Annotated in this window: 87 protein-coding genes (1 of these 87 cut by a window edge); 47 read left to right on the forward strand and 40 right to left on the reverse strand. The window is 59.0% G+C overall.

The genetic code is table 11. The features are described 5' to 3' along the window. Positions 1-405: 405 nt before the first annotated feature. Complete coding sequence (locus tag SynRS9902_RS06225; RefSeq protein ID WP_186510384.1) at positions 406-606, reverse strand: hypothetical protein; 201 nt, start codon at positions 604-606, stop codon at positions 406-408. Between the two features lie 190 nt (positions 607-796). On the opposite strand from SynRS9902_RS06225, the gene SynRS9902_RS06230 reads away from it, so the two are divergent. From SynRS9902_RS06230 to SynRS9902_RS13510, 4 genes are all read left to right on the forward strand, one after another. Further along, entirely contained in the window at positions 797-1291 is a 495-nt protein-coding gene (locus tag SynRS9902_RS06230) for a hypothetical protein (RefSeq protein ID WP_186510385.1), read from the forward strand. A gap of 344 nt (positions 1292-1635) precedes the next feature. Further along, positions 1636-1872, forward strand: coding sequence for a DUF3104 domain-containing protein (locus SynRS9902_RS13830; RefSeq protein WP_370586327.1), 237 nt, complete (start codon positions 1636-1638; stop codon positions 1870-1872). Next, positions 1869-2093: a hypothetical protein gene (locus SynRS9902_RS06240; RefSeq protein ID WP_186510386.1), complete on the forward strand. Its 225-nt coding sequence runs from the start codon at positions 1869-1871 to the stop codon at positions 2091-2093. Before SynRS9902_RS13830 ends, SynRS9902_RS06240 begins: the two co-directional genes overlap by 4 nt. Before the next feature lie 632 nt (positions 2094-2725). Beyond that, positions 2726-2887, forward strand: a complete 162-nt coding sequence (locus SynRS9902_RS13510; protein WP_222929480.1) for a hypothetical protein — start codon at positions 2726-2728, stop codon at positions 2885-2887. Between the two features lie 894 nt (positions 2888-3781). Here the strand turns inward: SynRS9902_RS13510 and SynRS9902_RS06245 are convergent. The 6 genes from SynRS9902_RS06245 to SynRS9902_RS06260 all read right to left on the reverse strand — a co-directional run bounded on the left by SynRS9902_RS06245 (position 3782) and on the right by SynRS9902_RS06260 (position 6821). Then, positions 3782-4159 (reverse strand): hypothetical protein, encoded by a 378-nt coding sequence (locus SynRS9902_RS06245; protein ID WP_186510387.1) that lies wholly within the window; start codon positions 4157-4159, stop codon positions 3782-3784. A 298-nt stretch (positions 4160-4457) separates the two neighbouring features. Beyond that, on the reverse strand, positions 4458-4580 hold the full coding sequence (locus SynRS9902_RS13625; protein WP_255446234.1) for a hypothetical protein: 123 nt from the start codon (positions 4578-4580) through the stop codon (positions 4458-4460). Positions 4581-4728: 148 nt separating this feature from the next. Then, entirely contained in the window at positions 4729-4854 is a 126-nt protein-coding gene (locus tag SynRS9902_RS13630) for a hypothetical protein (RefSeq protein WP_255446235.1), read from the reverse strand. 49 nt (positions 4855-4903) lie between these two features. Further along, entirely contained in the window at positions 4904-5164 is a 261-nt protein-coding gene (locus tag SynRS9902_RS06250) for a hypothetical protein (protein WP_186510388.1), read from the reverse strand. Between the two features lie 675 nt (positions 5165-5839). Beyond that, positions 5840-6016, reverse strand: a complete 177-nt coding sequence (locus tag SynRS9902_RS06255) for a hypothetical protein (RefSeq protein ID WP_186493349.1) — start codon at positions 6014-6016, stop codon at positions 5840-5842. Between the two features lie 451 nt (positions 6017-6467). Further along, positions 6468-6821 carry a hypothetical protein gene (locus tag SynRS9902_RS06260; RefSeq protein WP_255446236.1) on the reverse strand — a complete coding sequence of 118 codons (354 nt, stop codon included), beginning with the start codon at positions 6819-6821 and terminating at the stop codon, positions 6468-6470. Positions 6822-7014: 193 nt separating this feature from the next. Between SynRS9902_RS06260 and SynRS9902_RS13635 the strand changes: the two genes are divergently transcribed. The 3 genes from SynRS9902_RS13635 (at position 7015) to SynRS9902_RS06270 (ending at position 10035) form a co-directional block, all read left to right on the forward strand. Beyond that, positions 7015-7143, forward strand: coding sequence for a hypothetical protein (locus SynRS9902_RS13635; RefSeq protein WP_255446237.1), 129 nt, complete (start codon positions 7015-7017; stop codon positions 7141-7143). Between the two features lie 561 nt (positions 7144-7704). After that, positions 7705-9093 (forward strand): PhoH family protein, encoded by a 1389-nt coding sequence (locus tag SynRS9902_RS06265; RefSeq protein WP_186510389.1) that lies wholly within the window; start codon positions 7705-7707, stop codon positions 9091-9093. A 57-nt stretch (positions 9094-9150) separates the two neighbouring features. Continuing rightward, positions 9151-10035, forward strand: coding sequence for an LOG family protein (locus SynRS9902_RS06270; protein ID WP_370586328.1), 885 nt, complete (start codon positions 9151-9153; stop codon positions 10033-10035). A gap of 18 nt (positions 10036-10053) precedes the next feature. Here SynRS9902_RS06270 and SynRS9902_RS06275 read toward each other — a convergent pair whose 3' ends face one another. From SynRS9902_RS06275 to SynRS9902_RS06295, 5 genes are all read right to left on the reverse strand, one after another. After that, entirely contained in the window at positions 10054-10221 is a 168-nt protein-coding gene (locus tag SynRS9902_RS06275; protein ID WP_170950626.1) for a hypothetical protein, read from the reverse strand. Between the two features lie 103 nt (positions 10222-10324). Then, on the reverse strand, positions 10325-10501 hold the full coding sequence (locus SynRS9902_RS06280; protein WP_006851728.1) for a hypothetical protein: 177 nt from the start codon (positions 10499-10501) through the stop codon (positions 10325-10327). Positions 10502-10543: 42 nt separating this feature from the next. Further along, positions 10544-10774, reverse strand: coding sequence for a hypothetical protein (locus tag SynRS9902_RS06285; RefSeq protein WP_244273144.1), 231 nt, complete (start codon positions 10772-10774; stop codon positions 10544-10546). Between the two features lie 869 nt (positions 10775-11643). Beyond that, positions 11644-11871: a hypothetical protein gene (locus SynRS9902_RS06290; RefSeq protein ID WP_115082420.1), complete on the reverse strand. Its 228-nt coding sequence runs from the start codon at positions 11869-11871 to the stop codon at positions 11644-11646. Positions 11872-11950: 79 nt separating this feature from the next. Beyond that, complete coding sequence (locus tag SynRS9902_RS06295; RefSeq protein ID WP_186510391.1) at positions 11951-12787, reverse strand: DUF429 domain-containing protein; 837 nt, start codon at positions 12785-12787, stop codon at positions 11951-11953. Between the two features lie 200 nt (positions 12788-12987). Between SynRS9902_RS06295 and SynRS9902_RS06300 the strand changes: the two genes are divergently transcribed. The 7 genes from SynRS9902_RS06300 to SynRS9902_RS06330 all read left to right on the forward strand — a co-directional run bounded on the left by SynRS9902_RS06300 (position 12988) and on the right by SynRS9902_RS06330 (position 17150). Continuing rightward, positions 12988-13407 (forward strand): hypothetical protein, encoded by a 420-nt coding sequence (locus SynRS9902_RS06300; protein ID WP_186510392.1) that lies wholly within the window; start codon positions 12988-12990, stop codon positions 13405-13407. Between the two features lie 47 nt (positions 13408-13454). Beyond that, entirely contained in the window at positions 13455-14087 is a 633-nt protein-coding gene (locus SynRS9902_RS06305) for a response regulator transcription factor (protein ID WP_255446240.1), read from the forward strand. A gap of 121 nt (positions 14088-14208) precedes the next feature. Beyond that, the gene (locus SynRS9902_RS06310; protein ID WP_186510393.1) at positions 14209-14442 is read left to right on the forward strand and encodes a hypothetical protein; all 234 of its coding nucleotides are present in this window, start codon (positions 14209-14211) and stop codon (positions 14440-14442) included. Between the two features lie 199 nt (positions 14443-14641). Next, complete coding sequence (locus SynRS9902_RS06315) at positions 14642-15514, forward strand: phycobilisome rod-core linker polypeptide (protein WP_186510394.1); 873 nt, start codon at positions 14642-14644, stop codon at positions 15512-15514. 425 nt (positions 15515-15939) lie between these two features. After that, positions 15940-16575 (forward strand): hypothetical protein, encoded by a 636-nt coding sequence (locus tag SynRS9902_RS06320; protein WP_255446241.1) that lies wholly within the window; start codon positions 15940-15942, stop codon positions 16573-16575. A 12-nt stretch (positions 16576-16587) separates the two neighbouring features. Continuing rightward, positions 16588-16812 (forward strand): hypothetical protein, encoded by a 225-nt coding sequence (locus SynRS9902_RS06325; RefSeq protein WP_011364493.1) that lies wholly within the window; start codon positions 16588-16590, stop codon positions 16810-16812. Between the two features lie 65 nt (positions 16813-16877). After that, complete coding sequence (locus SynRS9902_RS06330; RefSeq protein WP_186510395.1) at positions 16878-17150, forward strand: hypothetical protein; 273 nt, start codon at positions 16878-16880, stop codon at positions 17148-17150. Here the strand turns inward: SynRS9902_RS06330 and SynRS9902_RS06335 are convergent. Further along, positions 17132-18370 carry a cytochrome P450 gene (locus tag SynRS9902_RS06335; protein WP_186510396.1) on the reverse strand — a complete coding sequence of 413 codons (1239 nt, stop codon included), beginning with the start codon at positions 18368-18370 and terminating at the stop codon, positions 17132-17134. The genes SynRS9902_RS06330 and SynRS9902_RS06335 overlap by 19 nt on opposite strands. An 82-nt stretch (positions 18371-18452) precedes the next feature. Here SynRS9902_RS06335 and SynRS9902_RS06340 point away from each other — a divergent pair, with 82 nt between their 5' ends. Then, on the forward strand, positions 18453-18710 hold the full coding sequence (locus SynRS9902_RS06340) for a hypothetical protein (protein ID WP_244276277.1): 258 nt from the start codon (positions 18453-18455) through the stop codon (positions 18708-18710). An 18-nt stretch (positions 18711-18728) separates the two neighbouring features. Here the strand turns inward: SynRS9902_RS06340 and SynRS9902_RS06345 are convergent, their stop codons facing one another. Beyond that, complete coding sequence (locus SynRS9902_RS06345; protein WP_186510397.1) at positions 18729-19184, reverse strand: lipocalin-like domain-containing protein; 456 nt, start codon at positions 19182-19184, stop codon at positions 18729-18731. Between the two features lie 124 nt (positions 19185-19308). After that, positions 19309-19455 carry a DUF1651 domain-containing protein gene (locus SynRS9902_RS13835; RefSeq protein ID WP_186510557.1) on the reverse strand — a complete coding sequence of 49 codons (147 nt, stop codon included), beginning with the start codon at positions 19453-19455 and terminating at the stop codon, positions 19309-19311. Positions 19456-19761: 306 nt separating this feature from the next. Here SynRS9902_RS13835 and SynRS9902_RS06355 point away from each other — a divergent pair, with 306 nt between their 5' ends. The 5 genes from SynRS9902_RS06355 to SynRS9902_RS06375 all read left to right on the forward strand — a co-directional run bounded on the left by SynRS9902_RS06355 (position 19762) and on the right by SynRS9902_RS06375 (position 21093). Beyond that, a complete protein-coding gene (locus SynRS9902_RS06355; RefSeq protein ID WP_006850785.1) occupies positions 19762-20127 on the forward strand; it encodes an AbrB family transcriptional regulator in 366 nt (121 codons plus the stop codon). Between the two features lie 71 nt (positions 20128-20198). Continuing rightward, positions 20199-20390: a hypothetical protein gene (locus tag SynRS9902_RS06360; RefSeq protein WP_186510398.1), complete on the forward strand. Its 192-nt coding sequence runs from the start codon at positions 20199-20201 to the stop codon at positions 20388-20390. Between the two features lie 48 nt (positions 20391-20438). Then, a complete protein-coding gene (locus tag SynRS9902_RS06365; protein WP_170951960.1) occupies positions 20439-20606 on the forward strand; it encodes a hypothetical protein in 168 nt (55 codons plus the stop codon). Positions 20607-20714: 108 nt separating this feature from the next. Next, on the forward strand, positions 20715-20897 hold the full coding sequence (locus SynRS9902_RS06370) for a hypothetical protein (protein ID WP_170950622.1): 183 nt from the start codon (positions 20715-20717) through the stop codon (positions 20895-20897). Between the two features lie 46 nt (positions 20898-20943). After that, the gene (locus SynRS9902_RS06375) at positions 20944-21093 is read left to right on the forward strand and encodes a hypothetical protein (RefSeq protein ID WP_170950621.1); all 150 of its coding nucleotides are present in this window, start codon (positions 20944-20946) and stop codon (positions 21091-21093) included. Here SynRS9902_RS06375 and SynRS9902_RS06380 read toward each other — a convergent pair. Then, the gene (locus tag SynRS9902_RS06380; protein WP_186510399.1) at positions 21090-21518 is read right to left on the reverse strand and encodes a tellurite resistance TerB family protein; all 429 of its coding nucleotides are present in this window, start codon (positions 21516-21518) and stop codon (positions 21090-21092) included. The genes SynRS9902_RS06375 and SynRS9902_RS06380 overlap by 4 nt on opposite strands. A 111-nt stretch (positions 21519-21629) precedes the next feature. After that, a complete protein-coding gene (locus tag SynRS9902_RS06385) occupies positions 21630-21791 on the reverse strand; it encodes a hypothetical protein (RefSeq protein ID WP_170950620.1) in 162 nt (53 codons plus the stop codon). 119 nt (positions 21792-21910) lie between these two features. On the opposite strand from SynRS9902_RS06385, the gene SynRS9902_RS06390 reads away from it, so the two are divergent. The 3 genes from SynRS9902_RS06390 (at position 21911) to SynRS9902_RS06400 (ending at position 22488) form a co-directional block, all read left to right on the forward strand. Then, on the forward strand, positions 21911-22063 hold the full coding sequence (locus tag SynRS9902_RS06390; protein WP_170951563.1) for a hypothetical protein: 153 nt from the start codon (positions 21911-21913) through the stop codon (positions 22061-22063). A gap of 83 nt (positions 22064-22146) precedes the next feature. Beyond that, a complete protein-coding gene (locus tag SynRS9902_RS06395) occupies positions 22147-22308 on the forward strand; it encodes a hypothetical protein (RefSeq protein WP_170950619.1) in 162 nt (53 codons plus the stop codon). A gap of 3 nt (positions 22309-22311) precedes the next feature. Continuing rightward, positions 22312-22488 (forward strand): hypothetical protein, encoded by a 177-nt coding sequence (locus tag SynRS9902_RS06400; protein ID WP_186510400.1) that lies wholly within the window; start codon positions 22312-22314, stop codon positions 22486-22488. On the opposite strand, the gene SynRS9902_RS06405 is transcribed toward SynRS9902_RS06400, so the two are convergent. Next, complete coding sequence (locus SynRS9902_RS06405) at positions 22482-22631, reverse strand: hypothetical protein (RefSeq protein ID WP_186510401.1); 150 nt, start codon at positions 22629-22631, stop codon at positions 22482-22484. The two genes, SynRS9902_RS06400 and SynRS9902_RS06405, sit on opposite strands and share 7 nt — an antisense overlap. A 108-nt stretch (positions 22632-22739) precedes the next feature. On the opposite strand from SynRS9902_RS06405, the gene SynRS9902_RS06410 reads away from it, so the two are divergent. Together SynRS9902_RS06410 and SynRS9902_RS06415 are read left to right on the forward strand one after the other, a co-directional pair. After that, positions 22740-24413, forward strand: coding sequence for a protein adenylyltransferase SelO family protein (locus tag SynRS9902_RS06410; protein WP_186510402.1), 1674 nt, complete (start codon positions 22740-22742; stop codon positions 24411-24413). Then, complete coding sequence (locus SynRS9902_RS06415) at positions 24410-24946, forward strand: DUF924 family protein (protein WP_186510403.1); 537 nt, start codon at positions 24410-24412, stop codon at positions 24944-24946. The genes SynRS9902_RS06410 and SynRS9902_RS06415 overlap by 4 nt, the downstream gene beginning before the upstream one ends. On the opposite strand, the gene SynRS9902_RS06420 is transcribed toward SynRS9902_RS06415, so the two are convergent. Next, on the reverse strand, positions 24935-25114 hold the full coding sequence (locus SynRS9902_RS06420; RefSeq protein ID WP_186510404.1) for a hypothetical protein: 180 nt from the start codon (positions 25112-25114) through the stop codon (positions 24935-24937). The two genes, SynRS9902_RS06415 and SynRS9902_RS06420, sit on opposite strands and share 12 nt — an antisense overlap. 139 nt (positions 25115-25253) lie before the next feature. On the opposite strand from SynRS9902_RS06420, the gene SynRS9902_RS06425 reads away from it, so the two are divergent. Continuing rightward, positions 25254-25571 carry a DUF3303 domain-containing protein gene (locus tag SynRS9902_RS06425; protein WP_186510558.1) on the forward strand — a complete coding sequence of 106 codons (318 nt, stop codon included), beginning with the start codon at positions 25254-25256 and terminating at the stop codon, positions 25569-25571. Between the two features lie 30 nt (positions 25572-25601). Then, positions 25602-26795, forward strand: coding sequence for a glycosyltransferase family 2 protein (locus SynRS9902_RS06430; protein WP_186510405.1), 1194 nt, complete (start codon positions 25602-25604; stop codon positions 26793-26795). Here the strand turns inward: SynRS9902_RS06430 and SynRS9902_RS06435 are convergent. Then, positions 26792-26965 (reverse strand): hypothetical protein, encoded by a 174-nt coding sequence (locus SynRS9902_RS06435; protein ID WP_011364474.1) that lies wholly within the window; start codon positions 26963-26965, stop codon positions 26792-26794. The two genes, SynRS9902_RS06430 and SynRS9902_RS06435, sit on opposite strands and share 4 nt — an antisense overlap. Positions 26966-27156: 191 nt before the next feature. On the opposite strand from SynRS9902_RS06435, the gene SynRS9902_RS06440 reads away from it, so the two are divergent. Further along, positions 27157-27402 carry an RNA-binding protein gene (locus tag SynRS9902_RS06440; RefSeq protein WP_006850138.1) on the forward strand — a complete coding sequence of 82 codons (246 nt, stop codon included), beginning with the start codon at positions 27157-27159 and terminating at the stop codon, positions 27400-27402. A 24-nt stretch (positions 27403-27426) separates the two neighbouring features. Here SynRS9902_RS06440 and SynRS9902_RS06445 read toward each other — a convergent pair whose 3' ends face one another. Continuing rightward, positions 27427-27693 carry a hypothetical protein gene (locus SynRS9902_RS06445; protein WP_186510406.1) on the reverse strand — a complete coding sequence of 89 codons (267 nt, stop codon included), beginning with the start codon at positions 27691-27693 and terminating at the stop codon, positions 27427-27429. Positions 27694-27823: 130 nt separating this feature from the next. On the opposite strand from SynRS9902_RS06445, the gene SynRS9902_RS06450 reads away from it, so the two are divergent. Both SynRS9902_RS06450 and SynRS9902_RS06455 read left to right on the forward strand, forming a co-directional pair. Then, entirely contained in the window at positions 27824-27976 is a 153-nt protein-coding gene (locus SynRS9902_RS06450; protein WP_222929481.1) for a hypothetical protein, read from the forward strand. Positions 27977-28003: 27 nt separating this feature from the next. Further along, on the forward strand, positions 28004-28171 hold the full coding sequence (locus tag SynRS9902_RS06455; protein ID WP_170950567.1) for a hypothetical protein: 168 nt from the start codon (positions 28004-28006) through the stop codon (positions 28169-28171). Between the two features lies 1 nt (position 28172). Here SynRS9902_RS06455 and sodC read toward each other — a convergent pair whose 3' ends face one another. Then, entirely contained in the window at positions 28173-28709 is a 537-nt protein-coding gene (gene sodC / locus SynRS9902_RS06460) for a superoxide dismutase family protein (protein ID WP_186510408.1), read from the reverse strand. 85 nt (positions 28710-28794) lie between these two features. Between sodC and SynRS9902_RS06465 the strand changes: the two genes are divergently transcribed. Further along, the gene (locus SynRS9902_RS06465) at positions 28795-29031 is read left to right on the forward strand and encodes a hypothetical protein (RefSeq protein ID WP_006851383.1); all 237 of its coding nucleotides are present in this window, start codon (positions 28795-28797) and stop codon (positions 29029-29031) included. Positions 29032-29040: 9 nt separating this feature from the next. Here SynRS9902_RS06465 and SynRS9902_RS13640 read toward each other — a convergent pair whose 3' ends face one another. Further along, positions 29041-29163 (reverse strand): hypothetical protein, encoded by a 123-nt coding sequence (locus tag SynRS9902_RS13640; protein WP_255446242.1) that lies wholly within the window; start codon positions 29161-29163, stop codon positions 29041-29043. A gap of 317 nt (positions 29164-29480) precedes the next feature. Here SynRS9902_RS13640 and SynRS9902_RS06470 point away from each other — a divergent pair, with 317 nt between their 5' ends. After that, entirely contained in the window at positions 29481-29834 is a 354-nt protein-coding gene (locus tag SynRS9902_RS06470; protein ID WP_186510409.1) for a hypothetical protein, read from the forward strand. A gap of 15 nt (positions 29835-29849) precedes the next feature. Here SynRS9902_RS06470 and SynRS9902_RS06475 read toward each other — a convergent pair whose 3' ends face one another. Next, the gene (locus SynRS9902_RS06475; protein ID WP_186510410.1) at positions 29850-30254 is read right to left on the reverse strand and encodes a YccF domain-containing protein; all 405 of its coding nucleotides are present in this window, start codon (positions 30252-30254) and stop codon (positions 29850-29852) included. A gap of 65 nt (positions 30255-30319) precedes the next feature. On the opposite strand from SynRS9902_RS06475, the gene SynRS9902_RS06480 reads away from it, so the two are divergent. The 3 genes from SynRS9902_RS06480 to SynRS9902_RS06490 all read left to right on the forward strand — a co-directional run bounded on the left by SynRS9902_RS06480 (position 30320) and on the right by SynRS9902_RS06490 (position 31790). After that, positions 30320-31180 carry an NAD-dependent epimerase/dehydratase family protein gene (locus SynRS9902_RS06480; RefSeq protein ID WP_186510411.1) on the forward strand — a complete coding sequence of 287 codons (861 nt, stop codon included), beginning with the start codon at positions 30320-30322 and terminating at the stop codon, positions 31178-31180. A gap of 170 nt (positions 31181-31350) precedes the next feature. Next, positions 31351-31497: a hypothetical protein gene (locus SynRS9902_RS06485; RefSeq protein ID WP_186510412.1), complete on the forward strand. Its 147-nt coding sequence runs from the start codon at positions 31351-31353 to the stop codon at positions 31495-31497. Continuing rightward, positions 31497-31790, forward strand: a complete 294-nt coding sequence (locus SynRS9902_RS06490; protein WP_186510413.1) for a hypothetical protein — start codon at positions 31497-31499, stop codon at positions 31788-31790. Before SynRS9902_RS06485 ends, SynRS9902_RS06490 begins: the two co-directional genes overlap by 1 nt. Here the strand turns inward: SynRS9902_RS06490 and SynRS9902_RS06495 are convergent. After that, the gene (locus tag SynRS9902_RS06495; RefSeq protein WP_255446243.1) at positions 31775-31996 is read right to left on the reverse strand and encodes a hypothetical protein; all 222 of its coding nucleotides are present in this window, start codon (positions 31994-31996) and stop codon (positions 31775-31777) included. The two genes, SynRS9902_RS06490 and SynRS9902_RS06495, sit on opposite strands and share 16 nt — an antisense overlap. Positions 31997-32144: 148 nt before the next feature. Beyond that, entirely contained in the window at positions 32145-32531 is a 387-nt protein-coding gene (locus SynRS9902_RS06500) for a DCC1-like thiol-disulfide oxidoreductase family protein (protein ID WP_186510415.1), read from the reverse strand. On the opposite strand from SynRS9902_RS06500, the gene SynRS9902_RS06505 reads away from it, so the two are divergent. Beyond that, on the forward strand, positions 32531-32896 hold the full coding sequence (locus SynRS9902_RS06505) for a hypothetical protein (RefSeq protein ID WP_255446244.1): 366 nt from the start codon (positions 32531-32533) through the stop codon (positions 32894-32896). The two genes, SynRS9902_RS06500 and SynRS9902_RS06505, sit on opposite strands and share 1 nt — an antisense overlap. Before the next feature lie 12 nt (positions 32897-32908). On the opposite strand, the gene SynRS9902_RS06510 is transcribed toward SynRS9902_RS06505, so the two are convergent. Together SynRS9902_RS06510 and SynRS9902_RS06515 are read right to left on the reverse strand one after the other, a co-directional pair. Next, a complete protein-coding gene (locus tag SynRS9902_RS06510; RefSeq protein ID WP_186510692.1) occupies positions 32909-33169 on the reverse strand; it encodes a hypothetical protein in 261 nt (86 codons plus the stop codon). A 215-nt stretch (positions 33170-33384) separates the two neighbouring features. Then, on the reverse strand, positions 33385-33636 hold the full coding sequence (locus tag SynRS9902_RS06515) for a hypothetical protein (protein WP_186510416.1): 252 nt from the start codon (positions 33634-33636) through the stop codon (positions 33385-33387). 97 nt (positions 33637-33733) lie between these two features. Between SynRS9902_RS06515 and SynRS9902_RS06520 the strand changes: the two genes are divergently transcribed. Continuing rightward, positions 33734-33925 (forward strand): hypothetical protein, encoded by a 192-nt coding sequence (locus SynRS9902_RS06520; RefSeq protein WP_186510417.1) that lies wholly within the window; start codon positions 33734-33736, stop codon positions 33923-33925. A gap of 86 nt (positions 33926-34011) precedes the next feature. After that, positions 34012-34137, forward strand: coding sequence for a hypothetical protein (locus SynRS9902_RS13645; protein WP_255446245.1), 126 nt, complete (start codon positions 34012-34014; stop codon positions 34135-34137). 14 nt (positions 34138-34151) lie between these two features. On the opposite strand, the gene SynRS9902_RS06525 is transcribed toward SynRS9902_RS13645, so the two are convergent. Both SynRS9902_RS06525 and SynRS9902_RS06530 read right to left on the reverse strand, forming a co-directional pair. Further along, the gene (locus SynRS9902_RS06525) at positions 34152-35537 is read right to left on the reverse strand and encodes a serine hydrolase (protein ID WP_255446268.1); all 1386 of its coding nucleotides are present in this window, start codon (positions 35535-35537) and stop codon (positions 34152-34154) included. 63 nt (positions 35538-35600) lie between these two features. Next, positions 35601-35843: a hypothetical protein gene (locus SynRS9902_RS06530; RefSeq protein WP_186510418.1), complete on the reverse strand. Its 243-nt coding sequence runs from the start codon at positions 35841-35843 to the stop codon at positions 35601-35603. Between the two features lie 168 nt (positions 35844-36011). Between SynRS9902_RS06530 and SynRS9902_RS06535 the strand changes: the two genes are divergently transcribed. Further along, positions 36012-36602, forward strand: coding sequence for a nucleoside kinase (locus SynRS9902_RS06535; RefSeq protein ID WP_186510419.1), 591 nt, complete (start codon positions 36012-36014; stop codon positions 36600-36602). 410 nt (positions 36603-37012) lie between these two features. On the opposite strand, the gene SynRS9902_RS06540 is transcribed toward SynRS9902_RS06535, so the two are convergent. Both SynRS9902_RS06540 and SynRS9902_RS06545 read right to left on the reverse strand, forming a co-directional pair. Next, positions 37013-37276 carry a hypothetical protein gene (locus SynRS9902_RS06540; protein ID WP_186510420.1) on the reverse strand — a complete coding sequence of 88 codons (264 nt, stop codon included), beginning with the start codon at positions 37274-37276 and terminating at the stop codon, positions 37013-37015. A gap of 180 nt (positions 37277-37456) precedes the next feature. Continuing rightward, entirely contained in the window at positions 37457-37705 is a 249-nt protein-coding gene (locus SynRS9902_RS06545) for a DUF1651 domain-containing protein (protein WP_114989376.1), read from the reverse strand. A 402-nt stretch (positions 37706-38107) separates the two neighbouring features. Between SynRS9902_RS06545 and SynRS9902_RS06550 the strand changes: the two genes are divergently transcribed. Beyond that, entirely contained in the window at positions 38108-38392 is a 285-nt protein-coding gene (locus tag SynRS9902_RS06550; protein ID WP_186510421.1) for a 2Fe-2S iron-sulfur cluster-binding protein, read from the forward strand. Here the strand turns inward: SynRS9902_RS06550 and nth are convergent, their stop codons facing one another. After that, a complete protein-coding gene (nth, locus tag SynRS9902_RS06555; RefSeq protein WP_186510422.1) occupies positions 38393-39046 on the reverse strand; it encodes an endonuclease III in 654 nt (217 codons plus the stop codon). 188 nt (positions 39047-39234) lie between these two features. Here nth and SynRS9902_RS06560 point away from each other — a divergent pair, with 188 nt between their 5' ends. Then, complete coding sequence (locus tag SynRS9902_RS06560) at positions 39235-40113, forward strand: metal ABC transporter substrate-binding protein (protein ID WP_255446269.1); 879 nt, start codon at positions 39235-39237, stop codon at positions 40111-40113. Beyond that, positions 40113-40868: a metal ABC transporter ATP-binding protein gene (locus tag SynRS9902_RS06565; protein ID WP_114989297.1), complete on the forward strand. Its 756-nt coding sequence runs from the start codon at positions 40113-40115 to the stop codon at positions 40866-40868. The genes SynRS9902_RS06560 and SynRS9902_RS06565 overlap by 1 nt, the downstream gene beginning before the upstream one ends. Here SynRS9902_RS06565 and SynRS9902_RS06570 read toward each other — a convergent pair whose 3' ends face one another. Then, positions 40869-42233: a 1-acyl-sn-glycerol-3-phosphate acyltransferase gene (locus SynRS9902_RS06570; RefSeq protein ID WP_186510423.1), complete on the reverse strand. Its 1365-nt coding sequence runs from the start codon at positions 42231-42233 to the stop codon at positions 40869-40871. It abuts the gene before it with no gap. A gap of 32 nt (positions 42234-42265) precedes the next feature. On the opposite strand from SynRS9902_RS06570, the gene SynRS9902_RS06575 reads away from it, so the two are divergent. After that, positions 42266-43090 (forward strand): metal ABC transporter permease, encoded by an 825-nt coding sequence (locus SynRS9902_RS06575; RefSeq protein ID WP_011364450.1) that lies wholly within the window; start codon positions 42266-42268, stop codon positions 43088-43090. A 24-nt stretch (positions 43091-43114) separates the two neighbouring features. Here SynRS9902_RS06575 and SynRS9902_RS06580 read toward each other — a convergent pair whose 3' ends face one another. From SynRS9902_RS06580 to SynRS9902_RS06600, 5 genes are read right to left on the reverse strand one after another with little or no spacing between them, the layout of a single operon-like run. Next, positions 43115-43270 carry a hypothetical protein gene (locus tag SynRS9902_RS06580; protein ID WP_222929482.1) on the reverse strand — a complete coding sequence of 52 codons (156 nt, stop codon included), beginning with the start codon at positions 43268-43270 and terminating at the stop codon, positions 43115-43117. Positions 43271-43283: 13 nt separating this feature from the next. After that, the gene (locus SynRS9902_RS06585; protein WP_006851769.1) at positions 43284-43484 is read right to left on the reverse strand and encodes a hypothetical protein; all 201 of its coding nucleotides are present in this window, start codon (positions 43482-43484) and stop codon (positions 43284-43286) included. Between the two features lie 55 nt (positions 43485-43539). Next, positions 43540-44328 (reverse strand): ABC transporter ATP-binding protein, encoded by a 789-nt coding sequence (locus tag SynRS9902_RS06590; RefSeq protein ID WP_186510424.1) that lies wholly within the window; start codon positions 44326-44328, stop codon positions 43540-43542. Further along, a complete protein-coding gene (locus SynRS9902_RS06595) occupies positions 44318-44749 on the reverse strand; it encodes an NUDIX hydrolase (RefSeq protein WP_186493301.1) in 432 nt (143 codons plus the stop codon). The genes SynRS9902_RS06590 and SynRS9902_RS06595 overlap by 11 nt, the downstream gene beginning before the upstream one ends. After that, a complete protein-coding gene (locus SynRS9902_RS06600; protein WP_255446246.1) occupies positions 44746-45231 on the reverse strand; it encodes a hypothetical protein in 486 nt (161 codons plus the stop codon). Before SynRS9902_RS06600 ends, SynRS9902_RS06595 begins: the two co-directional genes overlap by 4 nt. Positions 45232-45281: 50 nt before the next feature. Here SynRS9902_RS06600 and SynRS9902_RS06605 point away from each other — a divergent pair, with 50 nt between their 5' ends. Beyond that, positions 45282-45473, forward strand: coding sequence for a hypothetical protein (locus SynRS9902_RS06605; protein WP_186510426.1), 192 nt, complete (start codon positions 45282-45284; stop codon positions 45471-45473). On the opposite strand, the gene SynRS9902_RS06610 is transcribed toward SynRS9902_RS06605, so the two are convergent. Next, positions 45457-45642, reverse strand: a complete 186-nt coding sequence (locus SynRS9902_RS06610) for a hypothetical protein (protein ID WP_114989374.1) — start codon at positions 45640-45642, stop codon at positions 45457-45459. The two genes, SynRS9902_RS06605 and SynRS9902_RS06610, sit on opposite strands and share 17 nt — an antisense overlap. A 146-nt stretch (positions 45643-45788) precedes the next feature. On the opposite strand from SynRS9902_RS06610, the gene SynRS9902_RS06615 reads away from it, so the two are divergent. The 3 genes in view from SynRS9902_RS06615 to SynRS9902_RS06625 are tightly spaced (at most 3 nt apart) and all read left to right on the forward strand, a layout consistent with a single transcriptional unit that may run on beyond the window. Next, positions 45789-46202, forward strand: a complete 414-nt coding sequence (locus SynRS9902_RS06615) for a hypothetical protein (RefSeq protein ID WP_186510427.1) — start codon at positions 45789-45791, stop codon at positions 46200-46202. Beyond that, positions 46199-46420: a chlorophyll a/b-binding protein gene (locus SynRS9902_RS06620; RefSeq protein WP_115009146.1), complete on the forward strand. Its 222-nt coding sequence runs from the start codon at positions 46199-46201 to the stop codon at positions 46418-46420. The genes SynRS9902_RS06615 and SynRS9902_RS06620 overlap by 4 nt, the downstream gene beginning before the upstream one ends. A 3-nt stretch (positions 46421-46423) precedes the next feature. Next, on the forward strand, positions 46424-46492 hold the 5' portion of the coding sequence (locus tag SynRS9902_RS06625) for a methyltransferase domain-containing protein (RefSeq protein ID WP_186510428.1). Its footprint extends 588 nt past the window's final position; the window shows 69 of its 657 coding nt (coding positions 1-69); it begins with the start codon at positions 46424-46426; its stop codon lies off the right edge, out of view.

Here is a 46492-nt window from a genome sequence, read left to right on the forward strand (position 1 = left end):
GCTTTCAGACACAAAAAGGTTCCCCCATTGATCGCTCTCAACGGGGAAACTCGTCTGCCAGCACCAGGGTCGCTCTCCCCTTGCTGCTCAGCACCACATCTGGTGTGCGGGCCACTGAGGGCTCAATGATGAGGCCATTCAGCAGGCTTGTCTGGAAATTATTGAAGATGTGCTGATCCGCCAAAAATTCCGGTAGATCCAGGCAATGGTCGCGACTGATGCGGACGACCTCAATGCTCGATAGGCCTCGGGAGAACGGCTGGATTCGCTAGACAAACGGACCCAGCAGTTGCCGCTGACATGGGTCCGCGTCCCGGGCTAGGTGCATGAGACCAGGACGCGATACAGATAAGCCATTAGAGCCAGTGGATTCAGCGAAATCCGCTACTCAAATGCCTCCACATATCAGGCGCGTGCTTTGCGGAAATTGGTTGAATAGGGAAACCGGTAGCCAAGCTCCATTTCCTCCAGCTGCTCCTCGGCGAGGTAGAGGCTGCGCGTGAAGAAGCACACATTCTCGCGGTCGCACACCAGAAATTTGCTGGTCTCGATTTTTTGGATGGATGAACCGCGCGGGGTCTGCACGATCAAATCTGCTTGAGCCATGGAGCGTGCTGGCAAATTTCCCCTGTCATGGCTTTCATCGTTGTCGTTTGGTCGTAACAAAGCTCACACTTCGACAATGTCATTCCCTAAAGTTTCTTGGTAACAACAGATACTCGGGTTAAGCGATAAAAAGAATCTTTCCCCCCAGTCCAAAAATGGGCTATTCACTCTCTCGTTTGAAAATGATGCGATGAAGTGGCTGCTCTCGAAACTCGGTTTACTCAAGCAGCACAAAAAGACCCAGGATCTCCAGGACGACCTCTCGTTTTTTAAGACCTCGCTTCAGGTCAATGCCATTGCATGTCAATGGCTTCTGAGAAAGCAAACTCAGCTCTTTCTGAGGCAGAGCAAGGGGTCAGCATTGATGATCAGAATCAGGGATGCATCCGGTGATGGCACGGTTGCGAGCAAGTTGGTGGAGCTCAGCCTCAAGGCAACGCAAGCACAGATTGAAGCCCCATCGGCAAGCGGCCAGATGCTTCTTGAGCTTGGTTATCGCACGGTTGGTGGTGACTTCATCACACTTGAGTATTCCTTCATTGACCTGGGCCCCAAAAAAATTGATCAGCCAGAGTTGACCAATTGGTTCAGCAATGAATCGGACAATATTCATCAAGACATGTATGACTTGGCGACCAAAGGAAGATCGCTTGGTGGATCTGAAGTCATGCCCCTCGGCCGGTGAAAATGACGACCGTGGTTGTTGCGTTAATCCCCCTTCCGACCAAGCGATCCCACTGATCCGTAAGGCTCTCTTCTGAGGCCGGAAAGGTGTTGAACCAAAATCCACTGCCATGTCGCGCCGGTGATTTATGCCGGCGTTCGCCGCTGCACCAGCTCGTTCCTTGAGCCTTCAGATTTCGTCCCTGGCCGCTCGAGCTGCTTTCGTGCTAGTGCAGCTGTACTAAAGCAAGGGTCGTGATGGCTGGTCATGGGTGCGGTGTTTCAGCGCCCACGTCGGATCCGGTCTTCCCGCACGTCAAATCGGGAATGACCGTGATCGTCACTGATTCGGATGGGGCCTGGCGCATGGCAGATGTGATCTGGGTCGATGGTGGTGCCTGGAATCCCAAGACTCCGACGTTGTTTCAGGTGGCTGATGTCGACACCGGAGTCATCAACTGGGTCAACGCCGTTTTGTCACCCACATGGTTCCAAGGGTCTGAAGCCCCTGTTGGTACGGGACGGGGCGGATCAGGTTTCGGAATGCAGACAGCAGCTCTGCCAGAGAAAAACCATCTGACAATCAACTCCTGCTTCAAATGAACGTGGCGCGATTTCTGCTCAGGGACGGGAACAAGGTTGGTGCTGAGGTCTCACCAGAAGGGCTTGAGGTCTTCACCTATGAAGACCAGAAGGGGCAACTGATCCATGCTTTGGCCACGGTGAAAGCTGAAAGGGAGTTCCTCAGACAAGTCCCCTCGAAGCTGCTTCCCTTGTATGTCCGTATGGAGCAGGCCCTTGCCAGGGCCGTTGGGCGGAACTGAGACAAGCCGCAGATCTTCCCCAGGCGAAACCATCGGTCAGGTGACCGCTCGAAGTTGGTTCCGCCGCCCCTGAGTGGTTCGGGCCGTCCCGGGGCACTCCAGTCGTAGCCCCTTCGAGCCAGGCTGAGGCGTGCCACCTGCTACACGCTGGTCGTGTAAGCCGTACGCATAAATACTTAGTCGCTCTGTTAGGACTGGGGTACGTCATGAGAGGCGGAGGTCCCGGCATCGAACACCGGGACTTTTTCTTGAGCATCACCCACGGTTCGGCCGAAAAGCTTTGAACATGGACTAGGGCGTAGGGATACCGCCCCACCGCCTTCTGATCCACCGTCTTCTGCCCCAACGCCTTCTGGTGAGCGATCAAGTAGAGGGACAAGTCACAGGCTGTCCATAGGTTGCTTCCCTGTTTTTCACCTTCTAGTCACGATGAAGTTGTGAGGAAAACATCTCATGGGATGGAAACAAGGTCGCATCCCTGAGATTGTTTTGAGACCTCTGCCTTTGGCGGAGGTCTTTTTTATGGTTGCCCAGTTGTGAGAAGAGCGGTTTTCTTGTTGTTGAGCTTCAGGTATCAGCAACTACTGCAGCCAGTGTCAGCCCTGCCATTATTGATTAACTGCACAAAGTAAGTGACACTTGAAGAGCAATACATCACTCTGATGGATGCGGCTGGAAGGGTTACAGATCAATGGTGTCGGGAAAAATTTATTCAGGAAGCAGATAATGTTTTGATGCACATCAATGCTCAAGTTCTGAAGAACAGGCAAGAGCTCAACACCATGTCTGTATAAGGCGGCAGCCGTTCAAAGAGTGAGTTCCCATTGGTAAGACGGGTTGTTGCTGGCTTGTGCCGATAAAACTGCCTATCGACTCGCCAAGGCTTGGAAGATCAGAGCCGAAAAAAGCGACCAAAGCACGGTGCTTGCGAAGCGGTGATCCAATGCCAACCGACGGGACGTGCTCCTCATCAGTAGGTCCCGCGGAAAACCGTTGCGATCACTGAAGCAAGCGAGCAGGTAAACAACGCAAGTAGTGCGAACTCCATGAAGGTTGTGGTGTGGCCTGTTTCTGTCATGCCTCGGGTGAAGCAGAGCTGTCGTAGCGGTCGGCACCAGAGAGCCCAGATAAGCGCTTTTACCCGTAGCGGCGAGGGAAGCCTGTCTTTTTCTTGGGTTGCTGACCACACCCATCGTTTTGTCGTGATGGCGACGACCAGTCGCTGAATCTCACGTCATCATTCGATTGCTTCTTCGGTGAAGGGGCGATGCGTCGAACGCGGGGGTGCTTAGGGAACACCCCCCTTTTTTTGGCAGTTCGTAAACGATGCCCACGGCACCGCCGACTCATTGAAGAGGGTGGTGTGGCTGGGACTCCAGCACCTTCGACGCATTCGTCCCCTTGTTGATGGGCGGCATTCCCTGCCGCCTTTTTTTGCCTGTTGCCGACCAAACCATGGTCGGTGTCCACGACTTTTTCAAACGGTTCTCCCACTCTCTTTCACGAGTTATCTGGAGGAAAGTGGATTTGTCGTCAAACGAGGGACACCGGCCCCTGGAGGTGAGATCTCCAGGGGCCTTTTTGTGTTCCCCTCGGCTCTTGGTGGGGAATCTCCCGCCCAGGGCTACAGCCCAATCGATGAGGACTAGTTCAGTCGGATATGTTCAATTAATTGCACGAACTGTTGGCTATGCAGCGATATCTTGATCGATATAGTCCAGAAAATGAATCACTCTTCTTTCCTTCTTCTCTTGCAAAGCTTCCTTGGCAAGAGTCAGCAGCTGATTCTCTCGGGCTTTGATGGCGGTTCTCCACCGTTTGGGTTTGGGATTGGTCACACGGAAAGGCCCTGAGAGTGGAGAAGTCTTGAGAGGCACAAGTCTTTTCAAGCCGCATGACACTAGTGGGCACAAGTAAAAACCCCCAAGATGCGTGATGGTTGTTGATGTGGGTTCGTCCGGATACCGTTTAGATGTATCAATCTGTACTCGCAGTTTGGCTGCATCAACAAGAGAAATCGCTTCAAGCCTGAAACCATTTCTCGATACCCCAGTGGGGAACCGCATGGGAACAGGGCCTACCCCAAACCACTGCGGTGATTTGGTGCGCAGTTGAAACCGGGATCGGTTTGAGCCACAACTGGTTTGTCGCAGCAACTCAGTTGGCTTCCAGCACTAAGTAACGCAACGCAGAAACCACGAGCTCCACTCGCATTGCAGCTGGACTCATCCTCGGGATGGCCTGTTTCGCTGCGGTGCTCACCGGAGGGATCTTTGTTGGGCAGACCATCGGTGAGGCGTTGAGCACGCTCCAGACCATCACCCCAGTGCAGGTGGACCCGCTTCGCTGAGGTGTTGGAGCCGATCAGGCTTCAACGTCAGCCTTGTCATCGGCGTTGTGGTGGGCCTCAACTGAAGTGGTTTCGGCTGACTTGCGGCGGGGGCAGTCGCCAGCGTTGGCGGCGCCAATAAAAACAACTACTGCCATGATCGCGACGATCACGGAGCCGCCTACAAAAGCGAGATTCGGACCTTTCACGTCAGGTGTATGCCAGTGATCAGCCGACCCTAGTGCTGGATTCAGATCTGCGGGGCGATGTGGGTGGCACGGTCAGTGTTCACCCACGTGGTCGCCTCTATTGATCCTTGTTTTCTTTGTATCTGGGCAGGTCGGTTGGCTGAGCCAGCACGTAAACCACGGCAGCGGAGATCACCACGGTGACAATGATGAGTGCGGTGATGGCTGCTGAGTAGTCGTTCACTGAGGTCTCTCCAAAGAGAAAGGTTAGGGGTGGCGCTTTCCTGGCTGCGTCAATTGCCTGGAAGGGCCTGGCTGTGGATCGTGGTCATCGTGTTGTTCAGATCACCCACATCCCGAAGCCCTTCGGCGCTGAACCAGGGTGCGTTCTCCCAGCTGAAGCCTTCACCAAAGGTGTTGTCGGGTGCCGTGACGTACCAGTGACAGTCCACATCAGGCGTATCAACGGAGCACTGCGACCAGTCCGGCTGCCACTGCGGCACTTGAACCCACATCACTGCTGCAAACACCAGGGAGAACAAAGCTTTGAGCATCGACCTGGAGTTACTTATTGAAACTTTACACGAATTGGTCTCAGAATTGGAATCGTCGACGGCATCGACGATCACGCCCGGAAGGCTGAAGCGAGAACGCGCTTCGGTAGTCGGTGACTCGATTTCAATCGGTTGAGCGGGGATACAACCGAAGTGCCGTGCTGTGCGTTCGAGGGCACACCGGTGGCGGAATCGCATCCCTCATCGCTCGACGCGATGTGATTCCGTCGTGTGCATCCAACGTTTGCACCCAACTTGTGCATTCAAATCTGATCGACGTTCAAGGTGAAAGAACAACTTTTGGGAGTGTTGGCGCCAGGCTTCGCGTCATCAACTGAAGACGTGATCCCGAAGCTGGCCTGTCAATCGAGGGCAATCCGCCGCAGCCTCATCAGGCTACGTGTCCACCATGCTCCAAACGATGTACTGCGTTGAGCGAAGTGATGGGCCCGACCAATGGGTTCAAGAACAATGCTTCAAGACTGAGTTCAAGGCGTTCGTGAATGCACGCGCTAAGTCGCTTGCTTTCACAAACGTGTACCGCGTCATCTACCAAAGCCCTGGGCTCTCAGGCGAGGTGGTGAGAGTTGCGAAAGGAAAGGCGCTTTTGAATTCCGATGATCGGCTGGTTGGTTGAGCCGTTTAGCTGAGGTTGGTTTGATCCATCCGTTCAGATCAGGGCTCTTGTGATGGTTTTTCCTGGGGAATTGAACTGGAGTTGAGACCCGATTGGTCGGACCCTTGGCTCATCTCTTCCGCTTTGGCCAATCGCTCCACCAGGTTGAGGGTGTCGTTGGGAGACAACTCGCCGTCATCGCCCCACTTGAGACTGGCAAGGTCAAGTGGGCACATAGCGGAGCGTGATACTGCTTGGAAGCTATGGGTACCGAGATGCCTGCTGAGGCAATGCTCCCTGAAGATTCACGAAAGAAATCCTGAACTGAGTAACCACTCGATACTCATTGGTTGGTCACGCTTTCGTCCACGCATGATCCTGCCTTCCTTCATGGCGGCAGGCAATCGGGAAGGGTGGCTTCCTTGCTTTGTGCCTTCCCCCCTGCCACGTTTTCACACGCAAATAAGAAAACCCCGGAGTGACGGCTCCAGGGCTTCCCTTATTCACCCGAAAGAATCAGTTTCAAAACTCTCTCGGATTCGAGGAGGAAAACCCCAAGAGCATGGAGGACCTCAGGGCATTCACTCGACGACCGCCGACAGATCGCATGAACTGCCGCCGGTGGGATCAATCAACTCCTGTGCATTCGCTTCTCGATACCCCCATTTGGGGTGGTCATCGCAACGGTCATCTCAACCAAGGCGATTGCGTCACCTCCAGGGTGTACTCCCCTGTGCGGGTGAAGCGCAGCGGGATCGAGTTGATGCGGATGTAGGTCTCGCCCTGCTCGACAGCCAGAAAGCTGAACTCATGCTCAGCACTGTTCACCATCACGTTGCCGCCGCGTTGCATGAAGTCGCAGCGGAAGGTCTCCACGGTGGTGGTGGGGCCGTCGTAGCTGAGCAGGCGACAGGTTGAGGCAACGATCTCAGCGCTTGCCGGAATGGCTGTGGCGATGGCAAGGCATGCCGCGGTGAGGCTGGTTCGAATGCAAATCAATAGAGCACCCCGCAGTGCGTTGCGTTCGATTCGTGCCCTCACTCTGCAGCCCCAATCCTTTCTAAGCCGGCGTTGTTGGGTGACACGCAAGATTCTCTTAAGCATTCTGGGACGCGTCTGCAACTGATCTGCGCGATAGTTGTTTTACGCGAAAGGGCCGAGAGACCACGACGCGAGATCTTAATAAGAGGAGACTTCAATGAGCAGGAGAGGTATCCATCCCCTTTTGATGGGCTTGGACAAACCCGAACGCAAACCCGTTGAGCCTTCAAAGGCCAATGATTTGTCTGGCAACGAATCGGCTCAACGCAAGCGGTTCATCCGTTCCGAAGAAGAAGATTCAGGCAACCAGCAGGCTGCTTGATTAATTTGATCAAGTGATCAGAGCGCGGGTGAGTCCATTCATCTGCGTGATCCATCAACCGTTCTTCCTCTGCGAAGAGCGGTTTTTTGTTTGTGTAAAGGAATGGGTTAAGTACCTATTGATTCTGGAGGGGAGAGGAGTAGAGATAAGTCAGCGACAAGGAGAGAGATGGTCACGATCTGTTCAGGTTTTTTCGATCTATGCATCCCGCTCAACGCCTTTGACAAGACTCAGCCAGACCAGGCGGATGAAGCCAAGCAAGCGATGAAATCTCAGCACGATTTGTACTGGGAGGAACGTTGCGACAAGTCCCCCACTGCGCCTGGATGCAAGATCTACGACGACTGAGCCCAGCACGTCTCAGTTCACGTCATCAAGGCAACGCAATCGATTCTCTATGATTCAAACCACAAAACTTGGCTGACCTGCCTGGTTTTGTTGTTGCAATTTTTTTCTCCCTGCGTCTTACCTGTAGGGAGAAGGGATCTGCTGTGGTGATTCTATAGATCACGGTCTTGATGGACTTTTTAGCACCAATTGATCCACCAATGGTGAGGTTCAATGAAAGACAAAATTGTCGTTCTCGACACGAATGTGCTGCTCCACGATCCTGAGGCGCCGCACCGCTTCGGTGATCTCAGGGTTGTGATCCCCATGCAAGTGGTTGAAGAAATCGATCGCTTCAAAAAGGATCACTCTGAAAAAGGCCGCAACGCTCGGCGGATTTCAAGGCTCTTGGATTCCTACCGAGTTCGCGGAAGCCTTGCCGATGGCGTTCCGATTGAGGGAACGAACCACGGCATGCTGCAGGTGGTGTTCTGTCAGGCTCAAGCCCTGAGCGCTTTGCCGGCAGAACTGCAGGGGGGAGGCGGCGACAACAACATCCTTGCGGTGGCCCTCGAGCAGATGCGATGTAGCGGGCTGACGCAGGCCCCCGAGGTTGTGCTGATCAGCAAAGACATCAACCTGCGAATCAAGGCGGATGCGGTGGGCCTGCAGGCCGAGGACTACGTCAACGACAACGTTTCTATCGACGATCTCTACGCAGGGTTCCGTGAACTCAGCACCGATGCGGAGACGATTCAGACTCTGCATGACGAGGATCAGCTGCCCCTGGAGGCTGTCATCAACTCTGAGGAGCAGCATCTCCAGGCCAATGAAGGCGTGGTGCTGGTGGATCAGCGCAACGACAGCCACACCCTGCTGGGCCGGCATCAAGGCAACAGCAACAGCATCAAACCGCTGCACTGGCTGCATCGCGCCCACTTGGGCCGGATCAAAGCCAGAAACCGCGAGCAAAGCTTCGCGCTGGATCTGCTGCTCGATCCCTCCGTCGCTCTGGTGACTCTGGTGGGCAAGGCCGGCACGGGCAAAACGTTGCTGGCCATCGCCGCGGGTCTGCACCAGGTGGCCGACACCCATCACTACGCCCGCCTGTTGGTGACGCGCCCACCGATTTCCCTCGGCAAAGACATCGGCTACCTGCCGGGCACGCTTGAGGAGAAACTCGGCCCCTGGATGAAGCCGATCATCGACAACATCGACTTCATCACCGGTTCATCCCCTGGCGAGAATACTGAGCAGACGAAGAAACGGCGGCACCGCGAACCACGCAACGCCTGGGCCGATTTGCAGGGCATGGGCTTGTTGGAGGTTGAGGCGATCAACACCATCCGCGGCCGATCGATCCCCAATCAGTTCCTGGTGGTGGATGAGGCGCAGAACCTCACGCCCCTGGAAGTCAAAACGATCGTGACGCGGGTGGGGGAAGCAACCAAGGTTGTCTTCACCGGTGACCCTTATCAAATCGACAATCCCTATGTGGATGCCGAAAGCAATGGGCTCACCTGGTTGGTGGAAAAGCTCAAAGGTCAGCCCCTGGTGGGACACATGACCCTCACCAAAGGAGAGCGGAGTGAACTGGCTGAACTGGCCGCCAACATTCTCTGAATCAAGACGACCTCGCCAATACCGCCTACATCACTACCACCCATGACTGTTGAACACATGTTCCAATTACCTAGTACCGCTTCACCTGAGCAAGCCAATCTGGATGCAATTCTGAAGTCCCTTACCTACAGAATTGCCCATGAAGATCCCGATTTGCTGAACAGCAATGCCATGCGTGGTGTGCGCATGCTGCTTGAGATCACCAAGCCTGATCTGCATCTGGAAACAGCCGGGATCGAATCGACGATCATTGTTTTTGGTGGCGCCAGGATCGTCGACAAAGACACTGCTTTCGCCAAGCTGACGCAAGCCGAGCAACGGCTCAGTGCAACCCCGGGCTCACCGGTGTTGAAGCGACAAGTCGTCCATGCACAACAGCTCGTGGAGTTGTCTCGTTTTTACGACGCAGCTCGAGAGTTCGCCTCATTGGCCTCCCGGCATGGTCAGTGCAACAGGGAACAACCCCACGATTGCTCATCCCATGTGATCGTGACCGGAGGTGGGCCGGGAATCATGGAAGCCGCCAACCGGGGTGCCTTTGAGGAAGGCTGCCGCTCGATCGGGCTGAACATCACCCTGCCGTTTGAGCAACATCCCAATCCCTACATCACCCCGGATCTTTGCTTCAAGTTCAACTACTTTTCACTGCGCAAATTCCATTTTGTGATGCGCTCGATTGGCGCCATCCTTTTCCCGGGTGGTTTTGGCACGCTTGATGAACTGTTTGAGCTGCTCACCCTGCGGCAAGTGGGCACCAAAGGCAGCATGCCCATCGTTCTGTTTGGTTCAGAGTTTTGGAGGAGGCTGGTGGATTTCGACTACCTCGCCGAGACGGGCTTGATTTCAGATGACGACCTCGATCTGATTCATTTCTCAGACTCAGCGGAAGAGGCCTGGGATTTCATCTGCAACCGAACGCAGGCCGACCCCCAGGCGAGCTGAGCAGGCCCAGCTGCCTGATCAAGCAGATGGCTGGTTGTGCTGGCGCAGTTTCTTGAGTTGATCTTCGATCTGAAAGCGCAGCTGCCTCAGGTTTTCAACATTGATCTGGTGTTCGCCCGAGCTCCAGTGCTGTGGGTTGGCGACACGGATCTCCAGCTCGCGCAGGCGGGAGAGATCAGATTGCATGGCGAACTCCACGGCCGGGTTAAGTCTGTTGTCGCAGCTTCTGCCTTCACATGAGTTTTTCTACTGGGTAAGGGAAAACGACCGATTTTCTTCCAAAGTGGGCTCAGATGGAGCCCGATTCGAGCAGGTGGTCCATCAAGGCCGCATAGAGCTGGGTCTTCATGTTCAACAGGCAGGCCTGTTCGTTGGCGTCACCGCCGGGCCAGTTGTCGTGAGCTTCAGCTACGACACGGTGCAGAAGACGCAAAACATCTCTCTCCAACGTAATGGTGGTGATCATTGGGTTGTCTTCCATTGGCGCTAAGAGGGAAAGGAGCTGATTTCAGAGGCCCTGGGACTGCTGGCGCACGATCCAGGCTGATGCGGCTTCCTGTTGCTTCCATGCCAACAACAGATCTTTGGCAATGCTGCGTAGGGATGCAAGGTCATCCGAGTTGTCGATCTCGCGTGAGAATTTTTCAACTTCAAATTTCTGGCCCAGAGTCAACGCGATCGGTTCCATTGGCTTGTGGCTTGGTGAGCGGAACGTACCCGAGAACTTTTGCTGCTGCAAATCAAAAACGTAGTACTTGCAACCGATTTGAGGAAAGAATGCTCATCTCAATGCATTGCTTGCATTACAGAACATTTCTGAATGCCACTGATCACTCGGATCGCAAAGGCTTATGGCCTTAGAAAGCATCTATAGGCCTAGAGCTGATGCATTTCTCCTGGGAAAAACATCTGGAATTGTCCAGGAATGTATCCGTTGCCTCAGACAAAAATCAGGGCATGGCCCTTGCCTTAATGGGTGTTGCTCTCACCATGCTCGCCACGGATCTTATGGCCCATGAGTTGAAGGCCTCAGCCTTGCCGTCCTCCAGGGCTTAATTCAGAGAAAGTCCACGCCATCTCTATCTGATCACTTGGATCTGGAGGGCTTAATGCCTTTGGAAACATGCATCAACTCCAAGGCGATGCATGACTTCTGGGATCAACATCTGGAATTGACCGGAAAGTGTAGTTGATGCCTCAGAAAAATAGAGCATGTCACTTGCTCTGATGAATATCGCTCTCGCCAAGCTGGTCGTGGATCTTCTGGCCCAATCGTTGAAGACCTCAGCCTTGCCTCTGTTCTGGGCTTGATTCAGAGAAAGTCCATCTCATCTTCATTGTTGTCGTCTTCCCTGGATTGAATCCACAGGGCAGAGAGCGGAAAAATGAAGCAGCTTGCAACGAGGAATTCCATTGGCTTTGGAATTTGATGACGCAATAATCCGGCGAATTTCAGAGAAAAGCTGTATCAACCGCTGTCATTTTTTTTGAATTTGGTTGCCGATCGATCCGTTTAATCGTGTTGAGTACTTGTGCTTAATCAGCCCAGGCTGATCAAGGTGACACCGGCCACAAACAGCAAAACAGACAACACCAGCAAGCCACTGTTCATCGGTTGCTGGCGCGTTTGATGGATTCCATCCCCAGGCGGGCAGCCCGGCGCCCCAGCCCCACCGCTGCCTGAGCGGTGCTTTTGATCACATCCTTGGCGGTGCTGCGAACCCGGCGGGGACTGCGTTGCATGGCATCGGGCCAGGATCCCTCCGGCCAGCGCTGAACCCGGCGACCAACACGGTCACCGAGTTGAAGCAGGGATCTACGCAGCCGGCTGGCCACAGCTTTGAAGCAACAGCATCAATGTGCTGGCTCCTTACCAATGCTGTTGTGCCAAATGACACGAAGGGGGCTTGGTGCTTCAGAGCTGTTGTGGAATCCAGATCGCGGCGGTGTCGTCCCCCAGGCCAACGGTTCGGCCTTGGAGGTGTTCGATGCCGATCCAGGCGCAGATCAACCCATCGAGCATGTCTTCCACCGGCTTGAGCGACGCCAGTGTTGTCACATCGGAGGGCTCGGGGATGAGGTCCGGGATCCCTTTGATGTGTTCATCAAGGCCGTCTTTGATGGCTTGGAATTGCTCGAGCAGCCGTTCAATCCGCTCGCTGCGCGTCAGATTTTCGGCTTTCCAGTATTTACCGGAGCGGCTCACCTTGTGAGGCACCCGGTAGTTGCGCTTGAGCAAAGCCAGCAGGGCCACATGGGGATAACACTCGATCAGGGCAGGGAAGGCCTGATCGCTGCCGTTGGTGTGAAGGGGGTAGCCAAGGGCGGCGAATTCGGCGCGCAGCTGATCGGCAATGGCACCGGGACGTTCGGCTGAGGGGCTGTGAACGGCGCAGCCCTTGGGCCCGAAACGGCTGGAGATGGCGGTGTCTGCCGCGCGTCGGCGGGTGATCGGTGTCGTGGCCAGGGGCATGTCGACCGAGACGCAGCTCAGCTCTGCACCAGCGAGTTGTTTCGATGCCTGGAGCAGTGCAGCTGGGTCGGGCCTGCTGCCCGTGGCATTCTGCTCTGGATCCCATCCCTGGCCTGAGGATTGGGCGATGAAGGCCTTGTAGCTGGGGGCGATGGCCAGGCAGCTCCATCCACTAACTGTGTTCTGCACCAAGGCAATGCCGCTCGGCTGATGGGCCGTCCAGGCGGCGTCGATACCGAGGACGCAGACATTTTCAGTATCCCGAGGGTGTCCGCCCAACTGCTGCTTTGTCGCTCATAGATGTATCAAGGTTGCTGCCTTCATCGCCATCAAACATCCCTCAGTTGAGGGATCTGGCATCTGTCGTATCTCCCCCGAATGAGGGAGGAATCTTGTGGAACTCCTCTGGAGAGTCGGAATCACCCTGCACCTGGCGAAATTGGTGATTCCTTTCAGACTCTGAACGGCTGCTGTTGCTGATGGAGCCTTCTCGATCAAGTGCTTACGACCGCCTTGCCGCGTACATCAACCAGCGGATGCGGATGTCGCACATCTATCAGCCGCTGATGCTGATGGAGCTGCTCGGAAGAAGCAGCCCTGCACCTGCAGAAGACATCGCCCGGCGGATCCTCGGTGAGGACAGCTCCCAGATCGAGTACTACACCGAACGTGTGAAACGGATGGTGGGGCGGGTGCTGACCTCCAACGGCATCACGTCTCATGCCGGAGGCGTTTACAGCCTGATCGGTGCGGACGACCTCAGCGAGATCGAGCGGGATGCACTGCTCCAGCTCTGCCGGGAGAAGCTCGACGCCTTTCGCCTGAAGCGCGGCGACGATGTTTTCGCCCATCGCTCGCGCCATCGCACAGCCATCAGCGGATCGAGTCGCGCGCGCTGAACGAAGCCATCGAAGCGACGTCGCAGTTTTTCAAGACCCAGCGGGTGGTGGCCTGCTGCGGTGATCGCCTCACCCTTGCCTGCCTTTGCCTGGCGGAGCCGATCCGCCGGGCCGTGGTGGGTGCCGCCACCACTGAAGACGAAGGCTTTGAGCTGGTGCTGCGCCACAAGCCGAGCCTGCTGATCTGCAGCTCGGATCTGGAGACCGGCTACGGCATGAACCTGCTGCGGCGGGTGAAGGCGGAGCTGCCAACCTGTCAGCTGTTGATCGTGCTGGTGCGTGAAACCCAGGCCGTGGTGCAGGAGGCGATGCAGGCCTACGCCGATGCAGTGATCTTCAAATCAAGCCTCGGCACCGGCAAGGGAGATTTCGTGCAAGCCCTCCAGACTCATTCTGAAGGCGGTGTGTATCTCCCCGAAGAGATTCGCCAGCTCGGTGCTGCCCAGGCACCGAATCCGAACCTGCCGCCGTTGATTGAAGAGCTCACCGAGCGGGAGCTGGAGGTGGTGGCCGGCGTGGCCCGCGGCCTCACCAATCAGGGCATCGGCAGCAGCCTCGGCATCTCGGTGGAAACGGTGAAGACCCACGTGGTCAACGCCAAAGACAAGTTGGGTGCCGCTGATCGCACCCAGTTGGCGGTGATGGCGTTGCTTTATGGATTGATCGATCCCCTCGGCTGAGTCCTGGGGGGGGCTGTTCGGTGATTGCCGTCTCAGTGATCCCCTGTTCGGTGATCACGGTCGTGATCGCGCTTCGGTGGCCAACGCTTGATCCATAGGGTCTCGGCGTTGCTTTGTAGTGATGTCCGAGGAAACCACCAACAAGCAGTCCTGCGGCGGCAAGAAGCGGGCGATGCTCGGCTATGGCCTGGTTCAGATCTCCGCCACCGTGGTGTCGGCTGTGTCGTTGGCGGCCATTGCCGTGGGTCTCTGTGCCGTGAAGCAGGAGAGCCGCCTGTTCAACGGCTGCGTGGAAACCGTTGTGGCCGAGGGTCGCTCCCAGGCGGAAGCTGTTCGCTACTGCAACGGCGGATGAGATTCAAGACCAACCCTTCCCGAGGGTTGTGGCCAACACCCTTGGATGAGCCTGCGTTCTGGCCGGGATCAGGCTTTCGTTTTGGCCTGAAGCAATGAATGCCTATTGCTGCTGTAACGCAGCTTTTAACTATTACTAAGTTCATCTCCATAGATGAAGCGATCGCCATATCTTTGATCTGATTTCACTGTTTTCTCGGATGCCAGCCCTGAAGTACAAGCGGGATTTCACCCACGAACAGCGGGTGTCGTTCGCCTTTGCGAACTCCGTGGGTGCAGCCAAAAGTGCCAGCTCCAACAAGGGCAAGGCGGCATCTACACCTGCTGAGTACAAGCAAAACCAGTGCGCCGCTATGGGCATTGGTATGGGCCCCCGGATCCATGAGGAGTGCCCCTACTCGGCGATCAACCACTCCTATGCCTCCACGGGCAGCCAGGCTCTGGAAGCTGCCATCACCGCTGGCTACAAGCAGGTGTTCGGCAACATCGGCATCTCCGACAACCAGCGTCTTGTCTCACTTGAAGCCTTCCTCTGTGACGGCCGCATCAACGTGCAGGGCTTCATGGCAGGCCTGGTGAAATCTGAGCTGTACAAGAACAAGTTTTTCCACGCCGTGTCTCCCATGCGCGGCATCGAGCTCACCACAAAGCACCTGCTGGGGCGCCCTCCGATCAATCAGAAGGAAGTGAGTGCTGGCATTCAGCTGATCGCTGAAGAGGGTTTCGACGCTTTCGTTGACAGCCTCGTTCGTTCGGAGGAGTACCTCGAGACCTTCGGAACCGACACGGTTCCCTATCTGCGTGGTTTCAAGTCGGAAGCACGGGCTTCCTGCTCCACCTTTGTTGGCATGGCCGAAATCACTCCGGCCAATGCCAGCTCTGAAAACGCCATGTACACCGGCCCTTCCCTGGTGAAGCGTTTCAGCATGGATCTCAATTCCTTCGCTGCTGCTGCTGTCTATTCAGACGACAGCGATCGTGGTGGTTTCTCCTACACGAACGCCGTCAGCAACCCCCGCAACGCTGCTTACCGCCGCATGTATGGCGGCAAGTTCAACTACGGCCGCTTCTGATTCATTGCTGCCTGCAGTGATGAAGCGATGAGTTGAGTAGTTAGGGCAGGAGGGGCAACCCTCCTGCTTTTTTCGTGGGTATTACTACTCATTGAGAATCATCCTCGTTTACGTAAAGTCCCCGAGTTCTTTGGCTTGTGGATGTATTACTTCGGGCTATTGGTGCACGAAAGCGGCAAGGTGACGCCTCTCTTTGGCACTGAAGTTCTCGAAGTGGCTGTCTCCAAATTCTTTGAGTGCTGTCTGAGAACGGGATACAAGCCGATTGATGTTCACTTGCGGCTGATCAAATCGGCGTCGCCACAATTTCCAGCTGAGATCTGTCTGGATAAAAATCTGCTGGTATCGGCTTACAACCTTCAGGTGGAAAATTATCAATAACCTGCTGATTGCTTCAGCTGCGGCTGGCTTTCGGGGATGACATCTTGGGGATTGCCCCCGCCAAATGCCTCGTGGCCAGCCCCGCCGATGCCGACGCCAACCTCAAGCGGGCCCTTGAGCAGCTCAACGAGAACGAGGCAGCTGTTGCTGAGGCGATCAATGAGGCCCGCGCTGAGCACGCCCGAAGTGAACCGCCTCTCACCGGACAGGCTCTGCTGGAGCGCATTGATCAGCTGGCCAGCCAGAGCTCTCTCGACAGTCAGGATGCGGCGATCCTCTGCCACTGGCCCGATGCCGCCTCCATCGGCCAGGCCTGGTTCGAGCTCAAGCACCCCGGCAGGAGCGTGCCCAGCCCGATGCTCGTGCTCGACGCCTACCTCGTTGGCGCCCCGCCCTTTCTGAGCAAGGCCCAGCGCGATCTGGTGGGCGATTGGTACCGCAGCAAGGTGAGCGCCAATCCCGAATACACCGATGCCGTCACCGGAGCAGCCAAGGCCTTCGTGCTGATTGGAGATCTCAACGCCAGTGCCGCAGGCATGGCCTGGCAGACGATCATTCCCGATCTGCTCGAGCAGGGGCACGATCTGGAGTTCAACGTCACCAAGGAGCAGGTGACGGCGGCGGCGGCCCGCTGGATTGTTGCGGTGGCCGACACCTTCGCGCCACCATCGCTGGATTGACGCGAGCGATCGATGGGTCTGCAGCTGGTTTCAGCCGACTACCTCCACGAGGACGGCATCACTTACCGGATCCGCCGCGACAGCCTCGAGCAGGACTTCACGATTGAGGAGAAGCGCGATGGCGCCTGGGTGGATTGCGGCCTGGATCAGGCGGTGAAGGATGTGAACTTCGCCGAGTTCAAGCGCCTCGGCCTGCTGATCAAAAAGGTGATGGATGCCGATCAGTGGCTGGCCTGAACGGCCACAAATCGCAGCTGCCCGCCGGCCGCGCCAGGATGTAACGAATTCGTTACACGTTTCTCATGACCGTCGGAGAAATCTTCCTGGAGAGCCTCTCCACCGGGGTGATCACCGAGCACGAGGTGAACTGGCTGGCTTCGCATCAGACCAGCTTTGATCGGCCCGAAGAGGCCGCCGCCATCCGGCTCGGACGCTTGATGGACCAAGGCCAGATCAACCTCGGCTGCCGCCTGCCGGAGCCGATGCTGCGCCACCAGGAGGTGCTGGTGGACTGGATCGAACCCCTCGGCCGTCGCCGCCACGGTCACCGCCACAGTCAACGCGCGGTGGCTTGAACCAGTAGGCCGTCCTTGGGAGTGGGGCTGGGGATCAGCTGCAGCGCCAGGTCTTGATCCGGCTGCAGCTTCAGCTCCACCGCCTGCAGCAGCCCCACCGCCATCAGCCGGATTTCTAACTCCGCCAGAGCTTTGCCCAGGCAGACCCGTTCGCCGCCACCGAAGGGCAGCAGGGTCTGCTTGAACGATCCATTCAGGTGGCGTTGCGGCCGGAATGCCGCCAGATCCGCGTCATCGCCAGCCGACGTCGGGCTCAGCACCACTTGAATCACTCTGCCTTCAGGAACGGCCACCCCCGCCAGCTCGATCGGCGCCAAGCTGCGCCGGAAGAACCCTCCCACTGGCGGCGTCAGCCGCATCACCTCCAGCACCGTTGCGTCCAACCGTGCTGATGCCGCATCGCTCGCCAACCCATCGCGCAACCAGCGCTCCACCTCGGGGTTGAGCAGCAGAGCCCGGAACAGGCAGCTCAGCGATGAGGCCGTTGTCTCATAGCCGGCGAACAGCAACAGCAGCAGCTGTTCGGCCAGGTCGTCATCGTCCAAAGCAATGCCGGCTTCATCCAAGCCTCCGCTCAGCAGATCAAGCCCGCCTTGGTTGGTGCCCGCCTGGAGCACGCCCTTGATCCGCTTCAGCAGCCGTTGGCGTGCTGCCATCGCCTTGGCGAAGGGGGTGCCGGGAATCGCCAGCGGAATTGAGAACAGGGCCCGGGTCCAGATCTCGAAGTCGGCGAACAGGGCATCACGGCTGGCGCCATCCAGCCCCAGCACCGTGGTGGCGATCACGGCAAAGGCGAAGCGCCGCATTCGTGCCGCCAGCGGCAGCGGTGTGGTTGTGGTGATCAGCTCCTGGCAGAGCTCCGCCACCATCTGCTCGATCGACGGGGTGTAGCGCGCCAGTGCTGTGCTGGAGAACAGTTGCCCCACCACCCGGCGCCGGGCTTTATGCCCCGGTCCACTGCGGTTGGCCAGCGATCGGCTGCCCAGCAGTTGCCGCACGCTTTCGGGCCACCAGCCCTGCAAGGCATCCCCCTGCCCCAGCAGGTCGCCGATGGCCCGTTCGCCGCGGATGAACACCATCCGCTGGGCCAGCAGCTTGGTTTCGAACACATCGCCGTGGGCCTCAAAGCGCTGCTGGGCGAAATCCGCCTGGGTGAAGAAGGCCAGGGTTTCCCCCAGTCCGCACACGGCGCCGGTGCTGGGCAGGGGGGTGGTGGCCATCGCAGCTCGGCGTGAGCTTCTGTTCTAAGGCTGACAGTGCTGCAGGCGCTGGCTATTTCAACGGGTGTGCTGCGCGTTCTCCGTGGAACTCAAGTCTTTGCTGTTTGTGCTGATCGCTCATCTGATCAGCGCCGGCCTCTCGAAAACCGTTGCCGCCCAGAAGGCGCGCAACAGCAACCGCTGGGCTGTTGCGGGTTTTCTGTTTGGGCCTTTGGGTCTGATTGCTGCGGTGGGCATGCCGGACCGTCATCAGATCGTTTATCTCCGCTATCTGGCTGAGCAGCAGGGCTACCAACCCCGCCACGCCTGTGGTGGCCAGAAGGGCGAGACCGACGCCTGAGCCTTCGCCTCAACCGGTTCAGCGGCAGCGCTGAAAACGAACAATGCTGCGGGTTAGGCCTTTTTCAGGCCAGTTGGGCATCACCCGCCAGGGGGTGGTCACGGTGAGTACGTCGCCGTCGATCGCGAAAAAGCGGGTCTGTTCCGTGCCCACCCATTCCGGGTTCCAGGCCACATCCACCTGGGTGATCCAGCGGTCACCCTCGAGTCGGTAGATGCCGGTGTAGGCGATCATGCTGCTCAGCAGGGCTGATCGCTCCTCGGCATTGCTGCCCGGTTGGCGACCTTCCGCCGAGAGCATGAAGGAGAGACGACCCTCCGCCGTGAAGATAACATAGCCGCTAGGGTTATCCCCCATCGGTGCGAAGGTGTTTCCGTTGGCTTGTTCTTCAACGTCGTATCTCAACAATTGCCAGGCGCCATGCACGCTGGTGGAACTGATCGATTGGGCGGGCTGAACCGAACTGACGCTCACAACTGAATCTGTTCCTGTGCGGCAACCTATCGATCGTGATCTGGCTTTGACAGCCTGAAGCGAGACATTGCTGCGCAATTGATGCCATTGATTGCCGAACCAGTAGCGACGACAACGAAAGTGATCAGCGTGCTGGAGCGCGGCAGGGCTGCCAGCCCCGTTTCACCATCACGTTCCAGGTGTCGATCGCGTTCTGATCCAGAACGCGGCGATGGCTGAGGGGTTGCGGTGGTTTGGGTGGGTCGTAGAGATACGTCCTGATGAGACCCAGGCCGTGCTTTCTGAATTCAGTTCCGGCTTGAAATGCACCAGCCGCTGTTGGGTTGTGTTGACCAACCTTCCCCGTCCACCCTGGTCAGAGTGTGATTGGGATTTTGATTGGTGCTAGGTGTTGGTCATTTGAGCGCATTCTCGAGGCCGACTGTTTGATGTCGAGGGCTTTGTCAAACCACCAACACAAGCTGCTAACACATGGTGATTTTTTGTTTTTCCAGCCAATGAACTGAATTCAATCCTTTTTCCCCTTGTGAACAGCACAATATTTGTTCTAATAGAGAAGTAACGACCTCACAGACCCATGCTTACCGGAGCTGAATTGCTCAACCGCGTCAAGGAACTTGGCGATTGCGCCAAAACAGATCTGGCCAGAGGTTGTGGCTATGTCGTCAAAAAGAAAGACGGCTCTGAGCAGGTGAAATTCACCGCCTTCTACGAGGCTCTCCTGGAAGCCAAGGGCCTTTCTTTCTCCACCGGTGGATCCGGTGTGGGCAAAGGTGGCCGCAAGCTTTCCTACAAAGCTGTGGTTCAGGGCAACGGCAATCTGTTGATTGGCAAGGCCTACACCGCCCTGCTGGAATTGCAGCCCGGCGATGAATATGAGATCAAGCTTGGACGCAAGCAGATCCGCTTGATTCCTGTTGGTGGTTCCGAAGAAGAGGATTGATCTCCGGTTCAGCAGCAACACTATTCTCCCCGTGGCTCCCTTAGGTTCCGCGGGGACTTTTTTTGGCTCCGATGCCCTATCAACCCACCAAGGAGCATCTGGACCATCAGATTCCAGACGCGTTCAAGAGCATCAATAGTTTGATGCGACAGCTGAAGCAGGACATCGGCATTGATGACCGCTACATCGCCCTGATGCTTGATGCGCTCTCGCGGGAGTATTCCGCCAAGCAGACGATCCGAGAAGGTTTCGGCTTCCGCTGAAGATCAAGCTGTTGCTATCAACCGGTGGAACGGCGTCTCCGTCCATCCATGAAACGACTCCTGCTCGTCCACAACCTGGTGCATGGTCAGAGCGTTGTGCACGAACTGGATGACAAGGATTTTGCTGTGGAGCTGGTGGAGGGCGATCCGGAGACCGACGATCAGGGCGAGATGGACGTGGAGAGTCGCTTTTTCATCCGCGTCGACAACGAATGAGCTCGCGTTGACCTCAGTGCCGAATCACGCCCGGTGCGCAGCTCAGCACAGAGCTGATCGCTGGGGCTGGATTAGCGCTATCGCGAAGGAATCCGTGGGTGGAAGGTGATGGCAACGCGCTACGTGCTTCGGACGGGGGAGGTGATCCACTCCAACCGCAACCCCGAGGAGCTCGACGTCTACTGCTACCGAAGCGGCGCCAACGACCACACCTGTCTGCTGCTCTCCGATCAATCCGAAGCGGATTTCCTGCTTCGCTACGGATCTGACGAGTTAAACGTGGCCTATTGACGCCGCTCGGATCGTGGCCTGAATGGGTGGGCATCTAGGCAACGCCATGGACGACGTCAGGCTGCAACAGCTGCTTCAGGAGGCCGAAGAGCATCTCCGTGCCCGCAGCTGCCGCCAGCGCTACGAACGCGCCGTGGTCCGTCTGCCCGACAGCCGCCGGGGCATCTGGTTCGGTGATGACAAGCGTGCGGCCTAAGACGCGCCGTTGACCAGAAGGGCTGGCTCCAGGGGGGCGTGCAGCAACTCAAAAACCGAATCGATGCGCTCGGCTTCCACCTGCGAGATCGAGAGCATCAAGGCCAGAAGATCCAGTCGTCGCCGCTCCTCGGCGGAATAGGGCCCATCCGAGCGCATCAGTTCTGAAGCCATGGCGTAGGCCGTGAGCGCTTGATCGGCCGTGAGCGCCTTGGCAGCCTCAAGCATCAGCGCCTTGGTGCCCTTCTCCAGGCGCATGGCCAGCACCGCATCCATCAGCAGCACCACGTCGTTTTCACTCATCCGGCAGTAGGGCTCGCGGTAGTCGAGGGCATGCCGGAATGCCCTGGCCCCAGCCCGGCTGAGGGTGTCGTCCCACGACACCGCGGTGAGGCCAACGGCCGCAAAAGCAGTGACGACATTCATCGTGAATGGCGCAAGCGTTGCTCCAACTGTCAACGAATGGTCGCGATCCCTGTTGTTAAAAGCGCAACAGCTCTGTGCAGATGAGTCGTTGCACCTAGTCGGCTTGTCGCATCACTCCGGCAGGCGCTCCACGGCCACATGCATGAACCGCTTCACCATGGCAATCGGCCAGCCTTCCCGCTGTAGGTCTTCAGCGATCTGATCGATCTGGAAGCCGATCTCTTCGGCCACCAGCTCTTCCAGCAGCTGGTTCGAATGTTGCGTGGTGGTCATGGGCCGGTGCTCAAGCTCAGCAGCACTGCATCGGGCCTAACCCACCTCGGCTGTGTTTCGCCACCTTGATTTGATCGCGTTCGGTTGCAGGCTTGCGGCGCCGTTGCCAGCTTGAAGGCATGAAACAGGCTTCCCTGCTCCGGCGCATCGGCACCTACTTGCTCGGCTTGGTGGATGAGTACTGGGCGATGCGTCGTCCCTGGCAGTACGGCACCAAGCAACCCCAATGCGGGTTGCAGTGCGATGGCGATCACTGCGAACCCGTCGACTGAGTCAGCCCTGCGCACAATGCGCGTTTACACGGGTTGCCGCTCCTCCATGTCCCCACAACAGTGAGGTAAGCCAAGGAGATGAGATGGAGTTCAAAAGCCGCATTTTTGCCACCTCGCGTGGGTCCACTATCGACGCCATCGGCGACGGCAAATATCTGGTGTGCAATCCGGCCTATTGCTTCATGGTTCATGGCCTGCGCCAGGCCCATGAGGCTGTGCAACGTCAGGAAAAGCCCGCCCTCTGAGCCATGGCTGAATACCGGATTCACTGCAAGCACTGCGGCTATGAGGGGCAGGCCAACTCCCGTTGGATCCCCTTCGTGCAAGTGGAGAAGCGGGGGCAGGATTGCCCCCATTGCGGCCGCCCCACCCTGCTGGAGCCCTGGTGCAGGCTGCGGGCTGAGTCGTCCATGCCTGATTACTGAAAGGTCTGCCAGCTGCTGGTGAGCCACTGGGGAGCCACGCTCCACCAGATGGCCGTGGCCACAAAAATGGCGGTCAGCCCGATCAGGCTGGTGATCAGCTCCTCCTGCCGGTTGTTGGAGCGAAGTTTCCTGGCTTTGCCCACGGTTGTTCTTGGATGCTTCCCTCGGTGTAAGGCCTCGGCTCGGCCTTGGCCATCGGTCAAAACACCCGGCCGCAGCTCTGGCGATGATGGGTTCAGCGTCAGGGTCCGATGAGCACCGCCACGTTTGCTGAGTTCGCCGAACGGGCCGACTACTCCCTGCTGGAAGCCCTTACGCCTGACCCGAAGTCCACAGCGGATGGGGAGGACCACCGTCCCCGCCAGGTGCTCTCCGGCCACTACGTGCCGGTGACGCCCACCCCGATTCCTGAGCCCCAATACCTGGCGCACAGCCGCAGCTTGTTCAGCGAGCTTGGTCTCAGCGACGACCTCGCCCAGGACGATCAGTTCCGCCGCATGTTTTCCGGTGATCTTGGTGTGGCCACCGGTCCGATGCGGCCCTGGGGCTGGGCCACCGGCTACGCCCTTTCGATCTACGGCACCGAATACACCCAGCAGTGCCCCTTCGGCAATGGCAACGGCTACGGCGATGGCCGTGCCATGTCGGTGTTTGAGGGGGTGTTTGAAGGGCGCCGCTGGGAGATGCAACTCAAAGGTGGTGGTCCCACCCCCTACTGCCGTGGTGCCGACGGGCGCGCCGTGCTCCGCTCCAGCGTCCGTGAATTTCTGGCGCAGGAGTTCATGCATGCCCTCGGTGTGCCCACCTCCCGTTCGTTGACGCTCTATGTCTCCCACGCCGAGACGGTGCGTCGCCCCTGGTATTCCGAGAACTCACGCTCGATGGACCCGGACGTGATGGTCGATAACCCTGCCGCCATCAGCACCCGGGTGGCGCCATCGTTTCTGCGGGTGGGTCAGCTGGAGTTGTTCGCCCGCCGTGCCCGCAGTGAGGCCCATCCCCGGGCGCATCAGGAATTGCACCAGATCGTGGTGCACCTGATCGAACGCAATTACCGCCAGGAGATCGACCCTGGCCTGCCCTTCAGCGACCAGGTTGTGCTTTTGGCGCGCTTGTTCCGTGATCGCCTCACGACCCTCGTGGCCAACTGGATCCGTGTGGGCTATTGCCAGGGCAACTTCAACAGCGACAACTGCGCCGCCGGTGGCTTCACCCTCGACTACGGCCCATTCGGCTTCTGTGAGCTGTTCGATCCGCGCTTTCAGCCCTGGACCGGGGGCGGCGCTCACTTCTGCTTCTTCAACCAGCCGGCGGCTGCGGAGGCCAACTACCGCATGTTCTGGAAATCCCTGCGCACGCTGATGGAGGGCCAGGCGGAGGTTCAGGCCCAACTGGATCAGTTGCTGGAGGATTTCCCCGCTGCCATGCAGGAGGCCATGCAACGGATGTGGAGCAGCAAACTGGGCTTGCCTAGTGCCGACGACGCCCTGGTGCAAGAACTGTTGAAGCTCCTGGTGGAGTCCAGTGCCGATTACGCGATGTTCTTTCGCCGTTTGTCGGATCTGCCCGAGCAGATCGATCCGCTGCGGGACTGTTTCTATCTGCCACTTTCGGCCCCCCTTGAATCCCAGTGGAACGACTGGTTGCTGTGCTGGCGTGCCCAGTGGCCCAGTGGCGTTGATCCGGCCCTGATCTCTGCTGGCATGCGGCGGGTCAATCCGGCCATCACCTGGCGCGAATGGTTGATTGCTCCGGCCTACCAGCAGGCCGCCGAGGGATACACCTCCTTGATGGCTGAACTGCAGCAGCTGTTCAGCACCCCCTACGACACCCCTTCCGCCGACATGGCGGCCGGCTACGACCGCTTGAAACCGCGGGAGTTCTTCAGTGCCGGTGGGCTATCCCACTACAGCTGTTCGTCTTGAGCGCCGACGACGTTCTGGAGTTCTGGTTCCAGCAGTGCCGTCCCTGGCAGTGGTTTCGTCGCCGCGACAGCTTCGATGCTCTGGTGCGAGAGCGATTCGGCGAGGCTGTTGAGCGCGCCCTCGCTGGAGAGCTGGACCACTGGAGCTGTGGGCCCAGCAGTGGTCTGGCCCTGGTGCTGCTGTTGGATCAATTCACCCGTCAGATCTGGCGGGGCCAGGCCCAAGCCTTCGCCGGAGATCCTCAGGCTCTGAAGCTGAGCCTGGCAGCGCTGGAGCGGGGATGGATCGCAGCGGAATCGCAACGACCGCGGCGGCAGTTCTGGCTGATGCCTCTCCTGCACAGCGAAAACATCAGCGTGGTGGCCCAGGCCATCCCTTTGCTCGAGCACTTCGCGGACGCTGCCACCGCCGATGTGGCCCGCCGCCATCTCCTCCAACTGCAGCGCTTTGGCCGCTATCCCCATCGCAATGCTGCTCTCGGACGGGTGAGTTCCCCGGAGGAAGTGGTATTCACGCAGCAATTACAACCTTGAGGGTTCCTCGCCTTCGTCCTTCATTAGGCGCAGCGCTGCATTCATCACGGCAGCTTTCACCGCCCGGCGCTCCAGTCCCTGGCGTTCGAAGTGCCGAACGATGCGTGACAGGTCCCACCAGACGGCCACTTCCACTTCATCCATCTCATTGGCGACGTGGAGAGTCATGGTTGCGCTGGGTCTTAATTCAGCTGTAGCCCCGTGCCAGCACTGCCTGAGGTGTCTGCGGAATGACTGCTGAATTCAGTTGCAATTCAGCCGGAACGGTCGTTCGTGGCTAGGCAGCAAGTGGATGCCTCCCTTCACCATGCAGCACTACTTGATCGTTTGGACGTTTCCAACCGTTGAGGGGGCGTGGGAGTCATGCCCTGGCTTCGCTGACTACATCAACTCGGGAGCACCGGGAGATGCCTTCGACGGCTTTGCGCTCAAATACCGCGTCTGCGAACCGATCAGCGGCAGTGGTGTCGCCATTGCCGTTGCCAGTGACATCGGCAAGGTGTGGGCGCATCTCGGACCCTGGATCAAGGACTTCGGCATTCAGTTCGAGGTCACTGCCGTGGTGTCCGATACCGAATTTGCTGCGATGTGGCCGATGGTGGAAGCTGCAGCATCCGTCGGCTAAGACGGCTGCCCAACACACCATGGCCCGGCTTTGACGCTTGCCCTGCTTGAGCCCCTGCTGTTTGTTGCTGCGGCTGGTTCAGCTGCAGCGGGATTGCTGATCCTTCAGTTGGGGCTGCAACGGGTGTTTTCTGTGGCACCGCGCTTGAAGCCGGCCCAGGACGTTGCTGCTCCGGACACGTCGCTGACCGTGGTGATCCCGGCCTTCAACGAGGCCCACAACATTGAGGCCTGTGTCGCCAGCGTTCTGGCCAATCAGCCCCCCTGCCGGGACTGGTCGCTGCTGGTGGTGGATGACGAGTCCGGCGATGCAACGGTGGAGAACGCCCTCCAGGCTGGTTCTGCAGCTCCCCACTTCCGGCTGATCCAGGCCGGCCCCAGGCCCGTCAACGAACGCTGGGTGGGCAAGAACTGGGCCTGCAGCAGGGCCGTTGACCAGGTCTCCAGCGAGTGGCTGTTGTTCATCGATGCCGATGTTCGGCTCATGCCCGATGCCCTGAAACGGGCCCTGGCTCAGGCCCTTGACGAGCAGGCCGATCTGCTGAGTCTGGCGCCGCGGTTGAGTTGCGGATGTCTGGCGGAATGGATGGTGCAGCCGATCATGGCCAGCCTGCTGGGCCTCGGCTTTCCCATCCTCGAAACCAACGACCCGGCATCGCCGGTGGCGTTTGCGGCGGGGCCGTTCATGTTGTTCAAGGCCTCCACCTATGCGCAGATTGGTGGGCACCGGGCCCTGGCTGGCGAGGTGGTGGAAGATCTGGCCCTCGCCCGCGCCATCAAGGGAGGAGGCCATCGGCTGCATTATCTCTTGGGGCTTGATGCGGTCGATCTGCGGATGTACAGCGACCTCGCGGCGCTTTGGGAGGGCTGGACCAAGAACTGGTTTCTGGGCCTGGACCGGGACCCCGTCAAAGCCCTTGGCGCTGCTTTGGTGGTGGTGCTGATGTTCACCGTGCCCTGGCTGTTGCTGCCGGCATCGCTGCTGCTGCTCTGGCTCCAACCCCTGCTGGCTTCGGCTTGGTGGTGGGTGTTGGCCCTGGCGAGCTTGGCCATCCTTCAACAGCTGCTGCTGCGGCTGTGGACGCGCAGCAACTTTGATGTGCCCCTCAGCTACTGGTGGCTGATGGGCGCCGGTGGGTTGCTGGTGGGTGCGATTGGCCCTGTCTCGATCTGGCGCACCCGCACGGGCCGCGGTTGGACCTGGAAGGGCAGGGCTTTGAATTAGGCGTGGTGTCCCTTTTTGCGGGCATCTTCCGCCCGCCGCCGGATTGCCGCGTGCCGGAATGCTTTTTCCAGCTTGGTCAATTTGGGTTGTTTGTCTTGCAGGGCAGCTTCGCCGCGGGCTTTGGCTGCGTTGATGAAATCGTCCGATTTGGTACCGCTGAGTCCACCCATTTCCATGCCTCAACTGAATCAAGCCTGGTTCCGTTGCGGCTTCGTTGGGCTCGAAGCAAAGGCTTTCTATCGAATTCAGGTTTGAACGGAATTGTTTGGTAGTCCTTGATCCCATTGATGAGCCATCCCTTCTGAAGGCTCGGCATCTGGCCGCTGTGTGCGAAGGTAAGAAGTCTTGATCAATTCTTTTTTTGACGATCTTTATCGGAAATCTCTCCTGGGACGCTGAGCGGGAGGATCTCATTCATCTGTTCGGTCAGTACGGCGAAGTGAGCAAGTGCTCCTTGCCCCTCGATCGGGAGACGGGCCGCAAGCGTGGTTTCGCTTTTGTTGACCTCAGCAGCGAAGCCGATGAGCAGTCGGCAATCGACGACCTGCAGAACGTTGAGTGGATGGGTCGCGCCATCTCCGTTCGCAAGGCCGAACCCCGCCGCTGATCTTCACAACAGCTTCGCTTCACCTCACTGTCCAAAACCGCGGTCGGTTGTGGGCAGTGAGGTTTTGTCGTGCGTTGCGTTGGGCTGTGGCTGTTGAGAGGCCTGCTGTTGTGAGGCCTGGTTGAACCGACTGTCGAGCCAACGCGAAACGATGTAGATCCCAATGAACATCGGGATGTAGATCTGATAGGCACTTTGTTGTTCAATCTCGAGCTGATTGACGACGGTGACAGCAGCGGTGCTGAGCACGAGGTAGATCCCGACGCGCCGAAACAGGGGTGATTTGAACAACGTTGTGAGAGCTCAAGCGTTTGATCATGTTCACCTGCCGTTGAACTCCCTCAACTGGGGGATGTGCCGGACGTGCTTTATCTGCTGAATGGGGAGGCAATGCAACGCTCCGACGCCACCCGCCTATGACTTGATCCTTGAGCGTGGCGGCTCGATCGTGGTGGACACCATCGAGGCCTGTGATGAAGATGCTGCCTGGCGCGCTGGCCTGATGTTGCACATCGAGACGCTGATGGCCGTTGTCTGCAGGGATGAACACGACCCCGAATCGACGCGGGCTTAGGGTTTTCTTAAGAGTTGGAGCGATGTTGTGATCGGTTTGATCGCCTCAGGTTTGTTCCTGGTGTTTCCCTCAATTCCCGGAGCGGATCTGTCCCTGTTCCAACAGCTGAACAGGGAACTCGGTGCCCTCTGTCAGGAGCCACCTGCTCAGGCCATTAGGGTCTGTCGCCTCCATGCCCGCCTGGTGAACGGCTGAGTCAGCGCTCGTCCGGCACCACACCACAGGCAACCCGTGCTCCACCTCCACCCAGGGGGGGCTCGTCCCTGTAGGTGTCGCCGCCTGCATGAACAATCAGGGCTTTCCCCTTCAGGTCAGCGGTGCTGAGCCGAGGCGACACCACGCTGGTGTTGGTCTTGCCGTCGTCATCCACCACCAGCCTGCTGAGATCGCCCCGGTGACCGTTTCCGAAGGGGCCAAGGTGTTGCCCCGTTTCGTCAGGGTCCCAGTGACCTCCGGCAGCCAAGCCGGCAACAGGAGTGCCCTCGGCGGTTTCGCCCACGTCACAGCTTCCCGTGCTGTGGAGATGGAAGCCGTGTTCCCCAGGGCTCAGCCCGGCCAGATCGGGATAAATCACGAGGCCTTGGTCGGTGTCTTGCGCTGTGACGCTGCCGATCGATTCGCCAATGCCATTGGCATCAATGCGTTGCAGGCTCACGTCCAGGGCTCCGCACCAGTCCGGAGTGAGCGTGAGCAGACCGATGAGCAGAACGAGCTGGGCGAGCAGGCGACGCATCACAGAACAGCGGTTTCTTCAATTCTCGCCCCCGGTGGGTGCCGTCTGCGGTGAAGATGGTGCGTCGTTCAGCTGATGCTTGGTGATGCGTTGGGAGTACACCCAGTTGCGCTTCGTGCCCCGGGGGAAGTCGTGGACCGGGGAAATCGAGGAGCTCTGGCTGGATGATCGCCAGCTGATCTCCAGAAGCCATCCGCAGCGAGACGTCACCCTGGTGGGATTGATGAATGAATTGGGAGAGCAGGGGTGGGAATTGGTGACCTACGCCCAACCCTTCACGGGCTACCACGGTGGTTGCTACACCTTTAAGCGTCAGAAGTGAACAAGTGCTTCAGAGCGGGCTGGCATTGATGTGCTGGGCCATTCCCATAAAACCGATTACGAGAAGAGCAACAGCAACCGTTGAGGCAATGGATGCCAAGCCCATTTGAGTTTGATCGCTCAGGCTTTTCATGCATCAACCTCGTTTTTCAGATGTACGAGAATGCATTGCTCGTAACAACTGCCATCATCAAGATTGCAGAGGGTTAGGCATTCAAAATAAGCATTCACCTGTGATTCAGTGACGCAAGCTTGGTCAGCATTTGGTGACTCGAGATTTGTATTCATCACGTCTTTCTCAATTCGCAAAGCGACACTATGCTGATTTTCTTTTTTGGGCAATGAAATTATTGCGGCGGGTAAATACCTAGATAAAATTACCCATTTCAAATCGATTGTGACGGTCGGTCTTTGTTTTTGGGTTGATCCCTTGCTTCTTATGGTGAGCCGATGAGCAAGGGCAACCCCGCTGAACGGCTTGAGGACGAGCTCGATCGTGCCAAGGCTCGTGGCCGTTGGCTCAGTGACGATGAGCAGGCTGCGATTGATCGTGAAGCTGATGCCGAAGCCCTTCTGGTGGAGGCCAAGCAACAGCGTGATCGCAAGCTGATGATCCTCACCGGGGTCTGCCTGTTGATTCCGCCGTTGTGGCCTGTGGCCCTGGGGCTGACCCTGTTTCTTCTCTATCCAGACACCATGGCCAGGATCGGGCTGGCCGCCGCCATCACCTTTCTGGCGGGCGGATTGCTGTTGGCCGGCGTGCTTGGTTTGGCGATGGTCTGGCTGATTCAGTTGCTGTTCTGATCAGCTCTGCTGAGATCAGTTGCGAGATTTCACCACTGTCATGCCGACGGGGGCTAGAGCAATCAAAGCCAGTTTGATGTGCTGAATGCCGAAGGGAATGCCGATGATCGTGACAAAACAGGCCAGGGCACTGCTGAGGTGACCCAGGGCCAGCCACCAGCCGGCCACAAGGAACCAGATCACATTGCCGAGCGCCCCCAGGGGGCCCGTCCCCAGATCACCCCGTCCTCTCAGCTGACGACGGCTCACGGCTTCGGAGCCGAAGGGCCAAATCGAGAAACAACCGACCACCCAGCACGACCGTGCCCATGGCAGGCCAACGATGGTGATGGCGCAGATCAACGCGGCCAGCCACCAGGCCAGAGCCATGGGAAGTCCGCCGAGAACAACCCAGAGCAGGTTGAGGATCATCGAGATCATGTCTCCATTGTCACGCCAGGCCCAAAGCTCGTTCGTTAAATTCTGTAAAAGGTGTTTGACCGGACATGGCGGGCAGTTTCGGGATTGTGGGTTGTGGATATGTGGGATCCGCTGTCGCCACCCACCTCAGGCGCCAGGGCCATGAGCTTGTGGGCACCACCACCAGCCCCGGACGTTTGGCTGAGCTCTGCGATCTGGTCGACCACCCCCGCCTCTACAGCGCTGGCGATCCGATGGCGGATGCCAGTTTCCTGGATCGGCTCGATGGGGTTCTGATTGCGATGGCACCCACCACCGCCACCTTTGAGGAAGATCAGTATGAGAAGGTTTACGGCCAGGCGGTGCCGGCCCTTGTTGATTCGCTGCGTCAGCGCCAGGGGCGTCGACCGCTGCATGTGACCTACCTGAGCAGTGCAGGGGTGTATGGCGATCAGGCCGGCGCGATCTGCAATGAGCAGACCCCTCCGGATTGTTCCAACAACACCAACGCTCTTCTGGCCAGCGCCGAGGCCTCTGCTCTTTCCTTGAACGACGCTTCAACCCAAGCCTGCGTGTTGCGGCTTGGTGGTATTTACGGTCCCGGTATGGACATCCCGTCCTACATCCGCAGTGCTGCTGGGCAGCCTGTTCGCAAAAACGGCAATCACATCAATGCCTGGGTTCATCTTCACGACATCATTCGCGGTGTTGATTTCGCCTTCGGCCGCCGCCTCCAAGGCATCTACAACCTTGTTGATGATCTCCAGTTCACGCGGCGTCAGCTTTCCAATGCCTTGTGTGATGACTTCGGATTGCCCCCAGTGATCTGGGACAACCACGATCGCCCCGGTGCACGCATCTTCAATGCCCGTGTCAGCAACGCCCGGCTGCGTGAAATCGGATTTCAGCCCAGCGTCAGCTCCATGCTTGAACCTGTTGCGGCCTGAGGGTCCAGCACCGGGTACCAAAACTGTTGAGCGTTCGCGGCCGATTTGATTTATCGATACGGATTGAGTACCGATTTCTCATTTTTCGTTGTTGATGTAAAGCAGGATTGCGGAATCCACGTTCAACTTGCAGTGTTGATTAGACCCTGCACATTCAACGCGGCGGCGCTGTGAAACACGAATCGTTCTGCATCGAATTTGCGTCCTCCTTGGCCTTGATGTTGCTGGAGCTCAACGCAGAACTTCTTGAGCTTGCAGACGAAGCCTCCAACGTCACAGCAGAGCTTTCTGTTGTTGAGCTTGAGCGTGCCTGCTGATGCTGGATCGCATTCGTGCCGTCTTTGCTGAAGCCCAAGCCGAGGCCATGGATCAGTTGTACGACGTCATCAATGCGGCGCGTGATCTTGCACCGGATTCAGATTTTCAGGCCTGCTACGACCTTGTGATGGCATCCGGCGGCCCTGAAGTGGAAACCTGGATCAACTTCACGGTGACCACAGCCACCCGCTTCGATCTTGACGATCAACCGGAGCCGGAACAGTTTCTTTCCGTTCTCGAGGAGTGTTGTGATGCTCGTCGGGAGCAGCAGCGGGCTCAGCCTTCGGAATAACGAAGGGCCTTGAGGCCCATCACCAGATGGGTGCGAAAACTTCCCAGCGCCATCACCTGCTTGGGCGATCGCGTGTCGCTCACTGCATCGCCCTGCCCTTCGATCCATCGCAGCAACTCCTGGGTTTGGTCGGCCCATGCACTCAGTGCTGCGCGGAGCAATTCGTCGTCGCTGAGCCGCCCTTCAGGAACGGCGGGTGTGTCCATCGCCGCTTTCAGCAAGGCGTTGAGTTGCTGATGGCTCAGCGCGTCGGGAACAAAGGGATCAGGATCGATGCTTAAGAAAATCTTTAGGCGTGTTTCGACCGTAGTTCAGGGGTATCGGTTGCGACCACCCGTGTTTTGGCTCATTGCGTCAGCGTGATCGAGCTCGATCCGGGTCAACGCTCAGCCCGCGGGTGGCGAGGGCCAGGCGCCGGGCAGCCAACAGAGCTGGATAAGCCAGTGCTGAACGCTGGTTGTCACTGAACAGCTTGGCCAGCAGTCCGAGCAGGGGATCGCTGGGGTTCATGCGCCGGCTGAGTTCCGCAATGGCTTCGCTGCCATGCCACGTCTGCTCTCCTTCGATCAGCACGGCGCCATTGCGCAGAGGCAGGCCGAGGGCATTGAGTTCGCGACGGATCGTGTGATCGGCGCGCCCGTCAACAATGCGCAGGTTGGGAACACCCGCCTGGAGCTCACTGCGGAGGGCGAACTCTCGACAGAATGGGCATCCGCCGTCGTATATGAGGGTCAACAGCATTGCTGAATTCTGTCGCGAAGGGCCTGGGCCTGGCGTTGTTGATGCTCTGTCTGCTCTTGGCTCCCCAGCCGTCATGGGCCGATTGGATCTGCGATGAGGATCGGCTCAGTGTTGAGATCACGCGGGGAGCCGTTGATCTCACCGGCCTGGCGGAAGGCATTCCCAACACGTTGGAGGGAACCCTGCCGGGGGACGGAGTTCTGCTGCGTTGGCGTGATCTGGAGTTGCAACTACCGCGCACCAACAATGCAGGTGCTCCCAGTTACACCGATGGCCGTTGGTGGTGGCGGGTCGTTGATCAATCAGCGCCGGAATTTTGGGAACGCCGCGGCACGGTGATTCGCCACCAATGTGAACTGATCTGAGCCTTCCTCCAGCTAACGCCGTTTTCGCTTGCGGCGGTTGGCCTTGCGGGTTCCTCCATAGCGATAACCAGCTTGTTCGCGGAAGTTCGGCCAGCAGGTTTCGCACACCAGGATCCAGTCCGCGAGTCGGGCGGTGATCACCCGGAAATGCACGTCCCCCGGCTGTCTGCAGTGTTCACAACAGGATCTTTTGTTTTTCCACAGTTTTTCAACCGACTCCTCTGGCGGATCGGTGCCCTGAAGCTTTTCCTGAGGATTGCCTGCTTCGTTCACAGCAGGGAGCGCTTCGTTGCCACTTGAGGCGTGTTCGAAATCACTGATGCATTTATTGCTTGAAATCAATTGCCAGCACAGCATTCTTCACATTGAGAGGCAGGATGTGCCGGGGACTGCTGAGCATCTGAAGCTTGTTTTCCACGCTGATGGCCAAAACCACTGTGCTCGTCAGGATCAGCTGTTTTGGCCCTGTGGAAAAGCTGTGTATAACTCTACGAATCGCTTGGAACTTTGGCGTTGATGGAGGCTTTTAGGGCGGCCATCTCGTGGGCGGTGAGGTGAGCCTCGACGGCCTCAGGGGTGTTGTTCAGATAGTGGATCCATTCCTCGTAGCACTGTTCCTGCGTTGCTGATGGGTTCTGACCTTCGCCAACTCCTGCGCTGACCAGAAGCTCTTCAATCCTGGCCAGCCGAGCTTCGATCCGGCTCAAGCGGCTGCCGATGGCATCGTCCTGTTGCGTCACCTGCGGATGGGCGGTGGTTCCCGTGATTGTTGCGGAGAGCGCCTGGGTTGACGCTGTAGTACATGCGCACTAAAACAGATGTACTGCTCTGAAACTCATGGCTGCGAGTTCTCCTTACGCCACCTTCCGCGCTGACGAGTGGATGCGGCATTCCTTGATCCGACCCCGCAAGGCTTTTCCGGCGGCAGCCTCGGCGGTGGCGAAACCTCGTGCCAGGCCCACCGCTTCTGTTCGAGCCTGTGATGCCGTACAGGGCGAACTTTTTCTCTTTCCCGTCGTGATCTGCTGAGCCTTCGTCTCTGCGACAAACATTTGCAGGAGTCGCTGTTTGCCCCCTGTTCTGCCAGGGTGATCAATGGTTTTTGTTGCCACACCATGCTGTTGTTCGCTTCCCAGACAGCTCCTGGCGGTCCAACCGTCATCCTTCCTGCCCTGTTGATTACTGGACTTCTTGTTGCGGCATCCCAGGCGTTCGTGCCCAAGGGCGGCGACAACAGCTGAGCTCTGCCGTTCGCTTATCGAAGGGCTGAGAGAACATCAGCCCCGAAAGCATTGGCATCAAATCCTGCCTTGTTCGGTGTCTGTCCCAGACGCACGATCACAGCGCGCTGGGATGGCGCAATCAGCAAAAGTTGTCCCTGGTAGCCTTCCGCTGTAAAGCTGTTGTTGGGGAGATCAGGCCGAGATTTGCGACGGCTGAGCCACCAGTGCGCCCCATATCCCTTCTTGGATCCTCGCGAGGCCGTTCGCGCACGCCGTACCCAGTTCGCGGGTAGAAGTTGTTTGCCGTTCCATCGGCCCTGATCCAGATAAAGCTGGCCAAATCGGGCCCAATCGCGTCCGCTGGCCCAGGCCAGCGATGAGCCCACCAAAGTTCCGCTGTTGTCGCTTTCCAGCACAGCCGTCGTCATGCCCAGGGGGCCGAACAAAGCCTGCGAGGGAAAGGCCCAGTAGTCCTGATCGTTGTTGATGGCGTGCCTCAGGATCCGGCTGAGAATGTTGGTGGTTCCGGATGAATAGCTCCACTTTTTGCCTGGTTTTTTGATGAGAGGCTGGCTGGCGGCGAACCCTGCCATGTCGGCTTCCTGGGTGAGCATTCGCACCAGATCTGAGTTCAGGGCTCCCGTCGATTCCTCAAAGGCCAGGCCGCTGTTCATCCGCAGCAGTTGATCGAGGCTGATTCGTCGACGAGGGTCCTCTGGATCGCTCCACTCGGGCACGCTCGGCGGCTTGTCCGGATCCAGAATTCCTTTTTGGACGGCAAGTCCGATCAGGGCATGGGTGATGCTTTTGCTCATCGACCAGCCGATTAGGGGCATGTTCGGCTGAATGCCTTGGGCGTAGCGCTCAGCGATCACCCAGCCGTCCTGCACCACCACAACGGCACGGGTTCGTTTGGGTGCAAGTGGCTCGTTTTCCTCAAAAGCGCGATCGAGAACATCGTTCAGCGCCTGGCGATCGATCTCCGGTGGCTCTGCAGGAGCCATGTCGACCAGGCGCCAGGGACCTCCGCTTGGCTTGGGATCTCTGTTGCCAGGGCTGGCCTGGCGGAACAACCGTGGCGATGGCTGCCTGTTCATCCGCCAGGTGCAGCCCAGTTCTCCGTTCTGAACGGCTTCAGAGCGGAACAGTCCGAACAGGGCGCTGGCTTCAACGCGCCCAGCCTCGGGCTCGATCCTGGTTTGGATCAGCCCCTGGCCGGCGGCCAGATCTTCCCTGAGCATCCGATTCGGATCCATTCCAGCCATGAGCACACCGCTGCAGAGCTGTTTGGCGCTGAAGCTCGTGCCCGCTCTGGCGAGGTTGGTCAGGTTCTGCAACGGAGGTTCCAGGGCTGCCCCGGCGCTGAAGGTCACGGCTGCAGCTGAGAACAAGGCAGTGCGCAACTGGTTCTTCGTCACCCTCAACAGCCCATGAAAAAAGCGGGGATGCTCCCCGCTTCAATCATCGCTGCATGTTTGGCTTCAGTACACGTCGTAGCTGACGCCGCGGTAACGCAGCTCCCGTCCGCCGGTTGGGTGCTGCTGCGGATCAATTGGTTCGTAGGTGACGCCGCGATAGCGCAGCAGCTTGGTTGTGGTTCCCACCGGGGTGTGCACCCGGTCGGTGTGGCCTTGGTGGCGGAAGGCCCGTGCCATCTGTGTTCTGGCCGATTCGATGGCCTGGTTGCGCACAGTCCGTGCCTTGATCAGTTGAAGGGTGTTCATCTCTCTCTTGCGCGGTGCCCACGCCCCCGTTGCCTGGCGTGGATCTGACTGCGGCCTGTGGATGAGGCCCAACGTGACTTCACTATAGCCTCAATCTGTATCAACGGCTACTGTTTTGCTGCCTTGTTCGGGGGTTGTTGTCAGCATTGGCGTGGATAAAGGCGGCGCATGTCTGGGGCAGTACCTCTGGTGTGTATCTGCGGCCCGTCCGCGGCCGGCAAAACAACCTTCGCGGCCCATCTGGCTGAGCAACTGCGTGCCAGGGGGCACCAGCCACTGCTGATCTCCTGCGACGACTACTACCGCAGTGGTTGGTCGCCCAACTCGCGCTACGGCTTCGACACGGTGGATGCCATTGATGCGGATCAGTTGAAGCTGCAGCTCAGCGCTGTTCGCTATCGGCAGCTCGACTCCCTGCGCAGCTACGACATGCGCAGCCGCAAGGTCAGCTCCAGGTTGTTGCAGCAGCCCTATGACTTGGTTCTGGTGGAAGGTTCCTACGGGCCGCAGCATCTGTTGGAGTCTGTGCCGATTTCGCTGGTTGTGTACATCGAAACGCCTCTTCTGCAGCGGTTGGTTCAACGCCTCTGGCGTGATGTGCGCGACAGGCAGCGGCCGGCTTTGTACGTGATTCGCCAGATGCTGTGGGAGATGTTGCCGGGTGAGCGACGCTTCATTCACCCTTTGAAACGCCGCGCGGACGTGGTCGTTCGCGGCTACACCTGGGATCTGGAGCCCGTTCTCAGCAGAATCGGCTAACCGCAGTGGACCGTGGTTCGACGAACTGAATCAACGGGTCTGCGCTTTGCGGCGGGATAGCAGCCGCGAAATTTTCGCCATCCATCGACCCGGTGCAGCTTGTTCTGTCGAAAGAAACGGCGTTCTTTGCCTGGCAGAAGCAGGGCCAGGGCTTGAATGTTCTGACAGCGCCCAGCGGTAATCCGTCAAGGATCGGGGCTTGCCTGGTGGTGATGGAGCCAGCAACTGCTGGCGAAGCTGACGTTGAGTGCGCAACAGCGTTTAGGGGCACCTTTCTGCACCATGGCCCAACCCGGCCAAGCTCCGCCAGCAGGCACCTCTCATCAATCGGAGGATGATCATCCACGCCTCATCAATGGGGGAGAGGCAAGTGGTCCCAGGCGTGTTCGGGTCAACCAGTGCTACCAGGTTCAGACCTTGTTTCCTTCGTCGTCCCAGTACTCGATCCTGTTCACTTCAAGGCTGTCCTGTTTGAGCTTGGCGGCGATGCCCTTGGCCCTCGCCCTCAGGTACAACTCATCGGTGACCAGGCTTTGGTAAACGATCTCCTCCAGCGTTTCTATTGGCGCTTCCGAGACGATCTGTTTCACGTCGTCCTTGCTCAGCTTCACGTCAGTTCGAATGCTTACGGTCTGCTCGAAGTTGAACTCGATTTCGTTGATGACCGATTCCATGGGCTCCCTGGCAGACAAAAAGAAACCCCCGCCAAAGGCAGGGGTTCCAAAACGGCTCCCAGGAGTGTGTCCTTGTTTCCACCCTGTGAGGCGTTTTTCCTCACAGATCCAACATGCCAATCCGATGCGTTTGCTGGGATTGCTGATGGACAGCCTCGCGGTTGGCCCCAGCGACCTGTCTCAAAGTTCAACCGCGTCGCCCCAGGCCGGAGATGCAAGGCGTTTCCAGCCCTGGGTCTGCAAGGACGCCCAGAGTTGTTCTGCTTCGGCCTTTCGCAGGTGTCGGCGTTCCTTCAGCAGGGGAGGGCCGTCAGGCAGGCGCCGGCCTCTGTCGATGAAGACCTTTGGCTCATGGATCCATCCCTTCTGATCGCGATGGAATCGCCAGATCCAGCGGTCGTCGCTGTCAATCAGCCAGCCCTCTCCCATGATCACGCTGCAAGTACATCTGTACTAGCAATGGTGGGTTTGGCTGGTCAAGTGGTCTTCTGGATCAGGTCCAGGCCAAAAAAAAGGAGCAGGCCCCTCAGCCCGCCCCCTCCGTGACGCATGGAAAGCACCACTGCTTTCGTGATGCACTGTCCAGGACGATGGCGCTTTGGCGGGTATCGATTCGCACGTTTTTAGGCATTACTGCTTAGTAAGAACTGTTCTCATCCGCGTAATGATTCCGGAGGCGCGAGCATCACTGCCAACGCTTCGGGGAGTTGAACGAGCGCAGGTTCCCTCGCCTGCGCCTCCCCCAAACATTTATGGGAGCAGGGTGCGGATCCAGTTGCTTTGGCGCCGATGGGCTGATCCAGCTACCAACCCTTCAGGATCTTCCGCGTCATGGCCTCTTTCAAGATCAGCATCGAGGGTGGTGCCAGCTTTTCGTGCCCTGATGACACGTACATCCTCGATGCAGCCGAGGAGGCCGGCGTGGATCTGCCCTATTCCTGCCGGGCCGGCGCCTGTTCCACCTGCGCCGGCCGATTGGTGAGAGGTTCGGTGGATCAGACCGATCAGAGCTTTCTCGATGATGATCAGATCGGCCAGGGGTTTGCCCTCCTTTGTGTGAGCTACCCCACCGCTGATTGCGTGATCAAGGCCAACGCTGAAGAGCTGCTGTCTTGATCAGGGCTTGCGGGTGATCACAGGACGGCGCCGTTTCGGATATAGCTCACGGCACATGGGGCAGACGGTTCCGTCGCAGCCCCGTGATGTGCAGAACTCACGGCCCCAGAAGATGATCTGCAGGTGCAGCCGGTTCCAGTGCTCCTTGGGGAAGAGGCGCTTGAGGTCCTGTTCCGTGCGCGCCACACTGCTGCCGTCGCTCAACCCCCAGCGCTGGGCCAGCCGGTGGATGTGGGTGTCGACGGGGAAGGCGGGCACGCCGAAGGCCTGGGCCATTACCACGCTGGCTGTCTTGTGCCCCACGCCCGGTAGTCCCTCGAGTTCCTCAAAGCTCTGGGGAACGTCGCCGTCGTAGGCCGTCACCAGAATCTGGGCAAGGCGGCGCACGTTTCTGGCCTTGGTTTTGGCCAGCCCGAGCTGCCGGATGAACGCCAGGATCTGCTCCTCCTCGAGTTCTGCCATGGCGGCGGGTGTTGGCCCAGCGGCAAACAGCGCCGGCGTCACCTCATTCACCTTCTTGTCGGTGCATTGGGCACTCAGCAGAACAGCGATCAGCAGGGTGAACGGATCACTGTGATCCAGGGGGATCGGTGTTTCCGGGTACTGCTCGTGGAGGCGCTGCAGAATCACCTCCACCCGCTCAGACCTGCGCACGGGTGTTCAGTGGTTGAGGTGATCTTGGCGCTTCGGTGATTGCATCGCTTCGTTGCAGCGTTTCCCTGCCGTTGCCGCAGTTGTTTTAGGACCGGCAGGTGCAATCCTTGATCAGGCCAGATTTGTCTTCATTGCACCTGTTGAACTGGAACCGTTCGGCAGCAGTGCTGCTGGTTGTGGTGGCCGTGATGCTGGCCTCCTGCCGCAGCCGAGATCAGGACGTCAGCGCGGATTCACGCCCCCAGGTGCTCACCACCTTCACGGTTTTGGCCGATCTGGCCCGCAACGTGGCGGGTGATCGGTTGCAGGTGGCTTCGATCGTCAAGCCCGGTGCCGAGATCCACGGATACCAACCCACCCCCAGTGACATCGAGCGCGCCAGCAAGGCGGATCTGATTGTTGAGAACGGGTTGGGGCTGGAGTTGTGGGCCCGGCGTTTCACGGCTGCAGCGGGGGATGTGCCCACCATCACCCTTTCGGAAGGGATGAAGCCTCTGCTGATCACAGAGGACGCCTATTCCGGCAAGCCCAATCCCCATGCCTGGATGTCCCCCCAGCGCACGATGGGCTACGTGGACCATCTGGAGCGGGCCTTCAGCCAACTCGATCCAGCCGGGGCGGAGGACTTTGCCGCTAACGCGTCGGCCTACAAAGCCAAGCTCCAGGCCCTCGATCAGGAGCTGCGCAAGTCGATTGCCGCGCTGCCGGCCCAGCAACGGCTGCTGGTGAGTTGCGAGGGAGCCTTCTCCTATCTGGCAGCGGATTACGAACTCGAGGAGGCCTATCTCTGGCCGGTGAATGCCGAAAGCGAGATCACACCCAAACGCATGGCACGGTTGATCGACACGGTGCGAGAGCGCGAGGTGCCAGCTGTTTTCTGTGAAAGCACCGTGAGCGATAAAGCCCAACGGGAGGTGGCAGCGGCGGCAGGGGCGCAATTCGGTGGAACCTTTTACGTGGATTCCCTCTCGCCTCCGGACGGGCCTGCCCCCACCCTGTTGGAATTGCAGCGGCACAATGTGGGTCTGATCCGCAAGGGCCTGGACCCGTCCGAGAGCAACCGCTGATGCGCATTCAGGCCGACCAGCTCTGTGTGGACTACAACGGCACCGTTGCCCTGTACGACGCCAGCCTGCACCTGCCAGCCGGTTGCATCTGCGGTTTGGTGGGCATGAATGGTGCCGGTAAATCGACGTTCTTCAAGGCTCTCACTGGGTTTGTTCGCCCTTCGCGCGGCAGAATCCGGATCAACGGCAGCAGCGTTGCCGAAGCGCAGCGTCATCAAGCGGTGGCCTATGTGCCCCAGAGCGAAGGGGTGGATGCCCAGTTCCCTGTGTCGGTGTGGGATGTGGTGATGATGGGCCGCTACGGCGCGATGAATGCGTTGCGGATTCCCCGCAGCTCCGATCGTGTGGCTGTGCGGGACGCCTTGACGCGGGTTGATCTGCTGGAGCTGGCCGATCGTCCCCTTGGGACCCTCTCCGGTGGTCAGCGCAAGCGCACGTTCCTGGCCCGAGCCATCGCCCAGCGCGCTGATGTGCTGCTGCTGGATGAGCCCTTCAATGGGGTTGATGTGCGCACGGAGCAGCTGATGGCGCAGCTGTTTCTTCAGTTCCGCGACGAGGGCCGCACGATCCTGATCTCCACCCACGACCTGGGTCACGTTCGTGATTTTTGCGATCTGGTGGTTTTGATCAACAAGACCGTGCTCGCCTACGGGGAAACCTCAGAGGTGTTCACCCCAGAGAACCTCGCCATGACATTCGGTGGCGTGCCGCCCGATCTGCTGACGGGCAACAGCTCCCCGGAGGAGACGTTCTAATCAGAGCTTTTCCGCGTCCGTAGTAGTTGCCCGAGAGACGTCGGGCATCAGGGCAACGAGAGCCTGCTCCAGGTCTTGCATGAACACCTGCATCGCCTCGCGACGGTTGCTGCGGTACTGATTCAGGCGAGGCCGCACGGGCAAGGCTCGTCCGAGCTGCACCTCAACCCGTTGTGGGCCGAGGCTGGGCTGACCCTTCCAGGGCTTGTCTTTGATCCAGCCGATCGCTTCCTCCACCAGCAGCAACATCTCGGCAAAGCGGTCAAAGTCGGGTCGATCACTGATGTAATGACCACTCACGCTGGTGAAATGCTCCACCAGTCGCATGCGGGTGAGTTGGAGGTCGGCTTCCCGTGCCTCCCAGTCCGCCAGGCTCCGCTCTAGTGGCGGAAGATGATCAACACCCTCCCGGTAGATCCGATCCCAGGCGGCCTGCTCGATCCGGCGGCAGCGCTCCTGGAGATTGCCGACGGCACGCAGGCCGAAATGGGTCTCGGCTTTGGCGAGGCCATGCCGGCGGTAGGCATCAATCCGTTCGCTGAAGGTCTGAGCTGGATCGGGCTTCAGCCGTTCGAGCTGCTCAAGGGCTTTGAGCAGATTCGTGCCGATCTGGATCAGCCGGTCGCGGCTGGTGGTCTCGGGATTGTCTTGGCCGGCGTCGGGGGAGGAGATGCCGAGATGGCGTTCGAGGCAAGCCAACCGCGCTTCGAGGGCGATCCAGTTGGGGTGCCTCCAGCTGTAGTGAATGCCGATGGGCAACACCACCAGTGGCCGCTCGTCGTTGGCTTTCTCCAGATCCTCAGCGGCCCAGAACGCCAGCTGGGCCACCCCCGGCTCCAAGGGCGCCATCTCGCCGGAGAGGTTGTTGGTGGCTCCTTCCGGTGCCACCACCAGCGGGTAGCGCCCCTGGGCCAGAGCCCCACGGGCCTGGGCCAGCGCTGGGCGATCCAAGCGGCCGCGGTGGATGGCGATGCCGCCACTGCGTTGCAACAGCCAGCCGATCACCGGGCCAGCCCAGATCGGAATGCCGCGGTCGTAGAGAAAGCGCAGCTGGATGGGTCGTGGCAGCTGCAGCTTGAGCCGCCGTGCTGCTCGGGGAATGCCGTTCCAGAACAGATCCGCCATCACCACTGGATCACGAGTGCTGGGGTGCCGAAAGGCGATCAGCAGATTGCTGCCCCCCGACTGCTGGGCTGCAAAGGCCTTGGCCAGGGCTTCTGCAGCATCACGATGGCTCAGCTCAAGGCCCTGACTGCGGAAGAGCAGCGGAAGCAGGCGGCTCACCACGGCCTGAACCATCCGGCTGGGACGGGTGGGCAGCCGGCGCAGTGCAGGACGAGCGATCTGGGTGGAGGCGCGGGGCATCGAACCGACTGCAGCGCGCCCATACTGATCCGATGGAGCTTTTGCTGGAACCCCTCAGTCACGCCTTCATGGTGAAGGCGTTGATGATCAGTGCCCTGGTTGGGGGTGTTTGCGGGCTGTTGTCCTGCTTCATGACCCTGAAGGGATGGGCGTTGATGGGTGATGCCGTCTCCCATGCGGTCCTCCCTGGCGTGGTGGTTGCCTATGCCCTGGGCCTGCCCTTCTCCCTGGGGGCGTTCGTCTTCGGTGTGGGCTCCGTTGCCGCCATCGGCTTTGTGAAGCAGAAGTCGAGGGTGAAGGAAGACACCGTTATCGGGCTTGTCTTCACCGGTTTCTTCGCTCTGGGGCTCGTGCTCGTCTCCAAGACGCGCAGCAACATTGATCTCACCCACATCCTCTTCGGCAATGTTCTGGGGATCTCAGCGGGGGACGTTCAGCAGACCCTGGTGATTTCGGTGCTGGTGCTGGTGCTGCTGCTGTTGTTTCGGCGGGACCTGATGCTCTTCTGCTTCGATCCCACCCACGCCCGATCGATCGGGATCAACACCGGACTCCTGCACTACATGCTGCTGGGACTCCTGTCCCTCGCCGCCGTTGCTGGTCTGCAGACCGTGGGAATCATCCTGGTGGTGTCGATGCTCGTCACCCCCGGTGCCACGGCCTATCTGCTCACCGATCGGTTCGACCGGATGACGCTGCTGGCCGTCACAAGCAGCGTGCTCTCCAGTGTGCTGGGGGTGTTTATCAGCTACTGGACCGACAGCTCCACCGCCGGTTGCATCGTGCTGGCGCAAACCGCGCAATTCGTGCTCGCCTTCCTGCTCGCCCCTGGGCAGGGGGTGCTGCGGCGTCTCTGATCAGTGGATGAGTGGATCAGTGGATCAGCGCTCGTCCTCGTCCCAGTCGTAGGTGTCGTTGAAGCGCTGAACGCCGGCTTCTCGGAAGTGAAAGTCCTTGGCGGAACGACCCTGATCCGATGCCGTTCGCTTGGAACCGTCCTGGTCCCACGGCTCGCGGTAATCCAGATCCTCCCGCATGCTCTGGAACGGTTCAGGAGGCTTCGCTGTCATCCCACTTGGCTTTGCCATCCAGCAGTTCGATCAGCTCCTGGAGCTTGCCCATGGTGACGCGCACATCGGCACCGTCGGGCAGAACACCATCGGCCACCACGTTGTAGTGGTCACGGCACTGGTTGCGCAGCTCCTGCAGGCGCTTTTTGGTGATGGTCTTTTTCTGTTCTGCCGTTGCCATGGCGGATGCGTCGTCTGGCCCTCATCCCTAGCAGAGCAGGGTGCTGCGTCTGGATCTATCCCGGAAGAACCTGGCGAAAGCCTTGGGCTTCAACCACGTTGAGCGGGGTGTTGAACAGTTCACTCAGCTCGGCGGGCTGCAGCATCTCCCGCGGAGTTCCATCTCCAACGATGCGTCCCTGCGCCAGAAACAGCACCCGTTCCATCTCCGGCACGATCGTGTCGACCCGATGGGTGACCTGCACCACCGTTGTTCCCGCTTGGATCAAGCGCCGCAGGATCGCCAGCAATTGATGGCAGGCCTGGAGGTCGAGGGCGCGGCTCGGTTCATCCAGCACCAGCACTTCGGGTTGGTGAACCAGAGCGCGAGCGATCAACAGGCGGCGTCGCTGGCCGTCCGACAGCTCTCCGCAGCAGCGTTCACGGATGCTGTGGAGGTGCAGTTGATCGAGCAGATCTCGCGCCTGCTCCCACTGCCGCGCAGTGGGCTTCTGATCGCGGCCCAGCCGGGTGGCCCCAAAAAAACTGCTCACCACCACATCTTCAACAGCTGTTTTGGGATGAAGCCGCTGTTCCAGCTCGCTCGACACCACTCCCAGGCGGCTGCGCAGCGCCCAGAGGTTCACCGTCGCGCTGCCAAACAACCGCAAATGAGCGTCAGGGCGAACGATGGGATACAGGCTGCGGTCGATCAGTTTCACCAGGCTGCTTTTGCCTGCGCCATTGGGCCCCAACACGGTTGTGGACTGCCGCAGTTTCAATTGCAGGTTGAGCTCGTGCAGCACCGGGCGATCGCCCTGCCATGCCTGAACGTTGCGGAGATCGAGCCAGGTTTCAGCGGTCATGGCCCTCCTGCAGCAACCGTTCGATCACGATCGAGAGTCGTGGGGCGACGGGACGGAGCTCCTGCTGCCGCTCACTCCAGATCGAGTCACGCACCAGATCACTGAGGGAGACCAACTTCATCTCCTGGCCTTCCTTCAACTGCAGTTGGCTCAAGGGCACGCTGAGCGTTCCGCGGAACACGTGGGCCACCCGGTTGCCGCTGTCATCGCTAAACCATGGTTCCAGCGGAAGGCTGGGTGACCAATCGATCTCCTCCTGCAGCTCGCGGTGCACCGCGTCGCTGGCTGTCTCTCCCGGATCGAGATGGCCGCCGAACAACCCCCAGTGGCCCGGGTAAATGATTGAGTCGATATCGTCTCGCAGCTGGAGCAGCCATCGGCCCTCCCGCTCGAGCATGGCCAGGGCGACGGCGGGTTTCATGACGCCTCTGTTGTCTTGCGTGACCACTGGGCCAGTCCACCGCCCCGACCCCGCGCTGTGAGTGTTCCCTGCTGCTCGTTCAGTTCGATCAGGGCAAAGAAGGGCAAGCGTTGGGGCTCCGGTGAGGGCAGGCTTCGCTGCAGCAGCATCTGATCGAACCAGCTCAGCTCCAACGATGTGAAGCTGAACATCAGCAATGGCCTGGACCCCTTCAGCTGGGCCTGGCCGCTGAACCGCAACCGGAAACCGGCCAGGCAGACCTGATTCACGATCCTCAGGCCCTGGTCGCCGCGGCTCAAGGTCAGGCTGGCCTGCAGCCAACGCAGCAGCATTGCGGTGCCGGGCGCCGGTGCATCCCCGCTGCGCGTCCAGGTCTGCTGCAACATCCAGCAGCCCGGCAGCTGCTCGATCTGAATGCCGCTGCCCTCGCGGCGGCTCTGGTCTTCCTTCGCCAGAAGAGCTGCGGCAGGAGAACCAGGCAAGGCTGAGATCATGGGACTCTGCAACATCCTCATCTTTTCGGAGTCGGCCCATGCAGCGCGACACGCGCCGGACAGCTCCCCTAACGGACCTGCTTATACGGGGACTGCGCATCGGGGCCAGCACCGTTGCCCTGGTTGAACTGCTGCGCAGCGATTGGATCGGAGGGGGGCTCGCCAGCCTGGCCTGGCTGGTGTTCGTTCAGGTGGAGCGTCGCCGGGCGCCGCTCAAGCCTCCGTCCTGAGGATCGAATCGATGCAATTCGGGTGCTGTCGGATGTAGGCGTTGAACTCCATGGCCAGCAGACGGGCCTCAAAGGCATCGGTGGCGTAGAAGCAGGATTCCAGCTTTTCTCCGTTGGATGTCTTGTGGCGGACGGTGTAGGCAGCCCGTCCCTGAGCAATGCTGGCCATGGACTGATGAAGCAGTCGTTTCAAGCTGGCACTCCTGCCTCGTGGAATTCCATAACCATTCATTCATGTTTGCGTTTCAACGCTTCGTAAAGCTGTTTGAAGCGACCGACAGTTCCTTCGACCTTTCTTCCCGCATCCCGCTGCCCATGGCCTCTCCTGCTCTGGCCTTCAACGTTGCTCTGGCCTCACTCCTGTCCCTGAGCGCAGGGCCTGTTCGGGCGGAATGGCAGCCGATGCAGGAGCCGGCGGTCTGGCAATCCCGTCGCGGCGAGCTGCTGCCCGGCAACGGCTGGATCTTCATGGAGGCCCTCGACACCCCCGCCCTCAAGGCAGCTGAATACATCCGGGCCCCCAAGAGCGTGGACGGTTCCGTTGAAGTGGAAGCAGGCCTGCTGATCCAGCGCGCTGGCCAGGACCGGTGGACCCAACGGGTTCTGCCGATGCGTGCCAACTGCGCCAGCGGTCAGCTGGAGCAACGCCAGGCCGATGGTGCCTGGACCGTTTACCACGGTCGCGATGGAACCGTGGTTAAGGTCCGCTGGATCTGCGCATTGCGATGAGTCGGCCTGCTTTTCGTTACGAGGAACCGGAACGCTTCGGCGAGTCGCTCACCACAGCACGCCCCTGGAACCGGTCTGCCCTGACCGATGTTGAGCGGCTCAATGGCCGGGTGGCAATGCTCGGTTTCTTGGCTGCCGTGGTGCTTGAAAAGGCCACCGGCTTGGGAATCGCGGGTCAGCTTGGTGCAGCCCTGCGCTGGTACCTGCAGCTGGGTTGATCGATGACGGTTGTTCCTGTTCTGAAGGACTCCCAACGCTTCAAGTTGGATGCCACCGATGACGCGATTTTC

It is taken from the genome of Synechococcus sp. RS9902 (assembly GCF_014279635.1).
Taxonomy (GTDB): domain Bacteria; phylum Cyanobacteriota; class Cyanobacteriia; order PCC-6307; family Cyanobiaceae; genus Parasynechococcus.

Coding starts and splice junctions, on each gene's coding strand:
- SynRS9902_RS06565 (WP_114989297.1), top strand. CDS start 40,113: ATGCGCATTCAGGCCGACCAGCTCTGTGTGGACTACAACGGCACCGTT.
- SynRS9902_RS06380 (WP_186510399.1), bottom strand. CDS start 21,518: ATGAATGTCGTCACTGCTTTTGCGGCCGTTGGCCTCACCGCGGTGTCG.
- SynRS9902_RS06620 (WP_115009146.1), top strand. CDS start 46,199: ATGAGTCGGCCTGCTTTTCGTTACGAGGAACCGGAACGCTTCGGCGAG.
- SynRS9902_RS06400 (WP_186510400.1), top strand. CDS start 22,312: ATGGCTGAATACCGGATTCACTGCAAGCACTGCGGCTATGAGGGGCAG.
- SynRS9902_RS06520 (WP_186510417.1), top strand. CDS start 33,734: ATGGCTGCGAGTTCTCCTTACGCCACCTTCCGCGCTGACGAGTGGATG.
- SynRS9902_RS06255 (WP_186493349.1), bottom strand. CDS start 6,016: ATGTGCCCACTTGACCTTGCCAGTCTCAAGTGGGGCGATGACGGCGAG.
- SynRS9902_RS06390 (WP_170951563.1), top strand. CDS start 21,911: ATGAAACAGGCTTCCCTGCTCCGGCGCATCGGCACCTACTTGCTCGGC.
- SynRS9902_RS06280 (WP_006851728.1), bottom strand. CDS start 10,501: ATGATCACCACCATTACGTTGGAGAGAGATGTTTTGCGTCTTCTGCAC.
- SynRS9902_RS06615 (WP_186510427.1), top strand. CDS start 45,789: ATGGCCTCTCCTGCTCTGGCCTTCAACGTTGCTCTGGCCTCACTCCTG.
- SynRS9902_RS06435 (WP_011364474.1), bottom strand. CDS start 26,965: ATGGGTGGACTCAGCGGTACCAAATCGGACGATTTCATCAACGCAGCC.
- SynRS9902_RS06370 (WP_170950622.1), top strand. CDS start 20,715: ATGGCAACGCGCTACGTGCTTCGGACGGGGGAGGTGATCCACTCCAAC.
- SynRS9902_RS06275 (WP_170950626.1), bottom strand. CDS start 10,221: ATGCAATCTGATCTCTCCCGCCTGCGCGAGCTGGAGATCCGTGTCGCC.
- SynRS9902_RS06610 (WP_114989374.1), bottom strand. CDS start 45,642: ATGGCCAGCATTGCTCAGGGACGGGCTGCCTACACCGTCCGCCACAAG.
- SynRS9902_RS06570 (WP_186510423.1), bottom strand. CDS start 42,233: ATGCCCCGCGCCTCCACCCAGATCGCTCGTCCTGCACTGCGCCGGCTG.
- SynRS9902_RS06465 (WP_006851383.1), top strand. CDS start 28,795: ATGCGTTGGGAGTACACCCAGTTGCGCTTCGTGCCCCGGGGGAAGTCG.
- SynRS9902_RS06605 (WP_186510426.1), top strand. CDS start 45,282: ATGCAGCGCGACACGCGCCGGACAGCTCCCCTAACGGACCTGCTTATA.
- SynRS9902_RS06270 (WP_370586328.1), top strand. CDS start 9,151: ATGTTCCAATTACCTAGTACCGCTTCACCTGAGCAAGCCAATCTGGAT.
- SynRS9902_RS06560 (WP_255446269.1), top strand. CDS start 39,235: ATGCTGGCCTCCTGCCGCAGCCGAGATCAGGACGTCAGCGCGGATTCA.
- sodC (WP_186510408.1), bottom strand. CDS start 28,709: ATGCGTCGCCTGCTCGCCCAGCTCGTTCTGCTCATCGGTCTGCTCACG.
- SynRS9902_RS13830 (WP_370586327.1), top strand. CDS start 1,636: ATGGCAGATGTGATCTGGGTCGATGGTGGTGCCTGGAATCCCAAGACT.
- SynRS9902_RS13645 (WP_255446245.1), top strand. CDS start 34,012: ATGCTGTTGTTCGCTTCCCAGACAGCTCCTGGCGGTCCAACCGTCATC.
- SynRS9902_RS06225 (WP_186510384.1), bottom strand. CDS start 606: ATGGCTCAAGCAGATTTGATCGTGCAGACCCCGCGCGGTTCATCCATC.
- SynRS9902_RS06335 (WP_186510396.1), bottom strand. CDS start 18,370: ATGGCCACCACCCCCCTGCCCAGCACCGGCGCCGTGTGCGGACTGGGG.
- SynRS9902_RS06500 (WP_186510415.1), bottom strand. CDS start 32,531: ATGCTGTTGACCCTCATATACGACGGCGGATGCCCATTCTGTCGAGAG.
- SynRS9902_RS13625 (WP_255446234.1), bottom strand. CDS start 4,580: ATGGCAGTAGTTGTTTTTATTGGCGCCGCCAACGCTGGCGACTGCCCC.
- SynRS9902_RS06540 (WP_186510420.1), bottom strand. CDS start 37,276: ATGGAATCGGTCATCAACGAAATCGAGTTCAACTTCGAGCAGACCGTA.
- SynRS9902_RS06495 (WP_255446243.1), bottom strand. CDS start 31,996: ATGGACACACCCGCCGTTCCTGAAGGGCGGCTCAGCGACGACGAATTG.
- SynRS9902_RS06230 (WP_186510385.1), top strand. CDS start 797: ATGAAGTGGCTGCTCTCGAAACTCGGTTTACTCAAGCAGCACAAAAAG.
- SynRS9902_RS06425 (WP_186510558.1), top strand. CDS start 25,254: ATGCAGCACTACTTGATCGTTTGGACGTTTCCAACCGTTGAGGGGGCG.
- SynRS9902_RS06575 (WP_011364450.1), top strand. CDS start 42,266: ATGGAGCTTTTGCTGGAACCCCTCAGTCACGCCTTCATGGTGAAGGCG.
- SynRS9902_RS06580 (WP_222929482.1), bottom strand. CDS start 43,270: ATGCGGGAGGATCTGGATTACCGCGAGCCGTGGGACCAGGACGGTTCC.
- SynRS9902_RS06385 (WP_170950620.1), bottom strand. CDS start 21,791: ATGACCACCACGCAACATTCGAACCAGCTGCTGGAAGAGCTGGTGGCC.
- SynRS9902_RS06395 (WP_170950619.1), top strand. CDS start 22,147: ATGGAGTTCAAAAGCCGCATTTTTGCCACCTCGCGTGGGTCCACTATC.
- SynRS9902_RS06310 (WP_186510393.1), top strand. CDS start 14,209: ATGTCCGAGGAAACCACCAACAAGCAGTCCTGCGGCGGCAAGAAGCGG.
- SynRS9902_RS06545 (WP_114989376.1), bottom strand. CDS start 37,705: ATGGGAGAGGGCTGGCTGATTGACAGCGACGACCGCTGGATCTGGCGA.
- SynRS9902_RS06365 (WP_170951960.1), top strand. CDS start 20,439: ATGAAACGACTCCTGCTCGTCCACAACCTGGTGCATGGTCAGAGCGTT.
- SynRS9902_RS06375 (WP_170950621.1), top strand. CDS start 20,944: ATGGACGACGTCAGGCTGCAACAGCTGCTTCAGGAGGCCGAAGAGCAT.
- SynRS9902_RS06325 (WP_011364493.1), top strand. CDS start 16,588: ATGGGTCTGCAGCTGGTTTCAGCCGACTACCTCCACGAGGACGGCATC.
- SynRS9902_RS06595 (WP_186493301.1), bottom strand. CDS start 44,749: ATGAAACCCGCCGTCGCCCTGGCCATGCTCGAGCGGGAGGGCCGATGG.
- SynRS9902_RS06240 (WP_186510386.1), top strand. CDS start 1,869: ATGAACGTGGCGCGATTTCTGCTCAGGGACGGGAACAAGGTTGGTGCT.
- SynRS9902_RS06360 (WP_186510398.1), top strand. CDS start 20,199: ATGCCCTATCAACCCACCAAGGAGCATCTGGACCATCAGATTCCAGAC.
- SynRS9902_RS06330 (WP_186510395.1), top strand. CDS start 16,878: ATGACCGTCGGAGAAATCTTCCTGGAGAGCCTCTCCACCGGGGTGATC.
- SynRS9902_RS06475 (WP_186510410.1), bottom strand. CDS start 30,254: ATGATCTCGATGATCCTCAACCTGCTCTGGGTTGTTCTCGGCGGACTT.
- SynRS9902_RS13640 (WP_255446242.1), bottom strand. CDS start 29,163: ATGAAAAGCCTGAGCGATCAAACTCAAATGGGCTTGGCATCCATTGCC.
- SynRS9902_RS06590 (WP_186510424.1), bottom strand. CDS start 44,328: ATGACCGCTGAAACCTGGCTCGATCTCCGCAACGTTCAGGCATGGCAG.
- SynRS9902_RS06315 (WP_186510394.1), top strand. CDS start 14,642: ATGCCAGCCCTGAAGTACAAGCGGGATTTCACCCACGAACAGCGGGTG.
- SynRS9902_RS06480 (WP_186510411.1), top strand. CDS start 30,320: ATGGCGGGCAGTTTCGGGATTGTGGGTTGTGGATATGTGGGATCCGCT.
- SynRS9902_RS06585 (WP_006851769.1), bottom strand. CDS start 43,484: ATGGCAACGGCAGAACAGAAAAAGACCATCACCAAAAAGCGCCTGCAG.
- SynRS9902_RS06355 (WP_006850785.1), top strand. CDS start 19,762: ATGCTTACCGGAGCTGAATTGCTCAACCGCGTCAAGGAACTTGGCGAT.
- SynRS9902_RS06530 (WP_186510418.1), bottom strand. CDS start 35,843: ATGAACACCCTTCAACTGATCAAGGCACGGACTGTGCGCAACCAGGCC.
- SynRS9902_RS06420 (WP_186510404.1), bottom strand. CDS start 25,114: ATGACTCTCCACGTCGCCAATGAGATGGATGAAGTGGAAGTGGCCGTC.
- SynRS9902_RS06245 (WP_186510387.1), bottom strand. CDS start 4,159: ATGCGGTTCCCCACTGGGGTATCGAGAAATGGTTTCAGGCTTGAAGCG.
- SynRS9902_RS06535 (WP_186510419.1), top strand. CDS start 36,012: ATGTCTGGGGCAGTACCTCTGGTGTGTATCTGCGGCCCGTCCGCGGCC.
- SynRS9902_RS06470 (WP_186510409.1), top strand. CDS start 29,481: ATGAGCAAGGGCAACCCCGCTGAACGGCTTGAGGACGAGCTCGATCGT.
- SynRS9902_RS06550 (WP_186510421.1), top strand. CDS start 38,108: ATGGCCTCTTTCAAGATCAGCATCGAGGGTGGTGCCAGCTTTTCGTGC.
- SynRS9902_RS06300 (WP_186510392.1), top strand. CDS start 12,988: ATGGAGCCTTCTCGATCAAGTGCTTACGACCGCCTTGCCGCGTACATC.
- SynRS9902_RS06250 (WP_186510388.1), bottom strand. CDS start 5,164: ATGCTCAAAGCTTTGTTCTCCCTGGTGTTTGCAGCAGTGATGTGGGTT.
- SynRS9902_RS06410 (WP_186510402.1), top strand. CDS start 22,740: ATGAGCACCGCCACGTTTGCTGAGTTCGCCGAACGGGCCGACTACTCC.
- SynRS9902_RS06265 (WP_186510389.1), top strand. CDS start 7,705: ATGAAAGACAAAATTGTCGTTCTCGACACGAATGTGCTGCTCCACGAT.
- SynRS9902_RS06490 (WP_186510413.1), top strand. CDS start 31,497: ATGCTGGATCGCATTCGTGCCGTCTTTGCTGAAGCCCAAGCCGAGGCC.